The following is a 49,284-nucleotide window of genomic DNA, read 5'->3' as shown; positions in this document are numbered from 1 at the left end:
GCATGTATTAGGCACGCCGCCAGCGTTCATCCTGAGCCAGGATCAAACTCTCCAATAAAGTTAGTTTGTCTAGCATCATAAAATAAAAATTGACGTTTCACGTTGTTTGTTTCGTTCAGTTTTCAAAGAACTCATTGCCGCCGAAGCGACTTTATCAATATAACATTTTGTTATATTTTAGTCAACAACTTTTTTTATTTAAAAAGTTGTTTTCGTTTGTTTCCTTTGTTGTCTTTCGTGACAACGAATATAAATATACCAGTTCATTTATTAAAATGCAATAGTTTTTTTAATAAAATTTTTACCCTAGTGAAAAAGTATAACAATAGTATTAATCTCCTATATAAAAGCACCTTTCTTCTATATAGTAAATAAATCATTTAAACTTCACTATATTAGAAAACAAAATTCAAAAAGAAAAGCTTTGGAGAAATCTCCAAAGCTTAGTTTAGTCTTGCTTATGACGCATCGCTGGGAATAACAGCACATCACGAATAGATGGCGCATTTGTTAATAGCATAACAAGACGGTCAATACCAATTCCAAGTCCACCTGTAGGAGGCATACCGTACTCAAGCGCTTCGATATAATCATCGTCCATCATATGTGCTTCATCGTTACCTTGCTCGCGCTCTTTTAATTGCGCTTCAAAACGTTCTTTTTGATCGATTGGATCATTTAATTCTGTAAATGCATTTGCATGCTCACGAGCAACAATGAATAACTCGAAACGATCTGTAAAGCGTGGATCTTCATCATTCTTTTTCGCAAGAGGAGAAATTTCCACTGGGTGACCATAGATAAATGTAGGTTGGATTAACTTTTCTTCTACCTTTTGTTCGAAGAATTCATTAATAATATGACCAACTTCCATTGTATCTTTAATTTCTACACCATGCTCCTTCGCTAATGCACGCGCTTCTTCTACACTCATCGGATTCCAGAAATCTGCTCCAGAATATTGTTTAATTGCATCTACCATATGAAGACGTGTCCATTCTGGCTCTAAATTAATTTCTTGTTCACCGTACTGGATTGTCGTTGTACCTAACACTTGTTTTGCAATATGGGCAATCATATTTTCTGTTAGTTTCATAATATCTTTATAATCAGCATACGCTTCATATAATTCAATCATTGTAAATTCAGGATTATGACGTGTTGATACACCTTCATTACGGAATACACGGCCAATTTCGTATACTTTCTCTAAACCACCTACAATAAGGCGCTTTAAGTGTAACTCAATTGCAATACGCATATACAGTTCCATATCTAACGCATTATGATGTGTAACGAACGGACGAGCAGAAGCACCACCCGCAATCGCATGCATCATTGGTGTTTCTACTTCAAGGTAGCCATTATCATCTAAGTATCTTCTCATTTCACGAATGATTTTACTACGAGTAACAAATGTTTCACGGCTCTCCATGCTTGTAATTAAATCTAAGTAACGTTGACGGTAGCGTTGTTCAACATCTTTCAATCCATGGTATTTATCCGGAAGTGGACGAAGAGCTTTCGTTAATAACGTAAAGCCTGTTGCTTTCACAGAAAGCTCGCCTACGTTCGTTTTGAAAACTTTCCCTTCAATCCCTACTAAATCACCTAAGTCAGCTGTCTTAAATAATTCATACTGTTCATCTCCAACAGCATCTTTACGAACATAGATTTGAACTTGTCCGTGTAAATCTTGAATATGTGCAAAACCTGCTTTCCCTTTACCGCGCTTTGTCATAATACGCCCAGCAATAGAAACAGAGATTTCTTTCTCTTCTAATTCTTCTTTAGAGAACTCTCCATACAAGTTTAATAATTCTTTCGTTGAATTTGTACGTTCAAAACGTTTACCAAACGGATCAATCCCTTGTTCACGTAAGTTATGTAACTTCTCGCGACGAACAAGCAATTGGTCATTTAATTCTTCGTGGTTCATGTTATCCATGGTATTGATATCACTCCAGCTCTATTAAATTTTACAATATATACAGTATATCATTTTCTACTCAACTAGAAAAACTGCCAGTAGTATACTGGCAGTTCTTCTTTCTTTCACGTAATTATAGGTAGTGAGAGAAGGAATGTCAAACGTTCTCTCTTTCCTCCTTTTAACCAACGTGAATTGTTTTCTGTTTCACTTCTACCTCTTCTACAAATGCTCCTAGTAAGGAAGCAAGGTCTTCTCGCGTATTGCACGTATTGATCGCATTACGCACTCTTGCATTACCTCGAACACCTTTTAAATACCAAGCTGCGTGCTTTCTCATTTCCCTTACTGCAATATCTTCATTTTTCAGGTCAATAAGACGATCTAAGTGAAGCATACATACATCTATCTTCTCACGCACTGTTGGTTCCGGTAATAACTCCCCTGTTTCTAAGTACTTTACCGTACGATAAATCATCCAAGGATTACCAAGGGCTGCCCGGCCAATCATAACACCATCAACACCAACTTCATCAAGCATACGTTTCGCATCTTGAGGTGTTTCTACATCACCATTTCCGATAACAGGAATATTTACAGATTGTTTTACTTGTTTAATGATGTCCCAATCTGCTTTCCCTTCATACATTTGAACACGTGTACGGCCATGAACCGCTACCGCTTGACCGCCTGCGCGTTCAACAGCTCTAGCATTTTCAATTGCGAAAATGTGGTCTTCATCCCAACCAATACGCATTTTAACTGTAACTGGCTTTTCAACAGCATCTACAACTGCCGCTACCATCTCATATACTTTATCTGGATCTAATAACCACTTTGCACCAGCATCACACTTCGTAATTTTCGGAACTGGGCAACCCATATTGATATCGATAATATCCGCTGTTGTGTTTTTATCTACATATTTCGCAGCATCAACAAGCGTTTCTTTCACACCACCAAAAATTTGTAAACTTAGCGGTTTCTCTCTCTCATCGATATATAACATATCTAATGTTTTTTGGTTATTAAATAAAATTGCCTTATCACTTACCATTTCAGCACATACTAAACCTGCACCAAATTCTTTCACTGTTAAACGGAATGCAGAGTTACACACTCCCGCCATCGGTGCTAGTACAACTGGATTCTTCATCTCAATGTTTGCAATCTTTAACACTCGACTATCACCTTCCATTATCCTCACTTTGGCATTAATTCGTCTATTGAAATATTTAATGTCTTAGCAACCTCTACTACAAAATCTTGAGAAGGAGTTCTATTCCCTCTCTCAACTTCTCCTAAAACAGATACAGATACCCCTAATTCTTTTGCAAAACCTTCTTGCGTATAACCTTTTAACTTCCGAAAAGCACGAATGCGTCTTCCCCATTTTTCTGCTTCCATACCGTTACTCCCTCTCGCCTTTTCATTTCATCTACTTGTGAACGTGAAATGTTTTGTTTTATATCTTGATTAATCTCTAACAACGGAACGATAACAAAAGCTCTTTCGAACATCCGCGGATGCGGAACAATAAGATTCTCTGCTTCAATATTTTCTTGATTATAGAGCAAAATGTCAAGGTCAACGGTTCGCGGACCCCATCTAATTTCCCTTTTTCTTCCTAAATCAATCTCAACCTTTTGCGTTACTTTCAACAATTCTTGCGGCAGTAAATTGGTAGAAATTTTTATAACTAGATTTAAAAAACGATTTTGATCTGTATATCCAACCGGATCTGTTTCATATACAGAAGAGACATCCTCCACTCGAATATGAGGATTTTTATTTAACAGCTCAATCGCTTGTAATAAATAAGCATAACGATCACCAATATTTGATCCTAACGCAACGTATACAACATTTTTCATGAGCGTTCTCTCGTAATTTCTACCGCCACAGCACGGTAATGCCCTGGTATGGGTGGATCCGGTTTAACAACCTTTACTGTACATCGCAAAATACTTACGTACTGATCCAATATATTCGCCGCTATATTTTCTGCAATACTTTCTACAAGCTTGTATGTTTGATCCTCAACCACTTGTCTACAAAGTTCAAAAAGCTCCCCATAGTTTACTGAATGCTCTAGGTTGTCACTTTCGCCCGCTTGCTTTAAATCCAGCTCCACTGTTAAATCCACTTTAAATCTTTGCCCCAATTTATTCTCTTCTGGAAACACACCATGGTATCCATAAAACTCCATGTCATGGATATAAATTTTATCCAATCATTTTACCCCCTTACCAATCATCGCATCCATCATCTTTGCCATACGCGCCATTTCCTTCACATCATGAACACGGATCATTTCACAACCTTTTTCAATGCCAAGACAAATTGACGCTCCTGTCCCTTCTACACGTTCCTCTACCGGTAAATCTAAAACATGACCGATAAATGATTTTCTCGAAGTTGCAAGAAGAACTGGATACCCTAATACATGTAACTGCTCTAAATTACGCATCGCTTCTAAGTTTTGTTCTGACGTCTTCGCAAAACCGATACCTGGATCTAAAATGATATTTTCATCCGGTACACCTGCACCTTTTGCAATTTTAACACTCTCATATAAATCCGCAATCATATCTGCCATAAGGTTGCGGTAATTTGTATTCTCACGATTATGCATTAAAATAATCGGCACATTATAATGCGCTGCAACTTCTGCAATTTTCGGTTCGGCCTTCGCTCCCCAGATATCATTAATAACATGGGCACCCGCTTCAATTGCTTGCTTAGCTACTTCAGCTTTATACGTATCGATAGAAATAGGCACTTTCACTTCTTTCGAAACCGCTCGAATCATTGGAATTACGCGTCCTAACTCTTCTTCCACCGAAACTTTCGCGAAGCCAGGACGAGTTGATTCCCCACCAATATCAATAATATCAGCACCGCCGTCCACCATTTCTCTCGCATGACTTACAGCTGCGTTCACCTTATCGTAGTTCCCACCATCTGAGAATGAATCTGGTGTAACATTTAAAATCCCCATGATTAACGTCTTTTTATTTAAATTTAATGTATATTCGCCACAGCGCAAATCATAATCCCACTTCACACTACACATCTCCTCTTCGCAGTTCATTTCGGCTCCAAAGATTTTCTCTATGCATTTCATATACACGCATTAGAGACTTTGTAACCTTTCCTTCTTTACCAGGGAAATCATTCTCTCCAATCCGATTAAGCGGGACAATTTCTTGAATAGAATTTGTTACAAATACCTCATCAGCGGAAAGCAACTCCTTTTGCGTAAAAAAGCCTTCTTCCACATGCACATCCAATACTTCAGCAATCCTTATAATAAAAGCACGAGTGATTCCATTTAAAATCCCAGTTTCAAGTGAAGGCGTATATAAAGCGCCTCCCTTTACAAAAAAGAGATTCGAAACAATCCCCTCGGCTACATGACCTGCTTCAGTAAGGAAAATCCCTTCTTTACTCACAACATTTCCAATTTCACGTTTTCCTAAAATATTATTTAAATAATGATGGGACTTTAAGCGAAACGCCCCCTCTGGCGTATTTCGTGTTTGCTTCAAAATAACGCCTTCCTTTTCCACCACTATACCAGGTGCCGCCAAAGGCTTTATAAACACAATAACAGAAGGCTCTTCATAAACTCCTGTCTGTAAACCTATTTCATCTACGCCAGCCGATACATTAAAGCGAATATACGCATGTTCCAGCTCGTTCCTTATGAGTAACTCCTGTAAAACACGTAGCACATCATCTTTCGTCATCTTCCATTCGATTTGCAAAGTAGAAAGAGCACCCATTAAACGTTCATAGTGATCATCTAATAAAAGTGGATGACCGTTATAAATACGAAATGTCTCAAAAACCCCCAGCCCATATAAATATCCATGGTCATAAGGAGAGATTTTCGCCTCACTCGCTTCTACATATGCGCCGTTCACATAAATTAACATGACGATACACTCGGACTATAACTACGAATAAAGTTTTGTAGTAACTCTTTTCCATGAGAAGTCATAATGGACTCCGGATGGAATTGCACCCCTTCAATTGGCAATGTTTTATGACGAAGCGCCATAATTTCTCCCTCTTCTGTCCAAGATGTCACTTCTAAACATTCTGGCAATGTTTCTTTTTTCACAATGAGAGAGTGGTAACGTGTCGCCGTAAATGGATTTGGGATTTCTGAGAAAATTGTTTTCCCATCATGGTACATTGGTGACGTTTTCCCATGCATTAAACGTTCCGCGCGAACAACATCCCCTCCAAATACTTGCGCGATCGATTGATGACCTAGACACACACCAAAAATAGGAATCTTTCCCGCGAAATATTTAATAACATCCATACTTATACCAGCTTCATTCGGACTACAAGGTCCTGGTGAAATCATTAAAAAGTCCGGTTTCATTTGTTCAATATCTGAAATTGTAACTTCATCATTACGTTTAACAACAAGCTCTTGTCCCAGTTCTCCCAGAAATTGCACTAAATTAAATGTAAAAGAATCATAATTATCAATCATCAATATCATTTCTCTCACCTAACCGTTTCTTCGCTGCTTTCTTTTGCACGCCATAGGGCGATTGCTTTTTTCAACGATTCTTTATACTCATTTTTCGGATTTGAATCAATTACAATTCCTGCACCGGCCTGCACATACGCTTGACCGTCTTTTGCAAGAAGCGTACGAATCACAATATTTAATTCCATATCTCCTGAGTAACCAATCCACCCTATTGAACCTGTATAAATTCCACGGCGAACAGGCTCTAATTCTTCGATAATTTCCATCGTACGGATTTTTGGCGCACCCGTAATCGTTCCACCAGGAAACACAGCTCGCACTAAATCAAAGGCATCCTTATCTTCTCGGGCCTCACCACGAACGTTTGAAACTATATGCATAACATGCGAGTATTTTTCAATCACCATAAATTCATCTACTTCTACAGTTCCATACTTACAAACCCGCCCTAAGTCATTACGTTCTAAATCTACAAGCATCACGTGTTCTGCGCGTTCCTTTTCGTTTTCAATCAACTCTTTCGCCAAACTTTCATCTTCTTGTTCATTTTTCCCACGAGAACGTGTTCCTGCAATTGGCCTTGTACTTACTTCGTTCCCTTGCTTTTTAATTAACAATTCCGGTGAACCGCTAACAATTTGAAAATCCCCAAGTTCTAAGTATCCCATATATGGTGATGGATTAATTTCACGAAGGCTCGTATAAATCTCTAGCGGGTGTGTTTGTAATGTTTTCTCTTGTCTTGTAGACAAGTTCACTTGAAACACATCTCCAGCTCCAATGTATTCTTGAATACGCTGAACAGCTTTCATAAATCCTTCTTCTGTAAAAGCTACTGATTCATTTCTATTTTCAGGACATTCAAATGGCACTTTAACTTCAGGAGCTTCCTTCACCCAAAGGCTCTCCCATTCATTCAAACGACTTTCTGCTTCTTCACGTTCATCTATATAATGCGTAATAATCCACAACACTTTCTCTTGGTGATCATACACAAACACGTCATCAAATAATAAAAAGAATATATCAGGTATATCCACATCATCCTCTGCAAAGGAAGGAAGTTTCTCAATATAACGGATACAGTCGTAACTAAAATATCCGATTGCACCTCCTTGAAACGGTGGATAGTCTGGATTATGATCCGTTTTCCATCGTTCCATATACTTTTGCATTAAATCTAAAGGATTACCTTGTTCTATTGTTTCCTTACCGCTTTCACTTATATGTAACGTTTCATTCTTCCCCTGAATCACCGCTACAGGATCAAGTCCCACAATACTATAGCGACCCCCGCGTCCACTTTCTAATAAAATATGTTGATTCTTATTCTGAGAAAGAAACTTATACTGCTTAAAAAAATCTAACTGATATGGAATAGAAAGCGCTAAAGATTTTCTTTGCTGCATATCAACACCCCGTCTTCTTTTATCCCACTCCCTTAGACCTATCATCTCAAATCATAGATGGTTAGTATGAAATAATCGCCCTTGGGAGCTTGTGAAAATAATTTAACTTTACTACTACTTATTTTACATGAAGTTTTCTAGTCATTCACTCTTTTCCTATTTTCAAACGAAAAAAGAAAAAGCATCCCTTTTCAGGAATGCTTTTTCTTAACCATACTAATTATGATTCAAATTGATAAAGCGGTGTACTTAAATAACGCTCACCATTACTTGGAATAACAACAAGTACCTTTTTCCCTTTACCAAGTTTTTTCGCTACTTCTGTCGCAGCATAAATGACAGCACCTGAAGAAATACCAACTAAAATTCCTTCCTCACGGGCTACTCTTCTCGCATACTCGAATGCTTGCTCTGTTTTAACTTGAATCACTTCATCATATACTTCTACATCCAATGTTTCCGGAACAAATCCTGCTCCGATACCTTGAATCTTATGCGGTCCTGGTTTCCCACCTGATAACACCGGTGAATCTGCAGGTTCTACCGCATAAATTTTAATACCTTCATATTTTTCTTTTAAAACCTCACCAGCACCTGTGATTGTTCCACCAGTACCAATACCTGCAATAAACGCATCTAATTGATCACCCATTTGCTCAACGATTTCCGGTCCTGTTGTCAAACGGTGGATTTCTGGATTAGCAGGGTTTTGGAATTGTTGCGGTATAAAGTAACCATGCTCTTTTGCTAATTCAGTTGCTTTACGGATTGCACCGCCCATTCCTTCTGGTCCTGGAGTCAACACTAATTCAGCGCCATAAGCACGTAATAAATTACGACGTTCCACACTCATTGTTTCTGGCATTACTAAAATTGCCTTATATCCTTTTGCAGCCGCTACCATCGCTAAACCAATTCCCGTGTTACCACTCGTTGGTTCAATAATTGTATCGCCCTCTTTTAATAATCCTTTTTGTTCAGCAGCTTCGATCATGGATAGTGCAATACGATCCTTTACGCTACTTCCGGGATTCATAAATTCTAATTTTAAGTAAATGTCTGCGCTATCTTGCTCTACGATGCGGTTCAACTTAACGATCGGCGTTTTCCCGATTAATTCTGAAACTGATTGTGCCACTCGCATTCCTGTCACTCCTAACACCGAGTATTTTTATTGGTTTTGTCTACATTTTAATTTTGGCAGAATTTTTCTTACTTGTCAATCTATTTGGATGATTGACAATTGGTAGAAATCATTTCTGATCTATAGACTATTAATTATATTTGTAATATCTTCTTTAGAGAACTTATATCTTTCATTACAGAAATGACAATGCACTTCTGTTTCATCTTCTTCTTCACGAACTTGTTGTAATTCTTCCTTACCAAGACTAATCAACACTGTCTCAATACGCTCACGAGAACATGTACAGTTAAATTGAACATCCATTGTTTCTAGTACTTTTACTTTATCTTCCCCTAATACTTCATACAGTAACTCTTCTGGCGAAAGACCTTGTTCAATTAACTTTGAAACAGGTGGGATTTTTTGCAAACGTTCTTCAATAAATGAAATCGTCTCTTCCTGTGCTCCTGGCATAATTTGCAGAATAAATCCACCAGCCGCTAATATGCTATCATCCCCATTTACAAGTACACCAACACCAACAGAAGAAGGTGTTTGCTCAGAAACAGCAAAATAGTACGTGAAGTCTTCCCCTAATTCACCTGAAACAATTGGAGATTGTCCGATAAATGGCTCCCTCATGCCGATATCTTTAATTACCGTTAAGAAACCTTCTGTACCTACCGCTTGATACACACGTAATTTCCCTTGCTCTGTTGCCTCAAAATCAACGTGCGGATTCGTTACATATCCACGGACTTCTCCATTTGCATGAGCATCCACTAAGATTGGACCAAGCGGGCCATTTCCTTCTACCTTAATTGTTAGCTTCTGATCACCTTTTAGCATAGCTCCCATCATCGCGCCAGCTGTTAACGAACGCCCAAGTGCTGCTGAAGCAGTTCTCCATGTATCATGACGTCTTTGCGCCTCACTTACCGTATTTGTTGTACGCACACTATACGCACGAACTTCTCCATCAAACGCTAATGCTTTTACTAAATAATCTTTCATACTTATTTATTCACCCTTCTCATGTTGTAAATTTGCATTACGTTCATATAACATATGCAAGCCTTTTAATGTTAAAAACGGATCTACAATGTCAATTACATTAGATTCTTCTGCAATTAACTTCGCTAATCCACCAGTTGCAATAACTTTCGGTTCTTGTTTAGCTTCTTCCTTCATGCGCTTCACAATACCTTCCACTTGTCCAACATATCCATAAAGAATGCCAGATTGCATTGCACTTATCGTATTTTTTCCAACAACGCTACTCGGTTTTGTAATTTCAATACGAGGAAGTTTAGCCGCCCTACTGTATAATGCCTCTGCCGAAATCATAATACCCGGTGTAATTACACCGCCCATATAATGCTTATTCTCATTAATATAACAATATGTAGTCGCTGTACCAAAATCGACAATAATAAGCGGACTTCCATATAATTGGATACCAGCTACAGCATTTACAATACGATCCGCTCCAACCTCACGTGGATTTTCATATTTAATATTTAAACCTGTCTTTATTCCCGGCCCCACTACAAGAGGTTTAATTTTGAAATACTTCTCACACATACGCTCTAAGGCAAACATAATCGGTGGTACAACAGAGGAAACAATAATTCCTTTCACATCTTGAAAAGAAAGGCCCTCATGTTCAAGTAACTGTTTTACTAACATCCCATATTCATCTTCTGTTTTATGACGATCAGTCTCCATACGCCAATGCTGACGAAGTTTCCCATCTTCAAATACACCAAGCACCGCATTTGTATTCCCTACATCCAATACAAAAATCATATTCTCACCACTTATCTTATTTAATCTATATTTGTGCAGTATGTACAAAACTGATAATGCCATCATATCATACATACCTATATAATCCGTTTTTCCATCTTCATCATTTTACAAAAAGATCGTTCACTATTTCAATTTTTAATGCAAAGAAGATTCAAATTTATATACAAGTACACAATTTCCTCAACATAGAAAAAAAGGAGTGACTATTGTCACTCCTTCATTTCTTATTTATCTTCTGCGTTCTCATCATCTTTTTTCATAGTGATATTCACTTTCACATCTTCAGAAGACTTTTTACGCTCAGGTAAAACTCCATAATCATATAAATGATTGATTTGCTCTGCATCTAATGTTTCCACTTCAAGTAACGTTTTCGCAATAATATCAAGCTTATCACGTTTTTCAGTAAGAATTTGTTTTGCACGAGCATAACATTCTTTCATAATCGTTTGCATTTCTACATCGATGTCATGTGCAATTGCATCACTGTAGTTTTGTTCTGAATGGAAGTCTCTTCCTAAGAACACCTGACCACCTTGTGAGCTACCAAACTGCATCGGCCCAAGCTTATCACTCATACCAAATTCCGTTACCATACGTCTTGCAATGCCAGTCGCACGCTGGAAGTCGTTGTGAGCTCCTGTACTTACTTCACCAAAGACAATTTCCTCGGCCACACGTCCACCAAGTAAACCAGTGATTTTATCAAGTAATTCTGGTTTTGTCATGAAGTAACGATCTTCTTTTGGAAGCATTACCGCATATCCACCAGCTTGACCACGAGGGACAATTGTTACTTTATGAACGATATCCGCCTCATCAAGCACAACACCAATTACAGTGTGACCCGCTTCATGGAATGCGACAATATTACGTTCTTTTTCAGAAATAACACGGCTTTTCTTAGCAGGACCTGCAATAACACGATCCGTCGCTTCATCAATATCAGACATGTCAATTTTCTTTTTATCTTGACGCGCAGCTACTAATGCAGCTTCGTTTAATAAGTTTTCAAGATCTGCACCAGAAAATCCTGGTGTACGAGTTGCAATCGCTCTTAAATTGATATCTTCATCAAGTGGTTTATTACGAGCATGTACTTTCAGTACTGCCTCACGTCCATTTACATCTGGACGATCCACTGTAATTTGACGGTCAAAACGTCCTGGACGTAATAACGCTGGATCAAGAATATCAGGACGGTTTGTTGCAGCGATGATAATAATACCTTCATTTGCACCGAATCCATCCATTTCAACAAGAAGTTGGTTTAACGTTTGTTCACGCTCATCGTGACCACCGCCAAGACCTGCCCCACGTTGACGACCTACCGCATCAATTTCATCGATAAAAATGATACAAGGAGCATTTTTCTTCGCATTTTCAAATAAATCACGTACACGGGAAGCACCGACACCGACGAACATCTCTACGAAATCAGAACCACTAATAGAGAAGAAAGGAACGCCAGCTTCACCTGCAACAGCACGTGCAAGCAATGTTTTACCTGTACCTGGAGGTCCAACTAATAGAACACCCTTAGGAATACGGGCACCAACCTCAGCAAACTTACGAGGGTCTTTTAAGAATTCTACCACTTCAACAAGTTCTTGTTTCTCTTCGTCTGCTCCAGCTACATCTCTGAAGCGTACTTTTTTCTTTTCATCATTGTATAACTTCGCCTTACTTTTCCCAAAGTTCATAACACGGCTACCACCGCCCTGAGCTTGGTTTAGTAAGAAGAAGAATAAAATGAAGATAATCACAAACGGAATGATAGAAGTAAAGAATGTCACCCAAGCACTTGTTTCCTCTGCCGGTTGATACTTCACTTCAGCACCTTGCGCTTTGTCATTAATTTTCTTTTGTAATTCTTCAGTATTTGGTGCATAAGTAACAAATTGCTCTTCCTGGCTAGCATTGCTAAATTGTCCTTTTACCTCAAACACACCATTTTTCGGTTGAAGCTGCACATTACGCACTTCACCTTTTTCAAGTTTAGTAATGAATTTATCGTAGCTAACTGATGTCGTTTTTTGCGTCGAACCATTAAAATAGCTCACGATTCCAATTACTACTAAGAATATCAGTAAATAAAAGATGGTATTACGGAAGATACGATTCATTCCTAACCTCCTCTCACGGCATAAACACTATAGTAAATCGTAACATAGAAAAACTTTCCTATACAATTATAACGCCTGTATTTAATTAATTTGAGTAAACGCTTGGTTTTAACACTCCAACATAAGGAAGATTACGATATTGCTCCTTATAATCTAAGCCATATCCTACAACAAATTCATGAGGAACAGTAAATCCAACATAATCTGCTTTTAGGTCGACTTTGCGGCCAGTTGGCTTATCTAATAGCGTAACAATCTTTACAGATTTCGCCTTACGATATTTGAATAGGTCCACTAAATAGCTTAATGTAAGACCACTATCAATAATATCTTCAACGATTAAAATATCGCGACCTTCTACAGAAGTATCAAGATCTTTTAAAATTTTCACTTCACCTGTTGAAACTGTAGAATGACCGTAGCTAGAAACAGCCATAAAATCCATTTCAAGATATGTATCTGTTCTTTTTAATAAATCTGCCATAAATGGCATTGCACCCTTTAATACACCAATTGCAAGAGGTACTGTATTTTTGTAATCCTCTGCAATAATTGCACCTAGCTCATGCACCTTTTCTTGTATTTGTTCTTCGGAAATTAATACTTTTTCGATATCTTGATTCATCATTTCGTTATCCTCCTGGAAGACTCCTTGCTTTTGTAGTGAATAATAATATATTTATCCTTATCTGCTGTTCCATTTGAAATAGCAAATGCAGATTGTTTCAACAATGGAACCCAAATAATACTCCCGCTTGCATCACAAACAATTGGCCACTCTTCTCTTTTTTCTTTCGGTACTTTTGCTTCAATAAAAATAGCTTTTATCTTTTTTGTACCACTCATACCTTTTATTGACATGCGATCTCCATTTTCTCTAGAGCGGATAAGAAGAGGATATGATATATCATTATACTTAGCAACAAATACGGTTTCATTCATGCTGCTTGGTAATTCCTCATTTACTTCTGCTACAAGTTCATCCCCGTTTGCTAATGTAATGGCACCTGGTACTGATAAGACTTGTGAAAAAGGAAAAACAATTTCTTGCTCAAATCGGAAACTACATTCTTCATATGTACGAACAATTTTTAGGCCATCAGGAAAATCAAGTGATCCCGAAGGATGTGTCCGTTTAAAAAATGCAATAACTTTGTCAATATGTATAGAAGAAAGCGAAGACGGAATCTTGTATTCATAAAGATAGTTTAATATTAGTTGAATCCCTCGCCTTTGTAAAGGCATAGACATGGATTCAAAGGCAGGAATTGATAAGACGATGTGTTTATCACCTTTTTTTGTAATTACTTTATTCATCTTTTCAAAAGCTAATTCCTGCAAATACGCCTCATCCTCTTGCATAAGTACACTAAATTTTTGGAATTGCTCATGCACATGCGGATTTTCCTCTTTTAAATAAGGTAGAACATACTTACGTAATCGATTCCTCGTATATACTTCCTTTTCATTACTCGGATCCATACGTGGCGTAATTCCTATCCTATTACAATAAGCATTAATCTCTTCCTTTGTTACAGCTAATAAAGGTCTAATTAAATATCCACTATGGAAAGGGCGTTTTACAGCAATTCCAGCATAACCCTTCGGAGTACTCCCGCGGACAAGACGCATTAAAATCGTCTCCACTTGATCATCTCCATGATGCCCAAGAGCTACATACGGCGCATCATATTTCTTCATTATTCTTTCCAAAAATGCATATCGGCATTCCCTAGCAGCCACCTGTGCATTCATTCCATATTGCTGTTGATATTGCGATACATTAATTCTTATCGTTTCGCAAATAACCCCGATCTTCCGGCAAAGATTTTCTACAAATTGTAAATCTTCATAGGATTCATCTCCTCTAAACATGTGATCCACATGCGCGACTACAATCTTCAATTTCTTCTCTTCCCTTTTCTCTAATAAATAATATAAAAGGGCTAAAGAATCAGGGCCTCCAGAAACTCCTACAACAATTGTCGAATGTTCCTCTAATACATCATGCCGCTTTGCAAACTCATCTACCTTTTCAACAAATGTATCTTTCAACTTCGCAATCACCTTTCGTTAAAAGCAAACAATAACATACTTTACCTTGCTTATAATGGTACAACTTTTACAAACTTTGTGCAAAAAAAAGATGTACAAAATTCACATTTTTATCTTACATTCCTCCCCTATCTTCATAAGAAGAATGAAACTACTTTCTTCTATAAAAAAAGGCCTAGGTATCACCCTAGACCTCATAATCAGACTGAGAAAATTCCCATTCCCCTATTGCGCTTGTTTACCCATAATTGGAATCGTAGCCCACTTTGGCATATTCTTCTTTACCTTTGCAACGACAATCGTCATATCGTCATTGATATATCCATCACTAGATCGAATGACCTCTTCCATAATAATATCAGCAATTTCTTGCGGATCATCTGTTTGTAGTTCTTTAATTTTACGCTTCATCCATAATTCATGGTTTTCCACATGCTGCGCTCCTTCAAAAATCCCATCGCTCATCATAATTAGAATATCCTCTGTTTTTAACTGTTCACCAACAACATCTACCTCAACATCCTCAATAATTCCCATAGGCAAATTGCTTGCTTCTATTTTAAAAACGTTATTTCCACGTTTTACAAAGCTTGGCGTTGAACCAACTTTTAAAAACTTAGCACTTGCATCACGTAAATCTACCATAGCTAAATCCAGCGTCGTAAACATTTCTTCTGTCGTTCTCAATGAAAGAATTGAGTTAATAGACTTAATGGCAATTTCTTCATCAATACCAGATTGCAATATTTTTTGTAACAATTTTACCGTTTCCTTACTTTCCATATGTGCCCTTTGTCCATTGCCCATTCCGTCACTAATAGCAAGGGCATATTTCCCAACACTTAAATCCATCATTGCATACGAATCTCCTGATACAAATCCGCCTCCTTTTGCCGCTGTAGCAAGCCCTGTATCAAGAAAAAATGTTTTCGCTGATCCAAAAGATATCATGCTATGACCATTTGGATAAGCAGAGGGTTCTTCATGTTTAACAATAATATTTTCTTTTAAAATATCCGAAAGCATTGGCGCAACTAACTTTTCACATTCACCATGTTGATTAGATGCTGCCGGAATCATCATTTCAATATCAATATTCCCTCTATCTAGACAATAAATATCAACATGTTCCACCTCGACACCAAAGTCACGAAACGCTTGTAAAATTTGCTCTTCCTGCACCTGGTGATTTTCCCGTTCACGCTGAATTTCTTTTGCGAAATCTTCCATTACTTTTGAAACACCTAATAATTGTTCTGCAACAATCCTACGATTCTCTTTCATTTGTTTTCGTAACTTTTGCCCCTCATAGAAATGACCTAATTCTCCCGCCATTAAATCTGTTACCTTTTTTCCTCTTACACAGTGCTTTTCCCATTCACGAACCAACTTACGGTTATGTTGAAGTGTCCCTTCTTCTGTTTCATTCATAATTTGTTTCATATAATCATATGTTTTATCAAAATTCACTACCCAGCATTGATCCTTTTTAAAACATGATTGGCATGTCTTTGCTGTAATTGTACTTAAAAATAAATCAGCCTCTGTTTCTTTATCCTCTTCCTCCACATATCCATATACCGAAAAACTATTCGATAATGCAGAAAATACATTTGCAAATTGATTAATTTTATTTGCTGTAACATCTCGCATTCTCCGTAAATATTGTTGTTGATCATGAGAATGCTCTTGTGTTCCTGGCATAAATTTTGCAAGCCGATCAATAATTAACTTTGGTGTTAGTAGAAAGAGTCCTATCGCTACTCCAGATTCCATTAAAGTTGTTATAATATTTACTTGCTTATCGACGTATAACGTAATTAAACTTGTACCAATTAACAATCCTAAACTAACTCCAAGACGCTTCCCTTCTTTTAATAATCCACCAAGCAACCCCGAAAAGGCTAATAGACTAAGTTGAGATAAACTACCTACGTTCGCTAAACTCAATATCAACCCTGTAACAACCCCTACTGTTGAACCAGTAGCTGCCCCTGCAACAAAAGCAAATAATAATACTAAATATCTAGTGAAAATATGTTGAACTGAAGCGTCATAAATAAACCAATCTGTTGTACCTGTTAATACAGATGCAAGTAATATAATTAAACAAACAATTTCTTCCGTTTCTAACGCTTGTTGTTTTCCTTTTCTTTCTGTCAATAATGGTACACTTTGCAGAAAAATCATTGTTAAAACAAAACTAAGTCCTGCTTCAATGGTGCTTACGAGTAAATCATACATAGTGACGGTTTGTTGCGCGAAGTAAACAACAACGAGATGTGCGGTTAATGCGGAGATAAATACTTGAAATGGTACAAGTCCAACAATTTTACGTGTAAACCGACTAAAGAAGATATTATAAATGAAGAAAGTAAAAATAGATGCAAAGGCAAAAAGTAAATTGTCTAGTGAAACGGAAAGCGCACCACCCATAAGGGCAAGAAATGCGAGTGGCATCTTATCACGTTTCATTACATAAACAGCAGCAAAAAATGGTAGTGCAAACGGTAAAATGTTCGTTAATATATATGCTCGTCCTAAAAGAAAACCGATTACAGCAATAACAAATCCCCATCTAAAGAAAACTTGCTCTAACTTCACTTTCAACTTGCTTGTCCATGTTATCGATCTGAGTTGTCCATCATTCATAGCCAGTGTACTTGTGTTCACAGTATTCCTTCCTGCTTTTGGCATATTTTTAACACCACCTGCATAGTTTAATTACTGTCATTATAAAAGATGATTATTGGGATTTTTGTCAAAACAACAGTCCACGCCCACATAATCGTTCGACTTTTTATTTGAAATAAACCTATATATATACAAGTTGTTAAAAATAAACACTTATAAAGGACGGAAAATTCGGAAAATATAGGGTGTTTTTGTAGAAGCTTTGTACTTATTTACAATTTCTTAATAAAAAAAGATCATGCTATATGCATGATCTTTTTTAGATGACCCGTACGGGATTCGAACCCGTGTTACCGCCGTGAAAGGGCGGTGTCTTAACCACTTGACCAACGGGCCATTAAAATAAATATAGCGGCGGAGGGGATCGAACCCCCGACCTCACGGGTATGAACCGTACGCTCTAGCCAGCTGAGCTACACCGCCATGTCGTCTTATTTAACGGACAATTAGTATCTTATATCAAATCCACTTTAAAGTCAACACGTTTCAAAAAGTTTTTTATTCTTTTTTAAATATATTCATTTACATAAAAAAGCACCCCGAGTGACTGACTCCGGGCACCTCTCTATATGTTAAGAATAAAACGTTCGTTTTATCCGCGACGAGCGCCACGGCCACCACGTTTAGATTCTGTATTACGCTTTAAAGAAGTTAAACGATCTTCACTGTCTTTTAAAAAGCGCGCCATCTTTTGCTCAAACGTTTCTTTTTGATTGCCGCCATTATCACGACCACCACGGTTATCTCTGTTAAAAGAACGATTGCGTTGTGGACGTCCAGAACGTTGTTGATCTCCACCACGTTGATATTCACCGCGTGGACGATCTCCTTCTGTTCTTACACGTTCTTTCGCTTTTTTAATAGATAGACCAATTTTTCCATCTTTTTCAACATTAATAACTTTTACTTCTACTTGGTCGCCTACTTTTAAGTGATCATTAATATCCTTCACATAATTATCAGCAACTTCACTAATATGAACAAGACCCGTTAAGCCTTCTGGCAGCTCCACAAAAGCCCCAAAATTTGTAATACCTGTTACTTTACCTTGTAACTTGCTGCCTACCTCGATTGACATAAAAAAAATGCTCCTCCTTAGTGATTAAAAAGTCAAATTTTACTTTATTATATATAATCCTAAAATATAGTGTCAATAAGACACGACCTACTTAGAAACAGGAAAAATTATCTCCCCTTTTCCAGAGAAGAAATAATCCCTCCTAGCAATCTTTAAGACATACTCTTCATCATTCAACTTTTGAACATCATCTTTTAGTTTTTTTTCTTTCTTTGTTAATGAATCCAATTCTTTTTGCATCTCTTCAACCTTGACTTCTTTTGCTTTAATGGAACTATTTTGCTGATAAAACGTTACACTAATACTCGCAATAATTGTAAAAGCAAAAACAAAAAAAACTGCTAAGCGGCGATATAATCGCCTCCTGTTTTCATTCGTTTGTATTATATGTTCTTTTACAGAATTTGGATTCTGCTCTTCGATTAATCTTTGCCTCAGTTCCCTCATTTCCGAGGTCCCCCTAACTTCTTTTTTATACGCTCCCAAATTTGAAAGATATAATTCTTCAATTTCTTTGTATGTTGTAGTAATCCTACATACCTCTTTATAAAAAGTTTAACACGGTTAGGGAGAAGTTTCCATATGAGCAAAGTAAGAAATCGAACAGGCCAGAAAAAAACTTTCCATACAAAAAGTAATATCCATCTGGAACACTTCCACAACACGTTCCCAATTGAAAATAGTATACGAAATAAAAATAATATAAAAGCAATAATAAGCTGCGCTATAATAATAACAGGTTTTATCATAAGTAGCTGTACAATTTTAATAAAAAATTGTATCGTTTGCACAAAAACATAAATGAGAAAATTCAATACTCGCATGTACACTGCTTTCAATAAGCTCTGATATGCAGCAAAACCACACAGCAAAGCTACAAAAACGTATATACGTAATTCAGCTTCATTTACAATGAGCAATACGTAAAAGACAAACAGTGCTTGGACAATCCAAAACAGTATATCATATATAAATACAAGCCAACGATTACGCTCAGGTCGCTGTAAAAAGCGTTGATATGTATCTAACGCTGCTCCAATCCAAGCACCCATTCCAATCATGGAAAGCATTGTATACAGTTGAATTGTTAAACTCATTTAAATAATTTACTAAAGAATCCTTTAGCTTTCTCCCCTTGATTTTCATCAATGTACAACATCTCATGAATTTTCCCTTTAATGGATACAATACCTTTTTCTACATCTAAATTTTTCATCTGTAAATTTTGACCGCGAATTGTTAAAAAACCCATTACAGTTTCTAACAAAAACTCTTCACTATCAAAACTCTCTACTTGTTTTACGCCAGTAATATCTATTACACGTCTACCACGCATAATAATATCATGCTCTACAGAAACATTCTGTTGGTTAGAAGACATAGTTGAGTAGCCCTTATTCACGTCAATCCCCCCATAGCTTTATACTATCTAGTAAATAATGTATGAGGGGAGAAAATAATTTAGAACAAGCCTTCTTCTGCTTTCACTTTCTCTTCACGAACCACTGTATACATGTTAGCTGCATCTTCTTTTTTTGTTGTTTCTTTTAATTCGTTTACTTTTACAGTTACTACTTTTTGTCCAAAACGAATTGTTAGTTCGTCATCTACCTTCACATCAGAACTTGCCTTTGCAGCTTGTCCATTAATCGTGATTCTTCCTTGATCGGCTACTTCTTTTGCCAACGTTCTTCTTTTAATTAAACGTGATACTTTCAAAAATTTATCTAAGCGCATCTCATTTCCCCCTTATTGATTCTCTATCTGTTTTGCTTCTTCCCATAAAACATCCATTTGCTCTAACGTTAACTCCTGCATTTCCTTATTCATTTCAGCTACTTTTGCTTCCATGTATATAAAACGGCTCATGAATTTTTCATTTGTTGTATGAAGTGCCTCTTCTGGATTCAATTTATAGTAGCGAGCAATATTAACAAAGGCGAATAGTAAATCCCCAAATTCACCTAACATTTTTTCCTTATCCATCTTTGCAACTTCTTGCTCAAACTCTTTCAATTCTTCAAAAACTTTCTCCATCATTGGTTGTACATCATCCCAATCAAAACCGACTTTTCCTACTTTTTTCTGAATTTCATATGCACGCATTAATTGTGGTAAGCTTTTCGGAATTCCTGTTAAAACAGACTCCCTTACATGCCCTTTTTCTTGTTTTTTAATTTCTTCCCAGTTCGAAACAACTTCTTCCGCGTTCTCCACATCTATATCTCCAAATACATGCGGATGACGACGTACCATTTTTTCAGATAGCGTTCGGATAATATCGTCAACGGAGAACCAACCCTCATCTTCTCCAATTTGAGCGTGAAGCATAACTTGTAGGAGCACGTCACCAAGCTCTTCAATTAAGTGTTCATCATCTTCTTCATCAATTGCCTCTAATACTTCATATGCTTCTTCGATTAAATATTTCTTTAAAGACTGATGCGTTTGTTTTTTATCCCATGGACAACCATTTGGTCCACGAAGCTCAGCAATGATTTCTCGGAGCACATCAAATTGTTGATATAAAGAAGCTCGCTCAGAAACAGGTGGCACGTACACGCTCGTTAAGTTATTCAATTCTGTTTCATGATCTAACATATAGAGCGGTACTTTTTTCACTTGCTCAAACGATGTTCCTGCAGCTGTTACAATGTATACTTCATACTCATCAGGCAACATTTCCATTAATGTCAGTTTCACCTCAGACGCAACGAACGCATCATATACTTGGCAAAAAATTAAGTGTTGGCGTAATTCTAATTGACCACGTTTAAATGAAGTTGCATCAATAAGCTGAAATCCTTCAATTGGGTCTATTTTTAAACTAGCAAACATCGGATCCAAAAAGCTTTGTCCACCTTCAATGTGCACCTCAACTTGCTTTTCTTTTCCTTTTTGTAAAAGTAGTTGAACAGTTCTTTCTGCAACAAGTGGATGGCCTGGTACAGCATATATAACATCCGTACCTTGCGCTTTTTCTATTAACGTATTTGCAATTGTTTCGTATACAATCTCAAATGTATCATGCGCCTCATATACATCATCAAAAGCTGTATACTTTACTCCTTCTTTTTCTAACTCTTCAATAACAGGGTGTTCTTTCGTACGCACATACATATGATCTACTTCTTTTATCTTTCGGTACACACCCATTGTCAGCTGATCTAATTCACCAGCACCTAATCCTAAAATCGTTATTACTCCACTCACAACCAGTCACCTCTATCCACTCTTCTTCAATGAAGCTTGTACCTTTTCTCGCTTCATAACAGTTCCTATTTCTTTTTTTGTAAAAACACTTAATTTCATAATTAAAAATAGATATACCAACCCGCCAATCGCTACGCCTAATAGCGCTTCAGTTGCAGCTAATCCTCTATATCCTTCATCACTTGCCAGCCCAAACCCTTCATAAATACGCATAAATAACATTAATAGAACGGCCATTCCTAATCCGCTGATTGTTACACCAAGTATGCCTTGTTTATGAATGAGTGGCTCTTCTACAATTCGAATAAGTAAAGCACTATTTAACAAAGCAATAACCATGAGCGAAATTACCGTCGCAACCGCCGCCCCAGTTACACCAAATTGCGGCATTAACATATAATTGAACAATAATTTTAGACACCCTCCAAATACAACAAACAATGCTGGCTTTACAGTTTGACCAAGCCCTTGCAGAATCGAAGCTGTTGTAATGGATAAAGAACTAAATAAAATAGAAACAGCTAAAATAGCTAATACACCTGAGCCCTCACTATTTTCAAACAACATAATATTTGTCGGCTTAATAATACACGCTAATCCTAATGCAGCTGCAACTCCAATCACAAAAGTTATCTTCATCGCTAACTGCACCTTTTGTTGAATAAACAAACGGTCTCCTCGTTCTTTTGCTGTCGTAATAATCGGAATAAGCGAAAGTGAAAATGAAGTCGTCACAACTGTACCAAGCTGCATAAGCGGAATACTTCTGTCATAAACACCTTTTAATACTTTTGCAATTTCCGCCGGTTCTCCCGCCTGAATAAGCAATGTATAAAACGAAACTGAATCTGCCATTTGTATAAAAATTAAAACTAAATTACTAACACAAATAGCTATTCCTTGCCAAAAAAGGATTCGGATTATTTCTTTCTTATTGCTTATTCTCTTCCATCCTTGCAAGAAAATGGAACGGAAATTATGTCGCATATAAAATAAAAGTACGAGTATACCGATAAATCCGCCTGCAATCGACCCCAACATCGCTCCTGCTCCAACTGTATATAAATCAAATTCATGTGCCATAAGGAACAACGATAAAAACACAATAATTGACACGCGAATCGTTTGTTCAATCACTTGCGATACAGCTGTCGGAATCATATTATTAAACCCTTGAAAGTACCCTCGTGCAACAGATAAAAAGGGCATTAACAAGAATGAAAATGAAATAACTCTTAGCAGTTTATCTAAATTTGCATCGCCCATGACCGATGCAATCGTGTGAGCACCAAAAAACAAGGTAAAGAAACCTATACAACCAATTCCTAATAAAAACCAAAAAGAAACACAAATAATCTCTTCTGCCTCTTCCTGCTTTCCTTGTTCCAAACGCTCTGCTACCATCTTAGAAATAATAATGGGAAAACCATAAGTAGCTAAAATTAAACAACATCCATAAAACGGGTAAATTTGTTGGTAAATATAAAAACCAACATCCCCCGCTATATTTTGATATGGAATACGGTAAAAAGCGCTTAATACTTTCGTAACAAAACTTGCAATCGTTAATATAATAGCCCCGCGCCAAAAAGCTTGATACTTCTTCGCTTCCATACGAGAAAACTCCTTTTCCTATCCTTATCCCTCGTATTATATCACAAAGAAAAAAACAGGCTTCCTTTTAGATTTATACAATAAAAAAGGTAGCAAGACGCTACCTTTTAATGAAATACAATCCTACTTTCCGAAAAAAAATCACTTTTTATAAAGAAATATTATGATTAAGAAAAATTACTGTTCCATTTGTTTTGCTAAAAAACTTGCAGCAGTATTTACTGCCTTATGCTCTACCTCACTTATAATTCCTTCTTTTGAAAAGATGATAACAGCTCCAATTGGATCCCCATTTGCAACGATTGGGCCAACCGTATAAGAACTAACCTTTTCAGCTACACCATCGATAATCGAAATTTCACTTTCATCTGTCATAACAACAGACTTTCGATCTTCCATCGTTTTTTCGATTAAATCGCCAACACTTTTATTTAAGTATTCTTTTTTAGATACCCCCGCTACAGCGATAATGGAATCACGGTCACAAACGAGTACGTTATGTCCTAAGCTATCGTATAAAGCATCTGCATATTCTTTTGCAAAATCACCTAATTCACTAATTGGAGAATATTTTTTCAAAATCACTTCTCCATCGCGATCAACAAAAATTTCTAACGGGTCCCCTTCTCGTATACGAAGGGTCCTACGAATTTCTTTCGGAATTACTACCCTACCTAAATCATCAATTCGACGTACGATTCCAGTTGCTTTCATTCTAATGCTGCCTCACTTTCTATTGATGATGAAAGTGGTGAATTTACCTGTTCATGTAAAAATCACCAACTGATAGATATAGTATTTTACACATTAGTTCTTCTATGCACGTCGAATTGCATTTTTTATTTTGTTTTAGGCATTTATTACTTCTTTTTTCACGTCAGACAAGCCTTTTAATAAATTTTCGGCGATTGTTAACCATTTTGATGTCTCTAATCCATTCGTTTTCATAACAATTTTCAAACGAGAACCTTCCATACCAAGACCAATCATACGACCAAAACTATTACCAAGCATGAATAATTTTCCACCATCAATATTTTGGCTTGCTTGCTCAGAGAATAAAAACGTCACTTCAAATTTTGTTTGTTTAATTAGCTCAATCTGTTCTTTCGTTGCCAATACTTTAATATTTGCAATTTGTAATAGATATCCAACTTCTTGTGGATAGTCTCCAAAACGATCAATCATTTCTTCTTGTAATTCCTCAATATCTTCAATCGTAGAGACACCTCTAAATTGTTTGTACATCATGATTTTTTGTTTACTATCTGAAATATAAGCGTCTGGCAAGTATGCATCCACTTCTAAATCAATTTCAACATCAATCGTATTTTCAATTCCTTGTGTTCCTTTACGCTGTTCAATCGCATCTTTTAACATTTGAGAATATAGATCAAATCCAACGGAATCAATAAATCCATGTTGCTCAGCCCCTAACAAGTTACCAGCACCACGAATGGATAAATCTCGCATTGCAATTTTAAATCCTGACCCAAGTTCTGTAAATTCTTTAATTGCTTGTAAACGCTTCTCAGCGACCTCCGATAACACTTTATCACGCTTATATGCAAAGTATGCATAAGCAACACGGTTTGAACGACCAACGCGCCCACGAAGCTGATAAAGCTGTGATAATCCCATCCGATCGGCATCAAATACAATTAATGTATTTACATTAGGAATATCAACACCTGTTTCAATAATCGTTGTACTTACAAGAACATCATGCTGCCCATCTAAAAATGATAGCATGACAGACTCTAGTTCACTCTCATTCATTTTTCCATGTGCATACGTCACACGTGCCTCCGGGACTAACATAGAGATTTCATCTGCTTTTCTTTCAATATCTTCAACACGGTTATATAAGAAATAAATTTGGCCGCCCCTTGCAAGTTCCCGTTCTATCGCTTCTCGAATTAATCCTGGGTTATACTCAACCACATATGTTTGTACTGGGAAACGATTTTCTGGTGGCGTCTCAATAACAGATAAATCTCGTACACCGAGCATAGACATATGAAGCGTACGTGGAATTGGCGTTGCCGTTAATGTTAATACATCAACATTCGCTTTCAATTGTTTAATCTTTTCTTTATGCGTAACGCCAAATCGTTGTTCTTCATCAATAATTAGTAAACCTAAATCTTTATAGGTTACATCTTTAGATAAAATGCGATGTGTTCCAATAACAATATCAACTGTCCCATCTTTTAAACCTTTAATTGTTTCATTTTGTTGTTTTCTAGTACGGAATCTGCTTAACAACCCAATATTAATTGGGTAGTCTTGAAAACGCTCTCGAATCGTTTCATAGTGTTGTTGTGCAAGAATCGTTGTCGGTACTAAAATTGCAACTTGCTTTTCATCCATAATTGCTTTAAATGCCGCACGAATCGCAACTTCCGTTTTACCATATCCAACATCACCACATAGAAGTCGATCCATCGGACGCCCACGTTCCATATCTTTCTTAATTTCTTCAATAGAACGTAACTGATCTTCTGTCTCCTGATACGGGAAAGATGATTCAAACTCCTGCTGCTCCGCAGTGTCCGGCGTATATGCATATCCCTTTGAAGCCTCACGCTCTGCATACAATTTAATTAAGTCATCCGCGATATCTTGTACAGATTTCTCTACCTTCGTTTTGACTTTTTTCCAATCATTCCCACCTAGTTTATAAACTTTCGGATCCTTACCCTCTGATCCTACATATTTTTGTACTTGATCAATTTGTTCGATCGGTACGTATAACTTATCATTACCTTGATATTTAATGTTCAAATAATCTTTATGGACACCATTAATTGCTAATGTTTCAATCCCTAAAAATTTACCGATACCATGATTCACGTGAACAACGTAGTCTCCAACTTTTAGCTCTGAATAACTTTTAATACGCTCTGCATTTGATAGTTTTTGCTTACGTTGTGATTTTTTTACTTTTTTATGGAACAGCTCTTTTTCTGTAATGACAACAAGCTTTTGCATCGGCATTTCAAATCCTGCATGTAAATCACCTACAGCGATTTGAAGGCGACCAGGAAGCAATATATCTGTAGATTCTATAATGTCTGCTTCAATATCATAATCGCTTAAAATATATTGTAATTTTTTTGCACGTTCTTCATCTGTTCCTAATACAACTGTCGTAAAATTCCCTTCAGTCCATCTATCAATTTCTGTTTTTAACAACTGCATTTGCCCATGAAAGTCCTGCATTGTTTTACACGTTACATTAACAATATTTTGCGGGTGTGTATGTGCAATATGGCGTAAAAATAATGTTAAATATACAAAGCTTCTTTTTTTATGATGTAGAAATTCTTCAAATTGGTGTGAGAACATCAAATTTTGAATAATTGCCCCTTCACCGAGAAGCGATGTATACCATTCTGCTTCTTCTGTCTCAAGATGTGATGCTGTTTCTTGGATACGCGAAATTTCATCTAAAATAACAACACCATTCTCAGGTAAATAGTCTATTAGACTAGCATGTTCTTTGTAAAAGATAGATAAATATTTAAACATTTGCTCTATGGTCTGTCCGTTTTTCAATATTTCTATCTCGCGACTAACCGTTTCAAGTACCGCTGTCTTGATTTTATCATCAGAGAGCTTTTGCATCGTCTTCATTAAACCTTCTTCAAGACGCTCCACCCCTAATTTTAGTTCATCTTGTGAAAATAAAAATTCCGTCGCAGGACCAAATTTTACGCTTTCTCTTTTATCTTGAGAGCGTTGTTCTTCTACATCGAATGAGCGGATAGAATCTACTTCCGTATCAAAGAACTCGATACGAAACGGTAATTCTTCAGTTAATGGATAAATATCCAATATACCCCCGCGCAAACTAAATTCTCCAGGAGCTTCTACCATTGACTTACGTTCATATCCAATATGATGTAACGTATGAAGCAATGCATCTAAATCAATCTCTTGCCCTAGACTAATTTCGATTTGCTTTTGCTTCCATAGTTCTTTTATTGGTAAAAACCTACGTAATCCAGCAACTGGAACAACTATGATGCCCTGCTCGCCCATCGCTAAACGATTTAACACCTCAATACGCTGCGCTTTCAGTTCTGGACTTGCAACCCCTATTTCTGACGCAATTAACTCATTAACTGGATATAACCATACATCCTGTTCACCAAGTAATGATACTAAATCCTCATATACTTTCTGCGCCTGAAATAAGTTGTGTGTAACAACAAGCTGTGACTGCTTTGTTTTTTTATATAAAGCAGCCATTAATAAAGAACGAGAAGAAGTTGCCATACCTGATACAAGCTGTTCTTTCAATCCTTCTTCTAGTCCATTAATAATGGATTGTATTTCTTTATTTTTATAAAATTGCTCTAATAACCCTATCATTTTCAAAACTCCTCTCAACATAAAGAGCAAGTTAATATATTTTTATGCAAATATTTTGGAAAAAGAAAACAGAAAAATGCTTTGGGCACGCCAAAGCGACAACATTTTATTGCAAAAATTTTTCATACTCATAATACTCTGGATAAGATGAGAGCGTTTCTTGGCACGACTCACAGATTGTTTTTATATATATATTTCCATTTTCATGAAAATGAATCATATCCAATCGTTCTTGCTCTGTTAGTTGAAATAAAACTTTGCTATATACCTTTTCTGCAGTAATGGAACCCACGTTACACCCACAATGTCTACAGTAATAATGTCCTTCCATACTATCCTCCTAAGTGTACAATTACCACTAGTATGGATAAAAACATCATAAAATATTCCAAATTAGAGCGTTAACTGTTAAAAGTATTCATAATTTGAAGAAATGGTTTCTTTAACCACTCTTCACATGCATCTGCAGCTTTTTCAATGGATTGATTTACCTCTGGCAACTCTTCTGCAGTGAAACGTCCCAATACATAATCCACTACCTTCATACCATTTTTCGGACGATCAATTCCCATACGGATACGTTGGAACTCTTGCGTTCCTAAATGGGAAATTGTCGATTTCACACCGTTATGACCGCCTGCACTACCTTTCATACGAAGACGTAATTTACCTACTGGAATATCTAAGTCATCATACATGACAACAAAATCTTCTACATCAATTTTATAGTAATCCATAAGCGGACGGATGCTTTCTCCAGATAAATTCATATACGTAAGCGGCTTTAATAGAATTACTTTCTCACCATTAACAAAACCTGAGCCATACATACCTTTAAACTTTTGTTCATTTAAAGAAATACCCCATCGTTTTGCAAGCTCATCAATTCCCATAAATCCGATATTATGCCTTGTTAATTCATATTCTCTACCTGGGTTCCCAAGTCCTACTATTAATTTCATTCTTGTACCACTACTTTCTTTTTACGATACGAAAAGACGTAACCAAATTTGGTTACGTCTCATTCTATCCAATTAATTGAATAATACACTCACAGATTCTTCTTCATAAACACGAATGATTGCTTCTCCGATTAATGGAGCAACAGAAAGCTCGTGTACTTTATCAATTTTCTTCTCTTCTGGTAATACGATAGAGTTTGTTACAACTAACTCTTTAATATTTGAGTTTTGGATACGCTCAATTGCTGGACCAGATAAAACTGGGTGTGTACAGCAAGCATATACTTCAGAAGCACCGTTCTCAACAAGAGCGTTTGCTGCTAATGTAATTGTACCAGCTGTATCAATGATGTCATCAATTAAAATTGCTGTTTTACCTTCGATATTACCAATAATGTTCATTACCTCCGCTACGTTCGGACGAGGACGACGCTTATCGATAATCGCGATTGGTGCTTTTAGGCGATCTGCCATTTTTCTTGCACGTGTTACACCACCATGGTCAGGAGATACGATTACGATATCTTTAAGACCTTTTGTCTCAAAGTAATCAGAAAGAATCGGTACACCCATTAAGTGGTCGATTGGGATATCAAAGAACCCTTGAATTTGTGGAGCATGTAAATCTAGAGTGATTACACGAGTTGCACCTGCTGTTTCAAGCAAGTTTGCTACAAGTTTCGATGTAATTGGTTCACGAGAACGCGCTTTACGGTCTTGACGCGCATAACCATAATAAGGAATAACGATATTAATTGTTTTTGCAGACGCACGTTTTAATGCATCAATCATAATAAGTAATTCCATGATATGTTCGTTTACTGGGAAGCTTGTAGATTGAATAATGAATACATCGCAACCACGAATACTTTCTTCAATGTTAATTTGAACTTCTCCATCACTAAAACGGTCAACAGAACATTTCCCTAACCCTACTCCAATATGCTTTGCAATTTGCTCAGCAAGTTCCTTATTAGAGTTTAAAGAGAATACTTTCAAATTAGAATTTAGATATTGAGTCGACATCTAGATTAACCCTCCACATTATGATTTTTTCTTATTCAGCAATTGATCAACATAGTCTTCTTTGTTAACTTGACGTGCACGCGCAATTGATAATGCTTTTGATGGAACATTCTCTGTAATCGTAGATCCTGCCGCAACATAAGCACCATCCTCAACTGTTACAGGAGCAACAAGGTTTGAATTACAACCAATAAATACGCCATTCCCAATAACTGTTTTAAATTTATTCTTGCCATCGTAGTTTACCGTAATTGAACCACAACCAAGATTCACGTCTTCTCCAACTTGTGCATCCCCGATATAACTTAAGTGTGAAGCTTTACTTCTATTACCAAACACAGTCTTTTTGATTTCCACGAAGTTTCCAACGCGTACTTCGTTACCAATGACTGAATCTGGACGAATATGTGCAAATGGTCCCACTGAAACTTCCGTACCAATCTTACTGTCATGTACAGTAGATTGACGAATTGTTGTCTGGTCTCCAATTTCACTATCGCGTATTACTGTATGTGGGCCAATTTCACAATCTGAACCAATTACAGTTTTACCCTCAATAATCGTTCCTGGATGAAGAACTGTATCACTACCAATAATTGCATCCGCAGAAATGTATGTGTTACTTGGATCAATAATTGTAACACCATTCACCATGTTCTTATGATTGATACGATTCTTCATAATAATTTCCGCTTGCGATAGAGCGACTCTGTCGTTAACACCTAACGTTTCATCGAAATGCTCCGTTTGATAAGCTGATACAATATGACCTTCTTTTTTCAAAATTTCAATAACATCCGGAAGGTAGTATTCACCTTGTACGTTATCATTTGAAACTTTAGAAAGTGAAGCAAATAGTGCTTTATTATCAAAACAATACGTACCTGTATTAATTTCTTTAATAGCTAGCTCTACTTCATTTGCATCTTTATGCTCAACAATTTTTTCAACATGACCATTTTCATTACGAACAATGCGGCCATATCCAGCAGGTTCTTCTATGTAAGCTGTTAACACCGTTGCTTTCGCCCCTGCTTCTTCATGATGCTTTAACAATGCTTCCATTGTTTCTGCAGTTATCAGCGGTGTATCACCACAAATAACTAAAGTTGTTCCTTCTTCATTTGCAAGCATATCAGCAGCTTGATCAACAGCATGTGCTGTACCAAGTTGTTCTGCTTGCAATGCAAATTCACTTACGTTCCCTAGTTGTTCTTGTACTTTTTCAGCACCATGTCCAACTACCGTTACAAGTTTCTGCAATCCTAATTGAGATACTTGATCGACTACATGCTGTACCATTGGTTTTCCGCATACAGGATGAAGCACTTTGTATAGCTTGGACTTCATACGTGTGCCTTTACCTGCAGCTAGAATCACTGCAAATCTGTTTGACATATAGACCCTCCATCGCAACCTATTTATCCATTAAAGATATTATCCTAAATCATTATATATTTCAAGAAACACGGCATAACTATTAAATTTTACCATACTTCTTATAAGATGTTTTACTCTTTAGTATCTTTTTTTAGGAAATAAGATATACTATTTCGAAGGATTTTAAAGAAATTAGAAGTTTACATATACAGGGGAGAATAAAGTGAAGCTCTAATTAGCGGAAAATTTTATTCAAAACAAGTAATATAAGTGCAAATTGAAAAACCGACATAAAACCTTCTTTTTTAGGTGGGAAAGATCATCCGGCCTTGCATAGAAGTGGTCAGGGCCTTTTTAGCTCCCATGCCAAGTAAAAACAAAAGGAGAAAACGAGTGGAGATCTTCTTTTATTTTCATAGCCGGAACTTAGGGGCCAGTAAATCAAAATAGATTTACAAATTGAAAAACCGATATAAGCCTTTCCTTTTAGATGGGAAAGATCATCCGGCCTTGCATAGAAGCGGTCAGGGCCTTTTTAGTTCCCATGCCAAGTAAAAACAAAGAGAGAAAAAGAATGCAGGTCACCTTCTATTCTTCATAGCAGCGACTTATACGTTTTAATAACTATTTATCCAGATGCAGTGATAAAAACAACTAAACTTTCACAGGCACATTATCCTCTGCCTATTTTCTTTTCTCACTATTTCACTTTGAGGCCATATGGCACTGATACAGATAACTAAATAATAAAAAACAAACTCCTGTAAGTGTTTACAGGAGTTTGTTACAAAATTATAGAGCTCTTTTTATTCGAGCTCTTTTTATTCGAATTTTACGAAGCTCCTGCTTCTTCAAACTCAACTTCTTCTAACTCGCCTAAACGGTGATACTCAGTTAAAACCGCATCTTGAATTTTAGAGCGTGTGTTAGAATTAATTGGATGCGCAATATCACGGAACTCTCCATCTGGAGTACGTTTACTTGGCATTGCTACAAATAATCCATTATTGCCATCAATTACACGAATATCATGAACAACAAACTCATGGTCTAGAGTAATAGAGGCAATCGCTCTCATACGGCCTTCTGTGTTTACGCGGCGTAATCTTACGTCAGTCACTTCCATCTTGTGTTCACCACCCTTTTCTAAATAAGCGATATGTTTGTATAAATTCCACAAATTTTCTATTTTCCCTTTAATTTTTTAAAAATTTTTAAGATAAAAATTTTTATTTTAATGGAATATAAGAATTAATAGACGTTATCGCTTACAAAGATTTATTTTACAAGGGCAATTACTTCAATTTCGACGGAAACATCTTTCGGTAATTTTGCAACTTGTACACAAGAACGAGCTGGTTTATGTGTGGAAAAATATGTTCCATATACTTCGTTTACATCATTAAAATCATCCATGTCTTTTAAAAATACAGTTGTTTTTACAACTGTATCAAATGATGCTCCTGCTTCTTCTAATACAGCTTGTAAATTTTGAAATACTTGTTCTGTTTGTACTTTCACGTCACCTGTTACAAGTTCTCCACCCGCTGTTAATGGAATTTGTCCTGAACTATAAAACATGTTATTTACGATAATCCCTTGTGAATATGGACCAATTGCTTGTGGTGCTTGATTTGTTTGAACTACTTTCATATTTTCTCACCCTTTTATTATTTTATTGTTACTTTCAAAAATAATTTACCCATACAAACTTAGTTCATCTATTCTAAAACAAATAGAATGTACCTTGCTAGTAGGCGGTAAGACTTTAGCTATATAAATCCATTTTGATTTTTCAACATATAAGTTGCTGCCACGAAGAACAAAAAGTTACCTGAACTCGTTTTCCCTCTTTTTCACTTGACACGGGGCAGGAATAGGATCTGATCGATTCTATGGATGGCTGGATGCTCTCCCGTCTAAAAAGAAAGGTTTTATGTCGTTTTTTCAATTTGTATTTATATATAAGAAAAGGCTTACCGCCTACTAGCACTTGCATTTACAAAAAAAGATAAAGCGTATGCTTTACCTTTTTATTTAACTTCTACAAGCCCTTCATCAAATGGTACAAGTGAATAATTCCCTTTTTCCACTTGAATTGTTTTCTCTTTAATATCTACTTCTGATAAACGAATTAAAGAAACAAAGTTATTAATAAGTCTTTCTTCAATATCTGTTGATTCTACTAACACGCCGATCCCAACAACATTGGCATTAAACTCTTCTAGCATACTAATCATGCCTTGAATTGTTCCTCCAGCCTTCATAAAGTCATCAACAATTAAAACATTAGCACCTTCCGGAAGACTACGTTTTGCTAAAGTCATTGTTTGAATCCGCTTAGATGAACCTGATACATAGTTAATACTAACTGTTGGTCCTTCTGTTACCTTATTATCTTTTCTTGCAATTACCACAGGTACATCTAAATAGTTTGCTACTGCATATGCAAGCGGAATTCCTTTTGTTGCTACCGTCATAACCGCATCAATCGGCTGTCTCGCAAATACAGAAGCAAATAGGCGACCCGCCCCATTGATATAACGTGGATTACTTAAAAGATCCGTCATATATAAGTATCCACCTGGAAGGATACGATCTGGATTCTCAAATAAACTGCAAAGCTCATTAATAATCAGATTTGCTTCTTCTTCACTTATATATGGAATATATTTCACTCCTCCTGCTGCACCTGGTATCGTTTGCAATGTGCCGACCCCTTGTTGTTCAAACGTTTGTTTAATAATAACTAAATCTTCACTAATAGAAGACTTAGCTGATTGATACCGTTCAGCAAAAAAAGTGAGAGAAACTAACTGACGAGGATTTTGCAATAAATAGTAAGTCATATCGACTAGTCTTGTACTCCGTCTAATTTTCACACTCTCACCCCAAATCACGAATATTCTAAACAAATCATAACGTATTATACGTCTTTATTCAAGAGTTTCTCGCTCTCCTAATAGACGTACTGCATATACTTGTTCACAAAATCCTTTTAAACCATTATAAATACGATGCATACGTGAATCATGATGTACTAATCCAAATACAGTTGGTCCACTACCACTCATTAAAACTGCATCTGCACCAAAGCGCTTCATCTGTGCCTTAATGCGTGCAACTTCAGGATGCATCGTAAACGTCACATCTTCTAGTACATTTCCAACAGCACCACAAATTCCTTTATAGTCGCCACTATTAATGCATTCAACCATCTGCTCTACATCTGGATGTGTAACGCGATTTAATTGTAAATTTCCATATACGTCAGCAGTAGATACGCCGATGTGAGGCTTAGCTAAAATAACCCAACAAGAAGGAGGTGTCTTTATATGTTCAATCTTTTCCCCTCTTCCTGTAGCAATCGCTGTTCCGCCATATACACAAAAGGATACATCAGATCCAATTTCTGCTCCAAGTTCCGCTAGTTCATCTATTGTTAACCCTAAATTCCATAACTTATTAAGTCCTCGTAATGTAGCAGCTGCATCACTGCTTCCACCTGCTAATCCTGCTGCCACTGGAATTGTTTTTTCAATAGAAATAGATACGCCTCTCTTCACTTGAAATCTCTCTTTTAATAATTTCGCTGCTTGATAAGCCAAATTACGCTGGTCGTCTGGGACATACCGATTATGGGATACAATTTCGATGCGGTCTTCTGATAACTCCGTTAGCTCTAAACGATCTGCTAAATCGATTGTTGTCATAATCATTTTCACTTCATGATAACCGTCTTGTCTTTTCCCTAGTACATCTAACGACAGATTAATCTTTGCTGGTGCTTTCACTAGTAGCTTCAATCTATTCACCCACTCTATGTACTCAATCTTTTATCGTTTATTTTACCATAAATTTATAGTAAGACGATGACACTTCCCTAATTATAACGAAAAGCATTCAGAATGAAACTACTTATGTAAAATGATGATACCTTTTAGCGTGCAAAAAGCCGAGGAATTTCTCCTCGGCTACCGTAGCATAGAAGTTATCTTACAACTACTGGTTTTGTTTCATTAATTGCTGCTCTGCAATCTCAATGGCCCGTTTCACCATATTACCAGCATCTTTCGCACGAATTCCGCCCCATCCTTCTTTCTGAACAACATCATAAAATCCAAGCTCTTTTGCAAGCTCTTCTTTAAACTGATTTGACATAACTCCTCTTCGTCTACTCAATGCAGGGTCCCTCCTTATTTTGCTACGGTATAATTAGTTTACAAAAAAATGTCCTTCTTTATTTATGGGAATATATGTAACAGAGTAGGTGATTATCCTAAAATAACCTCGCTATGAGGATCATCATAAAACGTTAATTCCACCGTTTCTGTTAAAACATCTGCATAGCTATAGGAAACACGCTGCAGCGTATCCTCCTGTTGATCTAACTGTACAACAAAAACAGAACGATAAGTTTCTGCTAGTACACCTGATTGTTCCACTGTTTTTCTTCTTCCACTATTCGCTTTTAACATAAGACGCTTCCCAAGATGATGATCTAATTCACTTTTTATTTCATCTAAACGTTTTGACATATACTTTGCTACACCTCGCTGTAATTTAGAGTGAATACATAAATACATGATATATCTATCCCAATCATTGCCTATATGTAACGGACAATATCTTCGCAAGAACCTAATGCGTTCGAATAGATAGAAGAATTACTATATTTTAAAAGTATTATTGTATAGTCTGTACGTTCTTATCTTTTTTTATCCAATCACTTACAAATCCTTGTTTAAGGTACATCTTTTACCACGCAAACCGATACTTTTTCCATAATAAAAGCAAGGTACATCTATATACCTTGCTTACTCTTCATAATATTGAAAAGGTAACCCTGTTCGTAAAAGTCCCCGGGTCTCAATACCACCAAGACCTTTTTGCCCAGTAATAGTATTTCGAACAACATCCCATACATTTACGCGCTCCATAAATGAAGTAAAACTAATCTTTCCCACTACATATACTGGATCCAATGCATGAATATTAATACGCGATGGTGAACTAGCAAAATTAGCCCCAGCTCGAATTAAAGCTTCAAAATGAGACTGACATGCCCCAGCAAAAATAACAAGTTGATCTAAAGATGGGTATTTTTTTCGTACTTCCCGCACGGCCTGTACAAAATGCCGTGAATGACGATAAGCTGCTAAATCTCCCATAACTCCTTTTGATTTTGTATATGCATCATGACCTGTAATTACTAAAATATCTGGACGAAAATGATCGATTAAATCAACTACCTTTTCATGCATTTCTGTTTCTTTACAATGGACACCTTGAACTGGAACACCTATCTTTGTATATAGATCTAAACATTTCCGTAAATATAATGGGTCTCCATCTATATGCAACACCCTACCTGGCATTTGAAAATAGTTAACTTCACTCGTATATCCACCTGTAGAATTATGTTCATGACGTTGCTTCATCAAGACATAGTCTTGTTGAAACAGACGATATGTTTGCTCTATCGTTTCCTTTTCACGCTTCGCTCTCTTCTTGTACTCTCTCTGGTCAATGCTAATTAAATCTTCAAGCGGTGCATCCGCTACAAGCCTGACTTCTTCTCCAAATAATATTGCAATCTCACCTTTTATTTCTGTAATGCGAAAAAGAATATCTCGGTTATAAGACTGTCGTTCTACTAAATCTCCAACATGTACAGCCATCATCCTACCTCCAAACTCATTAGGCCATCTCACTAACCATGTTCTGTTTTTAACGTATGAATTTAGAGTGAAAAGGGTGACAAAAAGGACAGCTCGACTTGAGCTGTCCTTTTATTCTTTATGAGAAACTAACGCATTACTCAGCGCTGCAAATTCTTCGATTGATAATGTTTCGCCTCGTCGTTTTGGATCAATGCCTACGTCCGTTAAAATACGATCTAATAACTCTTTATCTTTCGGGAAACCATTTAGATTATTTGATAAGTTATTCATCAACGTTTTACGACGTTGCGCAAAACTTGCTCGTACTACCTCAAAGAAAAATTTCTCATCTTCCACTTCAACAATCGGTTTTTGACGTTTTAAAAGACGAATAACCGCAGAATCTACATTTGGCTGTGGTACAAATACAGTACGAGGAACAGTCATAACGGTTTCTACTTCCGTATAGTATTGGATTGCGATAGATAAAGATCCGTAATCTTTCGTTCCTGGTTTAGCCGCTAAACGATCACCTACTTCCTTCTGCATCATAACGACAAACCCACGAACTGGTAGCTGTTCTTCAAGCAACTTAAATAAAATTGGTGTTGTAACATAATACGGTAAATTAGCTACCACCATTACGTCTTGTCCTTCTTCGAATTGCTCTCCAAATACTTCATGCACATCCGCCTTTAAAACATCCTTATTAATAACAGTTACATTACCATAAGGAGCTAACGTCTCATCTAAAATTGGTAATAATCGTTGATCAATTTCAAAGGCTACTACCTTTTTAGCACGCTTTGCTAATTGCTCTGTTAACGCTCCAATACCAGGACCAATTTCAATAGCCCCGCTCTCTGATCCGATTTCTGCATAATCTACAATACGATTTAATACATTTGTATCAATTAAAAAATTTTGTCCTAAACTCTTTTTGAATGAAAACCCGTACTTTTCAACAATGTCTTTCGTACGATTCGGTGTTGCGATATCCTTCATTTCTTTTCCTCCTGTAATACTTGTTTATATGCTTCCGCAAATGCTTCTTTTGAAACTTGAAACATTTGTAAACGTTTATGTAACTGCTTCGCATTTGTATAACCAATCTTTAATAGTTTACCCATTTTTTCTCTACGACTTTTTGCCTGTTCTCCGCCCACTAGGCCAGCATCTACTAGGTCACTCCAACTAATTTCGCTCGTATAAGCTTCCATTTCTTCATGAATATTTTCTAAAGCACGGTGAATGGATTCATTGGAAGCATGTTCAATCCCGACTCCTTTTTTTCTTTTTGCAAGCGCTTCTTCTTTTGGTAAGAAAGCATGCTTACACCCCGGAACCTTTTCAGAAATAATTTTCCGAATACGCTCTCCCGGATAATCAGGGTCCGTCAAAATAATAACGCCTCGTTTTTGCTGTGCCAATTTTACTTGCTCAATGACATGATCACCGATTGCTGAACCGTTCGTCTCAATTGTATCTGCATCAACAGCGCGCTTAATTGCAACTGTATCATCTTTACCTTCTACAACGATAATCTCTTTAATTTTCATGACTGCCTCCACACTCATTTCGTCTCTACTTAGTAAAACAAAAAAACGAATACTTTTCCATTATTATTTTCCCATTGATGCAATTTAAAAAGCAGAGGAGAAAAAATCCTCTGCCTACTCTTCTTATTGTAACACTTTAATCTTTACTTGTTTTCTTCCCCATAAATCTATCCGCTAATTGACTAAATTGTATTGTCCTTCTAGCATCCTTTTCATTCTAAGGTAACAACACAAAAAGGATAAAAGGAAAGAATGGCCCCCCATTCTTTCTTATTCAACACCAAATAAAGCTTTTGCATTTTCTGTAGTTATCTTTGCGACCTCTTCGTATGAAATGCCTTTTAAGTTAGCAATTTCTTCTGCCACAAGTTTCACATAGCTTGGCTCATTTCGTTTACCACGAAACGGATGTGGCGTTAAGTATGGACAATCTGTTTCTATTAATAGCTTTTCCATTGGAATTTCCATTGCAACTTCTTTCGGTTTCTTTGCATTTTTGAACGTTACTGGTCCCCCCAATGAAATTAAGAAATTCATATCGATACATTGTTTTGCTACTTCTACACTACCGCTAAAACAATGCATAATACCGCCTACTTCAGCTGCATTTTCTTCTTCTAGAATATCCACAATATCTTGCGTTGCATCGCGGTTATGTATAATAATAGGCAACTTTACTTTCCTTGCTAACTGAATTTGTTTACGAAATACTTCTTTCTGTACCTCTTTCGGAGATTTGTCCCAATGATAATCTAATCCCATTTCACCAAGAGCAACAACTTTTGGATGTGCTGCTAACTCTTCTAACCAAACTAAATGATCTTCTGTCATATCAATTGCATCAACGGGATGCCAACCAACCGCTGCATAAATAAAGTCATACGTTTCTGCGAGTTCAATTGCTTTTTTTATTGTTACTTCATCAAAACCAACAACAACTGTATACGAAACTCCAGCTTCTTTCATTCTTACAATGACTTCCTGTAAATCTTCTTCAAATTGCTCTGCATTTAAATGTGAATGTGTATCAAATAACATAACAAATAACTCCTTTTATTTGAATTAAAAATCTCTTCACTAACAACGTAATGACAACAATAGTACAATCTTAATACAAAAAAGGAACTTTTAAAAAGATTCCTGACAAGAAAAAAGATGCTCCACGAATGTTACACGTGAAACATCTCTTATTTTGTCAAGATTACTTGATTTTTGTACCATTTGGTAAATTTTGATCAATTGTTGCTAACGACAATACTCCGTTTTCTTCACCTGCTAAAATCATACCTTGTGATAATTCACCACGTAATTTTACTGGTTTTAAATTCGTTACACAAATAACTTTTTTACCTTTTAATTCTTCTGGTGTATAAAATTTAGCAATTCCAGAAACAACTTGTCGCTTTTCTGTTCCTAAATCAAGTTGAATCTTTAACAGTTTGTCTGCTTTTTTTACAGGCTCTGCTTCTATTACTTCCGCCACACGCAATTCAACTTTAAAGAAATCATCTATTGTAATTTCTTCTGTTTTTGGTTCCTCTGCCTTTTTCTCTTCCACTTTAGGAGCAGAACCTTTCATTTGTTCTTTAATATATTCAACCTCTACTTCCACCTCTAAGCGTGGGAAAATTGGTTGTCCTTTGACTACCTTCGTACCAGCTGGAATACAGCCAATCGTAGAAAGACTACCCCAAGATTGATGTGCTTCATCTGTAAGGCCAAGTTGCGCAAAGATTTTACTTGGTGTTGCTGTCAAGAATGGCATAAGCATAATGCCCATTTGGCGAAGCATTTCTGCAAGGTGTGCCATTACGGAAGCAAGTTTATCACGATCATTCTCATCTTTCGCCAATACCCAAGGTTGTGTTTCATCAATATATTTATTCGTACGGCTAACCAATTGCCAAATGGAGCTTAATGCTACTGAAAACTCCATGTTTTCCATCGCTTCTTCTACTTTTTTCAATGTATCCTGCGCAAATGTTACTAACGTTTCATCAAACTCTGTTACATTTTCTTTAAAAGCAGGAACTTCTCCATTAAAGTACTTATCAATCATCGCTACTGTACGATTTAATAAGTTTCCTAAGTCGTTTGCAAGGTCAAAATTAATTCGCTCTACAAAACCTTCTGGCGTAAATACACCGTCTGATCCAAATGGAACTTCGCGAAGTAAATAATAACGTAATGCATCCAATCCGTAACGATCAATTAACGTAACAGGATCAACTACGTTTCCTTTTGATTTACTCATTTTTCCATCTTTCATTAAGATCCAGCCATGAGCAAATACCTTTTTCGGCAGTGGTAAATCTAGTGCCATTAAAATAATTGGCCAATAAATTGTATGGAAACGAACAATTTCTTTTCCTACTAAATGAACATCTGCTGGCCAATACTTTTTATATTTCTCTTCATTATCTGTTCCATATCCTAGTGCTGTAATGTAGTTAGATAATGCATCTACCCATACGTAAATAACGTGTTTTGGGTTACCTGGCACACGAATTCCCCAATCAAAAGAAGTACGAGAAACTGCTAAATCTTCTAGACCTGGTTTAATGAAGTTATTAATCATTTCATTTTTACGAGATTCAGGTTGGATGAAGTGTGGATTTTCTTCATAAAATTGTAGCAGTCGATCTACATATTTCCCCATTCTAAAGAAGTAAGATTCTTCGCGAACAAGTTCTACAGCATGACCACTATCTGGGCTTTTTCCGCCGACTACTTTGTCGCCTTCCATAATTGGATCCACAAGTTGGTGTTCTGTATAGAATGTTTCATCCTGTACAGAGTACCATCCTTCATATTCATCAAGATAAATATCACCTTGATCGACAAGTTGTTTAAAAATCTTTTCGACAACTTCTTTATGACGATCTTCGGTTGTACGAATAAAGTCATCGTAAGAAATGTCCATTTTCTCCCACAGTTCTTTAATTCCTGCTACAATGTTATCAACATATGCTTGTGGTGTAACTTGTAGTTCTTCTGCTTTCTTTTGAATCTTTTGTCCATGCTCATCAGTACCTGTTAAATAATGAACATCATATCCTTGCATACGCTTGTAGCGTGCCATTGCATCTCCTGCTACCGTTGTGTAAGCATGTCCAATATGAAGCTTTCCGCTTGGATAATAAATTGGAGTAGTGATATAAAAGGTCTTATTTTCCTCTGTCATTGTTTTGAACCTCCCAAATGACCTCATATGTATTTATAAACAGTATATCAAAAACTGACGCATAAAAACGAATTAATGCTCGATTATCTTTATCATCTATTACTCATATTCAAAAAAAATATACAGTAATTTATCTGAAATATTGATAAAATTAAAAAATACAGTGAAATACTTGTGTAATTCTTTCATTTTCTATTATATATAAGAAGTATAAAAATCTATAATTCTTTTATAAAATATAAAATTTAAGAATTGACGGAAATGTAAATGATTGGTATCATATGTTCATAGGGTATTTTGTCGAAAAATGACGAATTAAAATATAGACTCGCAAACTTACAGAATATGAGGAGGATAACGAATATGAAATCTACTGGTATCGTTCGTAAAGTTGATGAATTAGGCCGTGTTGTAATTCCGATTGAATTACGTCGTACATTAGGTATTGCTGAAAAGGATGCTCTTGAAATTTACGTTGATGACGAAAAAATCATCCTAAAAAAATATAAGCCAAACATGACTTGCCAAGTAACTGGTGAAGTATCTGATGGTAACCTTTCTTTAGCTGAAGGTAAAATTATTTTAAGCAAAGAAGGCGCTGAACAAATCTTAAACGAACTTCAACAATATATTCAAGCAGCAAAATAAGCTTCTCAATTATGAGAAGCTTATTTTTTATCGACATGATAGATTTGATAGACGTCTCGTTTCGACAAATCTCGATCTTTGGCAACTTTTTTAATTGCATCCTTTGAAGACATTCCTTGCTCGTTTATATAATATTCGATATGATCATATACTGATATAGATTCCCACCATTGTTCCTCTGGAGCAGCTTCCTCTTTTGATCCGGATACCAATATACAAAATTCACCACGAACTTCATTTTGTTTTGTCCATTCGATTGCTTCTTCTATCGAGCCACGAATAAATTCCTCAAATTTTTTCGTTAACTCTCGGCACAATACAATTTCTCTATTTCCAAGTACTTCTTTCATAGAAATTAATGTATCATCTAACCGATGTGGCGCTTCATAGAACATCATCGTAGTTGGAACATAACGAAGCTTTTCTAATTCCGCCTTACGCTCTTTTTTATTTCTTTGTAAAAATCCATAAAAGTAGAAATGTCTCGTTTCTAATCCTGATGCAATTAACGCTGTAAGAGCAGCGTTTGCCCCCGGAAGCGGAATAACATGGTATTGCTCCTCTACAGCTTCTACAACAATGTCGTAACCCGGATCAGAAATACAAGGCATACCAGCATCACTTACAAGCGCTACTGTTTTTCCATCTTCCAGCTTATCTAAAATTTTCTGCCCACTTACTCCCTTATTATGCTCATGATAACTCATAACCGGTGTTTCAATTTCAAAATAATTACAAAGCTTTTTCGTCTGCCGCGTATCTTCAGCAGCAATGATATCAGCCTCTTTCAATATCCGAATAGAACGAAACGTCATATCTTCTAAATTACCAATCGGTGTTGGAACTAAATATAAGACTCCCTTTTCATTTGCTTGAAAGCTTTTTTGCTGCCACATAGCGTTCTCCTTTTTGCATATATTCTTCTTTGTCTTTTCGCTTTAACTGTTTAAAATGATATTCAGCTTGCATAGCTGTTGTTTTATCTTCATGAACCTCTACATATTTTAAAACAACAGGAAGCCTAGCACGAGTATAACGTGCTCCCTTCCCGCTATTATGAGTTTGAATTCGTTTCTCTAAATTATTTGTATACCCTGCATAATAACTTCTATCTGAACATTCCACTACATAAAAATAATGTTTATTCTTCTCCATATAAAATCGAACGAAGCTCCTTTGTATACTCATTATTTTCCTCATATACAAAAAGGGGCGGTAAAATTTTTAAATCTGCATTTCCATCTTTAATTCCTTCTATTAGCAGCGTATTTGCTTCTTTCCCCGCCTTTGGATATACAAACTGCACACGTTTGGGTTCAATCTTATACTTTCTCATTAATGTTACAATATCAAGTAATCGACCTGGGCGATGAACAAACGCTACCTTACCACCTTGTTTTACAAGCTGACTACTAGCATATACGACATCCTCTAATGTGCACATAATTTCATGACGAGCTATAGCTAAATGCTCGTTAATGTTTTTCTCAGACGCCTTTGGCGTTTGAAAATATGGCGGATTACATGTTACAACATCGTATTGATGGCGCCCAAGCTGTTCTGGCATATCCTTTAAGTCTCCATGTATTAATTGGATTCTTTCTTCTAACTTATTATACTGGACGCTTCTTATTCCCATATCATACAAGCGTTCTTGAATTTCTACTCCTGTAATATTTCCTTTCGTTCTTGTGCTTAATAAAAGTGGAATAACAGCATTTCCTGTACATAAATCAAGTAAATTTCCCTTTTGAATCGGAACCCATGCAAAATTTGCAAGTAACACTGCGTCTAAAGAAAAATTAAACACAGATGGGCTTTGAATAATTTTCATTTCTTCTGCTAGTAAATAATCTAAACGTTCATCTTCATATAAGTGCATATGCTATTCCCTTTCTTATACTTAACCTACCCTATTTACGTAAAAGCAAAAACTATTTCATCTTATCTTTACTCTCATGTATAAAAAATTACCTTTCCAATATATTGGAAAGGTAATTTCATTTTTTATTTAAAAATGACAGACAGAATAAACAATCTCCTTCTTTACGTACACTTCCATAATGTAAATTACAGATATGGAAACCTTCTTGATATAGACGGGCTAAGTTATCATACCCTTCACCAATATCCGTTTTGGGTTTCATTTCTTTTCGTTTTTGAGTTTTTTGTTTTTCCTTATTCTGTACTTCTTCAAAACGACGTCGCAAATTTTCATTTTCCATTTTAATATGTTGGTTTTCTTCAAGTAACTCTGCAAGATGTTGCTTTAATTCTCCCAACTGTTTGTATAAATGTCCAATTTGCTCTTCCATACTGGAAACCGCTGCAAAAATATCCTTTTTCTCCACAAGCACCCACCTCATTAATCTGTGGTTTGACTCGAAACGACCCCTTCATTAATTAATTCATCTAACGTATATTCTACTATCCGTTCCTTGTCTACTAGCTCCACTTGAATTAATCTTTCTAAAATATTTAATCCGATGACGCGTCCAAGACCATGCGGTGTTTGTATACGTTGATCTAAATCAGGGAGTTGCTCCTTTGCCGCTTCATACTCGTCGTTCTCATATTTTAAGCAACACATTAATCGGCCACATAAGCCAGAAATTTTCGCAGGATTTAATGATAAATTTTGATCCTTCGCCATTTTAATGGATACAGGTTCAAAATCACCTAAAAATGTAGAACAACAAAGCATACGACCACACGGACCAATACCACCAAGCATTTTTGCTTCATCGCGAACACCAATTTGTCTTAGCTCAATTCTTGTCCGGAAAATTGCCGCTAAGTCTTTTACAAGCTCACGGAAGTCAATACGACCATCCGCTGTAAAATAGAAAATGATCTTATTGCGATCAAATGTATATTCTACGTCTACAAGTTTCATATCAAGCTTATGTTCCCCTACCTTTTGTTGACAAACTTGATACGCCTCTTTTGCAGCATGTTTGTTCTCTTCAACAATTGTCCGATCATTTTCATTTGCAATGCGAATGACTTTTTTTAGCGGCAGTACAACATCGTTTTCATCAACTTGCTTTTTTGTAATAACTACTTTCCCATACTCAATACCTCGTACAGTTTCCACGATCACAAATTCATTTTCTGAGATATCGAATTGATTCGGGTCAAAGTAATACACTTTTCCGGCCTTCTTAAAGCGAACACCTACTACATCATACAAAACGGTCATCCCTCCTGCAACCGCAACACTAACTGTTCGAACACAAGCTGCGCATTTACATTAGCGTTGATTCTATTTTTTGCTTCTAATATATTAAAAAGAGCTGATACAATGCGCTTTTGAGCGTAGGAGAAAGAATGAAACATCTCCTTTTGCTCTTGAAAGACAAGACGATCTTCCTCTCCTAGTTGAACATATAATAAATCCTTATAAATAAGGAGTAACATATCTAAACCTTGTTGTAATTGTTCCTTCTCTCCAAAGTGTTTCCCCCACTTTTCTTGTACAAAAAAAAGAGAGGCTGTATCTTTTTCGAGCGCTTCACATAATTTTATCACTAAAGTTCGTGCTTGTGCAAACCATTCATCATTGCACAGTAATAATGCTTCCTCAAAACTATTCGTAAGCTGCGCGGAAAGAGTAGATAAAGAAACTGCAACTCCTTCCGCCTGTAACCTCTCAATTAAGGCTTCTGCAGCGAGAGGTCTAAATGTTACAACTTGACAACGGGATAAAATCGTATTTAAAATTTGATGACTTTGTTCAGTAAGTAAAATAGCCGTTGTATCGCTACTTGGTTCTTCTAAAAATTTCAATAAGGTATTAGCAGCATTTGCCGTCATTCGATCTGCGTGCTCAATAATATACACCTTTTTATTTGCCTCTAAACCTGTTTTTGAAAACTCTTCCTGTAAATCATGAATTTGTTGTTTTTTAATAGATAACCCATCTGGTTTTACGACATGTAAATTAGGATGGTTACCTGAATCAATCCGTCGGCAATTCGTACATGCATGACACGGTTCTACACCTTTTCTTTGTAAACAAAGAAAACTTTTTGCCATTTGAATTGCCGTTTCATATTTTCCAGTTCCTTTTGCGCCTTCTAACAAATAAGCGTGGGATATACGCCCTTTTGCAATACTATTCATCAACATCTTTACACCAATGGGTTGTATAGCAGAAAGCTGCTCCCACGTCCTCGTCATAATGCATACCTCACTTGTTTTATACTTTCCTTCTATTATAACAATTTATTTTCTATAAGCTGAATAACTTCTTCCATAATCTTTTCTATTGGTTGATCTGCATTCACAACAACTATGCGATCTGAAAAGCGCTCTACAAGCTGTAAATACCCCTCACGGACGCGCTTATGAAATTGCATGCTTTCCATATCTAAACGATTCACTTCACGATTAGCATCCTTTTCAATGCGTGCTAAGCCTACTTCAGGTTCAATATCTAGATAGATTGTCAATTTAGGCATACAGTCTTCAGTTGCAAACCGATTAATTTCAAATACCTTATCAATACCTAAACCTCTTGCATAGCCTTGATAAGCAAGAGAACTGTCAATAAAACGATCACATATCACGAGGTAGTTTTTCTTCAAGGCTGGCATAACCTTCTCTACTAAATGCTGTCTCCGTGCTGCAGCATATAATAATGCCTCTGTACGTGCTTCCATCATCGTATACTCTTGTTTATGTAAGATTCCTCGAATCTCTTCTGAAATCGCGATACCACCTGGTTCCCTTGTTGCTATTACTTTTTGTTCTTTCTTTTCAAAGTACGGTAATAACTTTGTAATTAATGTCGATTTACCTGACCCCTCCGGCCCTTCAATTGTTACAAATAATCCCTTCATCCTGAAACCTACTTTCTTTCTATATCATACACATTTATATATTTTATATTTCCTTGAAAACGGGCACCTGTTTCTTCTAAATAAGAAATTTGTTCGATGTGTTCTGTATTAATTTCCTCTCCATACATAAGTAATGGAATGCCCGGTGGATACGGAATAACCATATCCGCTGCAATCATCCCAGCAGCTTCTTGTAAAGGTATAACTTTTTTCTTATACTTTCCTAATTGCTTATAAGTAAATGGTAAAGAAGAAAAGGCCCCTTTGCAAGTATACCGAATAGATGGTATCTTGTCTGTTACCGTATACTTACGTAATGCTGACCGTATTACTTCTATCGCTTTTATATACTGCTCATTCACTTGCAATGGTAAAATAAATAGAACATTAAATGGATCAGCCATTTCTGCGTATATACCTATCTTTTCAAATATAGATTGTAATTCGTATCCAGACAGCTCACAGCGCGTTTGTACCGTAACTTTGAGCTCATCCTGCAAAGGATATTGTAAAACAGCGATTTGTGGAATACTTTGCAATCCCTTCCTAAATCCCCTCACAAACTCCACAATTTCAAGACAGCCCTTCTCCTTCATATTTGCTAGCGCAAAACGAGCTACATCTAGTGAGGCCATAATTGGATAAGACGGGCTGCTAGATTGTAGCATACTTAAATAAGAAGAAACTTTTTCTTCATTCACTAAATTACTATTGATATGCAAATAAGAACCCATAGTCATAGCGGGTAATGTTTTATGCGCTGAGTGTACAACTATATCAGCACCGTATTCTAATGCTGACTTAGGAAATGGTTCCCCTATACAAAAATGGGCTCCATGTGCCTCATCTACTAAAACAGGAATTTTATGTGCATGTGCACACATAATACTTTCTTTTAAATCCATCCCCATACCGTAATAATTAGGATGTGTTAAAATCAATGCTCTTGCTTCTGGATATCGTTCAATAGCTTCCTTAATAACCTCATGCTGAACTCCAACTGGCACGCCATACAATTCATCAATCCAAGGCTCTAAAAATACTGGATTCACTCCAGCTAACTTCAAGCCATTGATAATAGACTTGTGACAATTTCTTTGTACAAGGACAATATCATGCTCCTCGCAGCATGATAAAATCATTGCCAAATTTCCGACTGTAGAACCATTAATTAAAAAATAACTCTTTTTTACACCATATACATCAGCTAGCAATTGCTGTGCTTCATCTATACATTCAAACGGACTATGCAAATCATCTAATCCTGCTAATTCTGTTACATCGATAGAAAGTACATCACTAAAATCGGCTTGTGCCTGCTCCGGAAAATTCAAACCATTCTTATGTCCTGGAACATGTAAAGATAGTGGCTTTTTATCTTTAAACTGGATTAACGCTTCATATAACGGTATTCGATTTTGATTCATGTTCATCTCTTCCTTACTCTTCATTCTCTACTTATTATACAGAGATATTAGGACAAAAAAAATAATAGGCATGTGTGCCTATTTATGAATATAATATTTGAATTTTCCGTAGCTGTTGTAAATAGTATATATATTTAGGATCATTCGTTTCAGTTTCTACCATCTCCCGTTCACAAGTATCACATATAAAACTCATGTGTACATGTATACCATCATCTTTCCTATTCTCACATATAATGCAAACCTCATGTTTTGTTTCCATATCTTTATCCTAATCACTTTCCTCTAAATGAAAACGATATAGGATATTTCCCCCCTTTTATTTTGAATTTAAATATACTTACTCCTATTCCTTGACACTTTTTCGGAAAATATACATCGTTTCGTTATATATGTATGATATGAATCCTAACTGGGCAGTGTGTTTGTCATCCACATAATGAAATTAAACTTTCTTCTACAATGCTTTTATTGTCTTTTTACCTTAAAACATAAAAAGCACGAGTCAATTGACTCGTGCTTTAATTGCTTGGCGACGTCCTACTCTCACAGGGGCAAGGCCCCAACTACCATCGGCGCTAGAGAGCTTAACTTCCGTGTTCGGTATGGGAACGGGTGTGACCTCTCTGCCATCATCA

General features: G+C 36.4%; 50 protein-coding genes, 2 tRNA genes and 1 rRNA gene. 1 reads left to right on the top strand and 52 read right to left on the bottom strand.

Translation table 11 applies throughout. The annotated features are described in order from the left end of the window. Positions 1 to 448 precede the first annotated feature (448 nt). The 42 genes from lysS to metG form a co-directional block, all read right to left on the bottom strand. Positions 449 to 1,948 (bottom strand): lysine--tRNA ligase, encoded by a 1,500-nt coding sequence (gene lysS / locus J4P91_RS24335; RefSeq protein WP_207996118.1) that lies wholly within the window; start codon positions 1,946 to 1,948, stop codon positions 449 to 451. A gap of 163 nt (positions 1,949 to 2,111) precedes the next feature. After that, positions 2,112 to 3,110, bottom strand: coding sequence for a tRNA dihydrouridine synthase DusB (gene dusB, locus J4P91_RS24330; RefSeq protein WP_207996117.1), 999 nt, complete (start codon positions 3,108 to 3,110; stop codon positions 2,112 to 2,114). A gap of 23 nt (positions 3,111 to 3,133) precedes the next feature. Continuing rightward, positions 3,134 to 3,337 (bottom strand): helix-turn-helix domain-containing protein, encoded by a 204-nt coding sequence (locus J4P91_RS24325; protein ID WP_000387032.1) that lies wholly within the window; start codon positions 3,335 to 3,337, stop codon positions 3,134 to 3,136. Next, positions 3,289 to 3,804, bottom strand: a complete 516-nt coding sequence (folK, locus tag J4P91_RS24320; RefSeq protein ID WP_207996116.1) for a 2-amino-4-hydroxy-6-hydroxymethyldihydropteridine diphosphokinase — start codon at positions 3,802 to 3,804, stop codon at positions 3,289 to 3,291. Before folK ends, J4P91_RS24325 begins: the two co-directional genes overlap by 49 nt. Beyond that, on the bottom strand, positions 3,801 to 4,163 hold the full coding sequence (gene folB / locus J4P91_RS24315; RefSeq protein ID WP_207996115.1) for a dihydroneopterin aldolase: 363 nt from the start codon (positions 4,161 to 4,163) through the stop codon (positions 3,801 to 3,803). The genes folK and folB overlap by 4 nt, the downstream gene beginning before the upstream one ends. Further along, the gene (gene folP, locus J4P91_RS24310; RefSeq protein WP_207996114.1) at positions 4,164 to 5,024 is read right to left on the bottom strand and encodes a dihydropteroate synthase; all 861 of its coding nucleotides are present in this window, start codon (positions 5,022 to 5,024) and stop codon (positions 4,164 to 4,166) included. Beyond that, the gene (gene pabC / locus J4P91_RS24305) at positions 4,999 to 5,871 is read right to left on the bottom strand and encodes an aminodeoxychorismate lyase (protein ID WP_207996113.1); all 873 of its coding nucleotides are present in this window, start codon (positions 5,869 to 5,871) and stop codon (positions 4,999 to 5,001) included. The genes folP and pabC overlap by 26 nt, the downstream gene beginning before the upstream one ends. After that, a complete protein-coding gene (pabA, locus tag J4P91_RS24300; protein WP_026049377.1) occupies positions 5,865 to 6,452 on the bottom strand; it encodes an aminodeoxychorismate/anthranilate synthase component II in 588 nt (195 codons plus the stop codon). The genes pabC and pabA overlap by 7 nt, the downstream gene beginning before the upstream one ends. A gap of 5 nt (positions 6,453 to 6,457) precedes the next feature. Continuing rightward, on the bottom strand, positions 6,458 to 7,855 hold the full coding sequence (gene trpE / locus J4P91_RS24295; RefSeq protein WP_207996112.1) for an anthranilate synthase component I: 1,398 nt from the start codon (positions 7,853 to 7,855) through the stop codon (positions 6,458 to 6,460). A gap of 220 nt (positions 7,856 to 8,075) precedes the next feature. Further along, positions 8,076 to 8,999: a cysteine synthase A gene (gene cysK, locus J4P91_RS24290; protein ID WP_207996111.1), complete on the bottom strand. Its 924-nt coding sequence runs from the start codon at positions 8,997 to 8,999 to the stop codon at positions 8,076 to 8,078. 120 nt (positions 9,000 to 9,119) lie between these two features. After that, entirely contained in the window at positions 9,120 to 9,995 is an 876-nt protein-coding gene (hslO, locus tag J4P91_RS24285; RefSeq protein WP_017154405.1) for a redox-regulated molecular chaperone HslO, read from the bottom strand. 6 nt (positions 9,996 to 10,001) lie between these two features. Further along, complete coding sequence (locus J4P91_RS24280) at positions 10,002 to 10,790, bottom strand: type III pantothenate kinase (RefSeq protein ID WP_017154404.1); 789 nt, start codon at positions 10,788 to 10,790, stop codon at positions 10,002 to 10,004. 227 nt (positions 10,791 to 11,017) lie between these two features. Next, the gene (ftsH, locus tag J4P91_RS24275; protein ID WP_017154403.1) at positions 11,018 to 12,919 is read right to left on the bottom strand and encodes an ATP-dependent zinc metalloprotease FtsH; all 1,902 of its coding nucleotides are present in this window, start codon (positions 12,917 to 12,919) and stop codon (positions 11,018 to 11,020) included. An 85-nt stretch (positions 12,920 to 13,004) separates the two neighbouring features. Then, entirely contained in the window at positions 13,005 to 13,547 is a 543-nt protein-coding gene (gene hpt, locus J4P91_RS24270) for a hypoxanthine phosphoribosyltransferase (RefSeq protein WP_000981837.1), read from the bottom strand. Beyond that, positions 13,544 to 14,974 carry a tRNA lysidine(34) synthetase TilS gene (tilS, locus tag J4P91_RS24265; protein ID WP_207996110.1) on the bottom strand — a complete coding sequence of 477 codons (1,431 nt, stop codon included), beginning with the start codon at positions 14,972 to 14,974 and terminating at the stop codon, positions 13,544 to 13,546. Before tilS ends, hpt begins: the two co-directional genes overlap by 4 nt. 225 nt (positions 14,975 to 15,199) lie before the next feature. Beyond that, positions 15,200 to 17,671 (bottom strand): stage II sporulation protein E, encoded by a 2,472-nt coding sequence (gene spoIIE / locus J4P91_RS24260; RefSeq protein ID WP_207996109.1) that lies wholly within the window; start codon positions 17,669 to 17,671, stop codon positions 15,200 to 15,202. Positions 17,672 to 17,932: 261 nt separating this feature from the next. Continuing rightward, positions 17,933 to 18,004, bottom strand: a tRNA-Glu gene (locus tag J4P91_RS24255). A 13-nt stretch (positions 18,005 to 18,017) separates the two neighbouring features. Beyond that, positions 18,018 to 18,091: transfer RNA gene (locus J4P91_RS24250), tRNA-Met, on the bottom strand. 169 nt (positions 18,092 to 18,260) lie between these two features. Next, complete coding sequence (locus tag J4P91_RS24245; protein WP_017154400.1) at positions 18,261 to 18,746, bottom strand: S1 domain-containing RNA-binding protein; 486 nt, start codon at positions 18,744 to 18,746, stop codon at positions 18,261 to 18,263. An 87-nt stretch (positions 18,747 to 18,833) separates the two neighbouring features. Beyond that, positions 18,834 to 19,193: a cell division protein DivIC gene (gene divIC, locus J4P91_RS24240; protein WP_017154399.1), complete on the bottom strand. Its 360-nt coding sequence runs from the start codon at positions 19,191 to 19,193 to the stop codon at positions 18,834 to 18,836. Then, positions 19,190 to 19,843, bottom strand: coding sequence for a spore cortex biosynthesis protein YabQ (gene yabQ / locus J4P91_RS24235; RefSeq protein ID WP_207996108.1), 654 nt, complete (start codon positions 19,841 to 19,843; stop codon positions 19,190 to 19,192). The genes divIC and yabQ overlap by 4 nt, the downstream gene beginning before the upstream one ends. After that, the gene (yabP, locus tag J4P91_RS24230) at positions 19,840 to 20,148 is read right to left on the bottom strand and encodes a sporulation protein YabP (RefSeq protein ID WP_026049376.1); all 309 of its coding nucleotides are present in this window, start codon (positions 20,146 to 20,148) and stop codon (positions 19,840 to 19,842) included. Before yabP ends, yabQ begins: the two co-directional genes overlap by 4 nt. 59 nt (positions 20,149 to 20,207) lie before the next feature. Next, positions 20,208 to 20,483, bottom strand: a complete 276-nt coding sequence (locus J4P91_RS24225) for an RNA-binding S4 domain-containing protein (RefSeq protein WP_017154396.1) — start codon at positions 20,481 to 20,483, stop codon at positions 20,208 to 20,210. Positions 20,484 to 20,495: 12 nt separating this feature from the next. Continuing rightward, positions 20,496 to 21,959 (bottom strand): bifunctional methyltransferase/pyrophosphohydrolase YabN, encoded by a 1,464-nt coding sequence (gene yabN / locus J4P91_RS24220; protein ID WP_207996107.1) that lies wholly within the window; start codon positions 21,957 to 21,959, stop codon positions 20,496 to 20,498. Between the two features lie 12 nt (positions 21,960 to 21,971). Beyond that, positions 21,972 to 23,573: a putative polysaccharide biosynthesis protein gene (locus J4P91_RS24215; protein ID WP_207996106.1), complete on the bottom strand. Its 1,602-nt coding sequence runs from the start codon at positions 23,571 to 23,573 to the stop codon at positions 21,972 to 21,974. Positions 23,574 to 23,750: 177 nt separating this feature from the next. Next, a complete protein-coding gene (gene spoVT / locus J4P91_RS24210) occupies positions 23,751 to 24,287 on the bottom strand; it encodes a stage V sporulation protein T (RefSeq protein WP_017154393.1) in 537 nt (178 codons plus the stop codon). Positions 24,288 to 24,422: 135 nt separating this feature from the next. Beyond that, positions 24,423 to 27,953 (bottom strand): transcription-repair coupling factor, encoded by a 3,531-nt coding sequence (gene mfd / locus J4P91_RS24205; protein ID WP_207996105.1) that lies wholly within the window; start codon positions 27,951 to 27,953, stop codon positions 24,423 to 24,425. Between the two features lie 106 nt (positions 27,954 to 28,059). After that, entirely contained in the window at positions 28,060 to 28,284 is a 225-nt protein-coding gene (locus tag J4P91_RS24200; protein WP_017154391.1) for an anti-sigma-F factor Fin family protein, read from the bottom strand. Positions 28,285 to 28,354: 70 nt separating this feature from the next. Continuing rightward, positions 28,355 to 28,915, bottom strand: coding sequence for an aminoacyl-tRNA hydrolase (gene pth, locus J4P91_RS24195; protein ID WP_207996104.1), 561 nt, complete (start codon positions 28,913 to 28,915; stop codon positions 28,355 to 28,357). A gap of 72 nt (positions 28,916 to 28,987) precedes the next feature. Beyond that, complete coding sequence (locus tag J4P91_RS24190; RefSeq protein ID WP_017154389.1) at positions 28,988 to 29,941, bottom strand: ribose-phosphate diphosphokinase; 954 nt, start codon at positions 29,939 to 29,941, stop codon at positions 28,988 to 28,990. A gap of 18 nt (positions 29,942 to 29,959) precedes the next feature. Beyond that, positions 29,960 to 31,339 (bottom strand): bifunctional UDP-N-acetylglucosamine diphosphorylase/glucosamine-1-phosphate N-acetyltransferase GlmU, encoded by a 1,380-nt coding sequence (glmU, locus tag J4P91_RS24185; protein ID WP_207996103.1) that lies wholly within the window; start codon positions 31,337 to 31,339, stop codon positions 29,960 to 29,962. An 814-nt stretch (positions 31,340 to 32,153) separates the two neighbouring features. Then, the gene (gene spoVG / locus J4P91_RS24180; RefSeq protein ID WP_000454042.1) at positions 32,154 to 32,447 is read right to left on the bottom strand and encodes a septation regulator SpoVG; all 294 of its coding nucleotides are present in this window, start codon (positions 32,445 to 32,447) and stop codon (positions 32,154 to 32,156) included. Between the two features lie 152 nt (positions 32,448 to 32,599). Further along, on the bottom strand, positions 32,600 to 32,974 hold the full coding sequence (locus tag J4P91_RS24175; RefSeq protein ID WP_017154387.1) for a RidA family protein: 375 nt from the start codon (positions 32,972 to 32,974) through the stop codon (positions 32,600 to 32,602). A gap of 380 nt (positions 32,975 to 33,354) precedes the next feature. Beyond that, a complete protein-coding gene (gene purR / locus J4P91_RS24170; protein ID WP_026049375.1) occupies positions 33,355 to 34,203 on the bottom strand; it encodes a pur operon repressor in 849 nt (282 codons plus the stop codon). A gap of 54 nt (positions 34,204 to 34,257) precedes the next feature. After that, positions 34,258 to 35,127: a 4-(cytidine 5'-diphospho)-2-C-methyl-D-erythritol kinase gene (gene ispE / locus J4P91_RS24165; RefSeq protein WP_017154385.1), complete on the bottom strand. Its 870-nt coding sequence runs from the start codon at positions 35,125 to 35,127 to the stop codon at positions 34,258 to 34,260. Between the two features lie 196 nt (positions 35,128 to 35,323). After that, positions 35,324 to 35,503 carry an acid-soluble spore protein SspF gene (gene sspF / locus J4P91_RS24160; RefSeq protein WP_001985066.1) on the bottom strand — a complete coding sequence of 60 codons (180 nt, stop codon included), beginning with the start codon at positions 35,501 to 35,503 and terminating at the stop codon, positions 35,324 to 35,326. Between the two features lie 92 nt (positions 35,504 to 35,595). Beyond that, positions 35,596 to 35,859: a biofilm formation stimulator Veg gene (veg, locus tag J4P91_RS24155; protein WP_026049373.1), complete on the bottom strand. Its 264-nt coding sequence runs from the start codon at positions 35,857 to 35,859 to the stop codon at positions 35,596 to 35,598. Positions 35,860 to 36,138: 279 nt separating this feature from the next. Beyond that, a complete protein-coding gene (yabG, locus tag J4P91_RS24150) occupies positions 36,139 to 37,002 on the bottom strand; it encodes a sporulation peptidase YabG (RefSeq protein ID WP_017154383.1) in 864 nt (287 codons plus the stop codon). 111 nt (positions 37,003 to 37,113) lie between these two features. Beyond that, positions 37,114 to 37,989 carry a 16S rRNA (adenine(1518)-N(6)/adenine(1519)-N(6))-dimethyltransferase RsmA gene (rsmA, locus tag J4P91_RS24145; protein ID WP_207996102.1) on the bottom strand — a complete coding sequence of 292 codons (876 nt, stop codon included), beginning with the start codon at positions 37,987 to 37,989 and terminating at the stop codon, positions 37,114 to 37,116. Then, positions 37,986 to 38,543 carry a ribonuclease M5 gene (gene rnmV / locus J4P91_RS24140; protein ID WP_207996101.1) on the bottom strand — a complete coding sequence of 186 codons (558 nt, stop codon included), beginning with the start codon at positions 38,541 to 38,543 and terminating at the stop codon, positions 37,986 to 37,988. Before rnmV ends, rsmA begins: the two co-directional genes overlap by 4 nt. A gap of 270 nt (positions 38,544 to 38,813) precedes the next feature. Beyond that, a complete protein-coding gene (locus J4P91_RS24135) occupies positions 38,814 to 39,581 on the bottom strand; it encodes a TatD family hydrolase (RefSeq protein ID WP_017154380.1) in 768 nt (255 codons plus the stop codon). 163 nt (positions 39,582 to 39,744) lie between these two features. Continuing rightward, positions 39,745 to 41,727, bottom strand: a complete 1,983-nt coding sequence (gene metG, locus J4P91_RS24130; RefSeq protein ID WP_207996100.1) for a methionine--tRNA ligase — start codon at positions 41,725 to 41,727, stop codon at positions 39,745 to 39,747. Between the two features lie 363 nt (positions 41,728 to 42,090). Between metG and J4P91_RS24125 the strand changes: the two genes are divergently transcribed. Further along, positions 42,091 to 42,375, top strand: coding sequence for a transition state genes transcriptional regulator AbrB (locus J4P91_RS24125; protein WP_097897759.1), 285 nt, complete (start codon positions 42,091 to 42,093; stop codon positions 42,373 to 42,375). 20 nt (positions 42,376 to 42,395) lie between these two features. On the opposite strand, the gene rsmI is transcribed toward J4P91_RS24125, so the two are convergent. From rsmI to rrf, 10 genes are all read right to left on the bottom strand, one after another. Continuing rightward, positions 42,396 to 43,271 carry a 16S rRNA (cytidine(1402)-2'-O)-methyltransferase gene (gene rsmI, locus J4P91_RS24120; RefSeq protein WP_207996099.1) on the bottom strand — a complete coding sequence of 292 codons (876 nt, stop codon included), beginning with the start codon at positions 43,269 to 43,271 and terminating at the stop codon, positions 42,396 to 42,398. Beyond that, positions 43,240 to 43,530, bottom strand: coding sequence for a GIY-YIG nuclease family protein (locus J4P91_RS24115; RefSeq protein ID WP_017154376.1), 291 nt, complete (start codon positions 43,528 to 43,530; stop codon positions 43,240 to 43,242). The genes rsmI and J4P91_RS24115 overlap by 32 nt, the downstream gene beginning before the upstream one ends. Beyond that, positions 43,517 to 44,257: a tRNA1(Val) (adenine(37)-N6)-methyltransferase gene (locus tag J4P91_RS24110; RefSeq protein WP_017154375.1), complete on the bottom strand. Its 741-nt coding sequence runs from the start codon at positions 44,255 to 44,257 to the stop codon at positions 43,517 to 43,519. Before J4P91_RS24110 ends, J4P91_RS24115 begins: the two co-directional genes overlap by 14 nt. 118 nt (positions 44,258 to 44,375) lie before the next feature. After that, positions 44,376 to 44,726 carry a DNA replication initiation control protein YabA gene (gene yabA / locus J4P91_RS24105; RefSeq protein WP_000412052.1) on the bottom strand — a complete coding sequence of 117 codons (351 nt, stop codon included), beginning with the start codon at positions 44,724 to 44,726 and terminating at the stop codon, positions 44,376 to 44,378. Positions 44,727 to 44,740: 14 nt separating this feature from the next. Further along, positions 44,741 to 45,568, bottom strand: coding sequence for a PSP1 domain-containing protein (locus J4P91_RS24100; protein ID WP_003194202.1), 828 nt, complete (start codon positions 45,566 to 45,568; stop codon positions 44,741 to 44,743). A 5-nt stretch (positions 45,569 to 45,573) separates the two neighbouring features. Continuing rightward, positions 45,574 to 46,557: a DNA polymerase III subunit delta' gene (holB, locus tag J4P91_RS24095; protein WP_207996098.1), complete on the bottom strand. Its 984-nt coding sequence runs from the start codon at positions 46,555 to 46,557 to the stop codon at positions 45,574 to 45,576. A 35-nt stretch (positions 46,558 to 46,592) separates the two neighbouring features. Then, positions 46,593 to 47,219: a dTMP kinase gene (tmk, locus tag J4P91_RS24090; protein WP_017154372.1), complete on the bottom strand. Its 627-nt coding sequence runs from the start codon at positions 47,217 to 47,219 to the stop codon at positions 46,593 to 46,595. Positions 47,220 to 47,227: 8 nt separating this feature from the next. Further along, complete coding sequence (locus J4P91_RS24085; protein ID WP_207996097.1) at positions 47,228 to 48,646, bottom strand: aminotransferase class I/II-fold pyridoxal phosphate-dependent enzyme; 1,419 nt, start codon at positions 48,644 to 48,646, stop codon at positions 47,228 to 47,230. 82 nt (positions 48,647 to 48,728) lie between these two features. Further along, a complete protein-coding gene (locus tag J4P91_RS24080; RefSeq protein WP_207996096.1) occupies positions 48,729 to 48,908 on the bottom strand; it encodes a sigma factor G inhibitor Gin in 180 nt (59 codons plus the stop codon). A 265-nt stretch (positions 48,909 to 49,173) separates the two neighbouring features. Next, positions 49,174 to 49,284, bottom strand: a 5S ribosomal RNA gene (rrf, locus tag J4P91_RS24075); the annotation flags it as partial.

This window comes from Bacillus sp. XF8, from assembly GCF_017498755.1.
In the GTDB taxonomy this organism is placed as follows: Bacteria; Bacillota; Bacilli; order Bacillales; family Bacillaceae_G; genus Bacillus_A; species Bacillus_A bingmayongensis.
The sequence above is the reverse complement of the archived record's forward strand: the minus strand, read 5'-3'. Positions and strand labels throughout refer to the sequence as shown.

What these genes read in the sequence shown, in the direction of transcription:
- J4P91_RS24125 (WP_097897759.1), top strand. Translation starts at nt 42,091, where the DNA reads ATGAAATCTACTGGTATCGTTCGTAAAGTTGATGAATTAGGCCGTGTT.
- J4P91_RS24135 (WP_017154380.1), bottom strand. Translation starts at nt 39,581, where the DNA reads ATGTTATTTGATACACATTCACATTTAAATGCAGAGCAATTTGAAGAA.
- J4P91_RS24245 (WP_017154400.1), bottom strand. Translation starts at nt 18,746, where the DNA reads ATGTCAATCGAGGTAGGCAGCAAGTTACAAGGTAAAGTAACAGGTATT.
- J4P91_RS24085 (WP_207996097.1), bottom strand. Translation starts at nt 48,646, where the DNA reads ATGAATCAAAATCGAATACCGTTATATGAAGCGTTAATCCAGTTTAAA.
- cysK (WP_207996111.1), bottom strand. Translation starts at nt 8,999, where the DNA reads ATGCGAGTGGCACAATCAGTTTCAGAATTAATCGGGAAAACGCCGATC.
- J4P91_RS24215 (WP_207996106.1), bottom strand. Translation starts at nt 23,573, where the DNA reads ATGGAAGCGAAGAAGTATCAAGCTTTTTGGCGCGGGGCTATTATATTA.
- hpt (WP_000981837.1), bottom strand. Translation starts at nt 13,547, where the DNA reads ATGATGAATCAAGATATCGAAAAAGTATTAATTTCCGAAGAACAAATA.
- J4P91_RS24110 (WP_017154375.1), bottom strand. Translation starts at nt 44,257, where the DNA reads ATGCACTTATATGAAGATGAACGTTTAGATTATTTACTAGCAGAAGAA.
- divIC (WP_017154399.1), bottom strand. Translation starts at nt 19,193, where the DNA reads ATGAGGGAACTGAGGCAAAGATTAATCGAAGAGCAGAATCCAAATTCT.
- J4P91_RS24190 (WP_017154389.1), bottom strand. Translation starts at nt 29,941, where the DNA reads ATGTCGACTCAATATCTAAATTCTAATTTGAAAGTATTCTCTTTAAAC.
- J4P91_RS24200 (WP_017154391.1), bottom strand. Translation starts at nt 28,284, where the DNA reads ATGGAAGGACATTATTACTGTAGACATTGTGGGTGTAACGTGGGTTCC.
- ftsH (WP_017154403.1), bottom strand. Translation starts at nt 12,919, where the DNA reads ATGAATCGTATCTTCCGTAATACCATCTTTTATTTACTGATATTCTTA.
- mfd (WP_207996105.1), bottom strand. Translation starts at nt 27,953, where the DNA reads ATGATAGGGTTATTAGAGCAATTTTATAAAAATAAAGAAATACAATCC.
- spoVG (WP_000454042.1), bottom strand. Translation starts at nt 32,447, where the DNA reads ATGGAAGTGACTGACGTAAGATTACGCCGCGTAAACACAGAAGGCCGT.
- rnmV (WP_207996101.1), bottom strand. Translation starts at nt 38,543, where the DNA reads ATGAAAATTAAAGAGATTATCGTTGTAGAAGGTAAAGATGATACAGTT.
- J4P91_RS24280 (WP_017154404.1), bottom strand. Translation starts at nt 10,790, where the DNA reads ATGATTTTTGTATTGGATGTAGGGAATACAAATGCGGTGCTTGGTGTA.
- J4P91_RS24325 (WP_000387032.1), bottom strand. Translation starts at nt 3,337, where the DNA reads ATGGAAGCAGAAAAATGGGGAAGACGCATTCGTGCTTTTCGGAAGTTA.
- trpE (WP_207996112.1), bottom strand. Translation starts at nt 7,855, where the DNA reads ATGCAGCAAAGAAAATCTTTAGCGCTTTCTATTCCATATCAGTTAGAT.
- pabC (WP_207996113.1), bottom strand. Translation starts at nt 5,871, where the DNA reads ATGTTAATTTATGTGAACGGCGCATATGTAGAAGCGAGTGAGGCGAAA.
- holB (WP_207996098.1), bottom strand. Translation starts at nt 46,557, where the DNA reads ATGACGAGGACGTGGGAGCAGCTTTCTGCTATACAACCCATTGGTGTA.
- folK (WP_207996116.1), bottom strand. Translation starts at nt 3,804, where the DNA reads ATGAAAAATGTTGTATACGTTGCGTTAGGATCAAATATTGGTGATCGT.
- J4P91_RS24225 (WP_017154396.1), bottom strand. Translation starts at nt 20,483, where the DNA reads ATGCGCTTAGATAAATTTTTGAAAGTATCACGTTTAATTAAAAGAAGA.
- hslO (WP_017154405.1), bottom strand. Translation starts at nt 9,995, where the DNA reads ATGAAAGATTATTTAGTAAAAGCATTAGCGTTTGATGGAGAAGTTCGT.
- J4P91_RS24080 (WP_207996096.1), bottom strand. Translation starts at nt 48,908, where the DNA reads ATGGAAACAAAACATGAGGTTTGCATTATATGTGAGAATAGGAAAGAT.
- J4P91_RS24115 (WP_017154376.1), bottom strand. Translation starts at nt 43,530, where the DNA reads ATGGAGAAGAATAAACATTATTTTTATGTAGTGGAATGTTCAGATAGA.
- J4P91_RS24175 (WP_017154387.1), bottom strand. Translation starts at nt 32,974, where the DNA reads ATGAAAGTAGTTCAAACAAATCAAGCACCACAAGCAATTGGTCCATAT.
- yabG (WP_017154383.1), bottom strand. Translation starts at nt 37,002, where the DNA reads ATGGCTGTACATGTTGGAGATTTAGTAGAACGACAGTCTTATAACCGA.
- rsmI (WP_207996099.1), bottom strand. Translation starts at nt 43,271, where the DNA reads ATGTGGCAGCAAAAAAGCTTTCAAGCAAATGAAAAGGGAGTCTTATAT.
- spoVT (WP_017154393.1), bottom strand. Translation starts at nt 24,287, where the DNA reads ATGAAAGCAACTGGAATCGTACGTCGAATTGATGATTTAGGTAGGGTA.
- glmU (WP_207996103.1), bottom strand. Translation starts at nt 31,339, where the DNA reads ATGTCAAACAGATTTGCAGTGATTCTAGCTGCAGGTAAAGGCACACGT.
- pth (WP_207996104.1), bottom strand. Translation starts at nt 28,915, where the DNA reads ATGAAATTAATAGTAGGACTTGGGAACCCAGGTAGAGAATATGAATTA.
- yabQ (WP_207996108.1), bottom strand. Translation starts at nt 19,843, where the DNA reads ATGAGTTTAACAATTCAACTGTATACAATGCTTTCCATGATTGGAATG.
- folP (WP_207996114.1), bottom strand. Translation starts at nt 5,024, where the DNA reads ATGAACTGCGAAGAGGAGATGTGTAGTGTGAAGTGGGATTATGATTTG.
- pabA (WP_026049377.1), bottom strand. Translation starts at nt 6,452, where the DNA reads ATGATATTGATGATTGATAATTATGATTCTTTTACATTTAATTTAGTG.
- metG (WP_207996100.1), bottom strand. Translation starts at nt 41,727, where the DNA reads ATGACAGAGGAAAATAAGACCTTTTATATCACTACTCCAATTTATTAT.
- lysS (WP_207996118.1), bottom strand. Translation starts at nt 1,948, where the DNA reads ATGGATAACATGAACCACGAAGAATTAAATGACCAATTGCTTGTTCGT.
- rsmA (WP_207996102.1), bottom strand. Translation starts at nt 37,989, where the DNA reads ATGAAGGATATCGCAACACCGAATCGTACGAAAGACATTGTTGAAAAG.
- tmk (WP_017154372.1), bottom strand. Translation starts at nt 47,219, where the DNA reads ATGAAGGGATTATTTGTAACAATTGAAGGGCCGGAGGGGTCAGGTAAA.
- veg (WP_026049373.1), bottom strand. Translation starts at nt 35,859, where the DNA reads ATGTCAAAACGTTTAGATGAAATAAAAAGTGAATTAGATCATCATCTT.
- spoIIE (WP_207996109.1), bottom strand. Translation starts at nt 17,671, where the DNA reads ATGCCAAAAGCAGGAAGGAATACTGTGAACACAAGTACACTGGCTATG.